Source organism: Arthrobacter silvisoli, from assembly GCF_003369445.1.
Classification (GTDB): domain Bacteria; phylum Actinomycetota; class Actinomycetes; order Actinomycetales; family Micrococcaceae; genus Arthrobacter; species Arthrobacter silvisoli.
The window spans coordinates 56,519-112,591 of sequence record NZ_QRCU01000026.1; the positions used below are offsets into that span (position 1 = coordinate 56,519).

Below are 56,073 nucleotides of genomic sequence, written 5' to 3' on the forward strand. Positions count from 1 at the left end.
CCGACCTCGAGACCCTCCTGGCAGTCGACGTTGACGGCAAGCCGCTGTCCGAGGTCGTTGTCGAAGAAGGCGCCGTTCTCGGTGAGAAGGTCGCCGTCCGCCGCATCGCCCGCATCGAAGGCGCCACGGTCGACGCTTACCTGCACAAGACCTCCAAGGACCTCCCGGCCCAGGTCGGCGTGCTGTTCGCTGTCGACGGTGAAGGCGAAGCCGCTGCCACCGCCGCCCACGACGTCGCCGTCCACGTTGCCGCCATGGCCCCGAACTACCTCACCCGCGAAGATGTTCCGGCTGAGCTGGTCGAGTCCGAGCGCCGCATCGCCGAAGAGACCGCCAAGGCCGAAGGCAAGCCGGAAGCCGCCCTGCCGAAGATCGTGGAAGGCCGCGTGACCGGCTTCTACAAGGGTGAAGTCCTCCTGGACCAGGCTTTCGCCAAGGACTCCAAGAAGACCGTCGCCCAGGTCCTCGAAGAGGCCGGCGTCAAGGCAACTGCCGTCGCACGTTTCCGCGTCGGCAACTAGTCGCACGCAATAGAGGGGTGGTCACTTCGGTGGCCGCCCCTTTTGCATGCGGCCGCGCGCCCGCCGCATGCGCCCGCCGGGCGTCTTTCTGCCCCGGCGCCCAGCAAGATAATCTAGCCAGAGTCCACCAACGGGAAGGCACCATGGAATCCGAGAACACAGCAATCCAGCCCGAAAAGACCAAGCGCCGCGTGCTCCTGAAGCTTTCCGGCGAGGTCTTCGGCGGCGGCAAGCTCGGTGTGGACCCGGAAACCGTCCGCGCAGTCGCCAAGCAGATCGCTGCGGCCGTCTCCGAGGTGGAAGTCGCGATCGTCGTGGGTGGCGGCAACTTCTTCCGTGGTGCCGAACTTTCCCAGAGCGGCATGGACCGCTCCCGGGCCGACTACATGGGCATGCTCGGAACGGTCATGAACTGCCTGGCCCTGCAGGACTTCCTGGAACAGGCCGGCGTCGAGACCCGCGTCCAGAGCGCCATCACCATGGGACAGGTGGCCGAGGCCTACATTCCGCGCCGCGCCATCCGCCACATGGAAAAGGGCCGAGTGGTGATCTTCGGTGCCGGTGCCGGCCTGCCCTACTTCTCCACCGACACCGTGGCAGCCCAGCGCGCCCTTGAGGTCCACGCCGACGTCGTGCTGATGGCCAAGAGCGGCGTGGACGGCGTGTACACCGCCGACCCCAAGAAGGATCCCTCCGCCGAAAAGCTGGAAAACCTCAGCTACGACGACGCCCTGCGCCGGGACATCCGCGTCATGGACCAAACCGCCATGACCATGTGCAAGGACAACAAGCTCTCCATGGTGGTGTTTGGCATGGAAGGCGAAGGCAACGTCACGCGCGCGATCCTGGGCGAAAAGCTCGGTACGCTCGTCACCCCCTAGCAGCGGCTAGGATACTTCTAGGACCCTCCGCCCCACGAGGCGGACTTTTACTGTGCACCCGGCAAGACGGGCGCGACTATTTCTGAGGAGAAACCGTGATCGAAGAAACCTTGCTCGAAGCCGGGGAGAAGATGGACAAGGCGGTCGAGGTAGCCAAGGAGGACTTCGCGTCGATCCGCACCGGTCGCGCCAACCCCGCCCTCTACAGCAAGGTGATCGTGGAGTACTACGGCACGCCGACGCCGCTGCAGCAGCTGGCTTCCTTCGCCGTGCCGGACGCCCGTACCATCCTGATCACCCCCTACGACAAGACCGCCTTGCGCGACATCGAGAAGGCCCTCAGCGACTCCGAGGTGGGCGCCAACCCGTCCAACGACGGCAACGTGATCCGCGTGGTCATCCCCGAGCTGACCCAGGAACGCCGCAAGGAGTACGTCAAGATCGTCAAGGGCAAGGGTGAAGACGCCAAGGTCTCCATCCGCAGCATCCGCCGCAAGGCCAAGGACTCCCTGGACAAGCTCGTCAAGGACGGCGAGGCCGGCGAAGACGAAGGTGCCCGCGGCGAAAAGGAACTCGACGCCCTGACCAAGGCCCACGTGGAGAGCATCGATGAGCTGCTCAAGCGCAAGGAAGCCGAGCTCCTCGAGGTCTGATGAGCCAGGCTGAGCCCGCGCCCATGCACGGAACCACCCGAGCCAGGCGGAAAAGCGGCAACCCGACGCCGAAGGCGGGCCGGAACCTTCCGGCGGCCATCGGCGTCGGGCTTTTCCTGTTGGTGGTGGTCCTTGGCGGGCTCCTTTTCCTGCCACTGGGCTTCGTGCTGATCACCACCGCGTTCGCGGTGCTGGGCGTCTGGGAGATTTTCCGCGCGCTGGACGCCCACGGCGGAACCCTGCTGCCGATCATCCCGGTCATGACCGGCACGGTGGCCATGCCCCTGGCCGCCTACTTCGGCGGACAGGAGAGCCTGCTGTTCGCCTTCCTGCTCAGCTGCGCAGCCGTGCTGCTGTGGCGGTCCCTGGAGAGCGCCGCCGGTGCGCCGCGCAGCATTTTCGCCGGTGTCTTCACCCTTGCGTGGGTGCCGTTCCTGATTAGTTTCGCGATCCTTCCGCTGCACGCCACCGGGGGAGCCACGACGGCGGGGCTCTGGCCCGGCGGGCAGGTTCCGGCGGGCGCGTGGCAGACTGCCGTCATGCTGCTTCTGGTCGTCTCCAACGACACCTTCGGCTACCTGGTGGGCGCCCTGTTCGGCAGGCATCCGATGGCTCCGAAGATCAGCCCGAAGAAGAGCTGGGAAGGTTTCGCGGGATCGGTGGCCGGTGCCATGCTGATTGGCGTCCTGGCCAGCATCTTCCTGCTGGACAGGCCTTGGTGGGTGGGCATCGTGCTCGCCGTCGGTATGGTCGCCGCCGCCACCGCGGGAGACCTGGCCGAGTCGATGGTCAAGCGTGAACTCGGCGTCAAGGACATGAGCAGCATCCTGCCCGGCCACGGTGGTGTGATGGACCGGCTCGATTCAATCGTTTTTGCCGCGCCGGTGGCCTTCATTCTTTTCGCGTTGCTGAGCGGCGCCTGACAACAATCCGGAGGGATAACAGTGGCAGTTGACGTTCGTCGGCAGATTCCCGCGGCCTTTGAGCGCGTGGAACGCAACAAGTATGGCTACAACGCCAAGCAGGTGGACCAGTTCTTCCAGCGGGCACGGGTTTCCTTCGAGAGCCCGGCCCACGCCGAGGTCACGACGGGCAGCAGCGATGTCCGCTCGGTGTCCTTCGACCCTGTGAAGGGCGGCTACGATGCCGCGGTGGTGGACGCCGCCCTGGACCGCCTGGAGGACGCCTTCGCCCGCCGCGAACGGGACGAACTCATCGAAGCCGAGGGCGAAGAGGGCTGGCTGCGCCAAATCGGCAAGCTCTCCGGTGTGCTGCGGGCGCGGCTGCACCGCCCGGCCGGCCAGCGCTTCCGGAGGCCGGAGAAGAAGCGCGTCCGCAGCTACGATGTTGCCGACGTCGACGCCTTGTGCGAGCAGCTCATCGGTTACCTGGAACAGGACCAGCCGCTCAGTGTCGACAGCGTCCGCCGGGCCGCGTTCCGTGCGGCCAAGGGCCCGGCCGGCTACGACGAGGCGCAGGTCGATGCCTTCCTGGACCGTGTGGTCGAACTGATGGCCGCGATCGACTGATTCAGGCTAGCCTTCGGCCTGCTGGCCCTCCGCCTGCTCCTGCGGCGGCGTGGGGGAGAGCGGCGCGAAGCCCTGCCACGCCGCGGTGTACCGCTGGTATCCGCGCAGCAGCGAGACGAAGCCGAAAGCGAGCCCGCACAGCGCCGCGAAGGGCACCGCCAGCCCGACGGGGACGCCGGGCAGGACGAGCAGTGTGCCCGACAGCAGTGCGATCAGGGCCGCGTTCACCGCGATGATGAAGGTCATGCTGCTTCCGGCGACGTGCCCGCCCTGGCTCCGGGTGCCGAAGAAGTAGTAGGTTTTCCGCGACCCGGGCAGGTCGTCGTGGCTGGCGGCCATGAGGTACCGGGCAAGGCCAGGGTCCAGTTCGACATACGCGGCCCGCAGCCGGTTCATCGCAATCACGTACATCAGGTCCTCCATGCCCACGTACATCACGCGGATCTGGGTGAGCAGGCCGATTCCCAAGTCGATGAACAGCACGACGATCCCGAAGATGATGAACGTGTCGGAGAATTTCGTGGCCTGGCCCACGAGGGCCGCACTGAGCAGGCTTGCTGAAGTGAAGGTCAGGAACATGCTGATCCGGGTCAACACCTCGCCTTGGGTGGTGCTCCGGGACGCGAGCAGGCTCCAGTGCTCGGTGGCGAGAAGCTGGGCACGCACCGCGGCCGGTGCCGCCGCCACGGGCAGTTCCGGGCCGCCGTCGGGAAGCCCGGTGCCGGAGTGCGGATGGTCCATGCCGGACATGCGGCCATTGTCCACCTTCCGGCAGCCGTGCGCGAGACGTTCAGCGCCCGCCTGCGAGCGGCCGTTCGGGCACGTGCAGGCGGGTCATCACCCGGGCCACCGTTCCGGGAATGCGTTGCTTGGTGGCCAGCGAAACAAGCACCATCACGGTGAAGGCGGAGGGGACCGTCCAGGCCGCCGGCTGCGCCAGCCAGCCCGGCGCCGACACTCCGCCGAAGAGTGTCCCCGCCACCATCGCGCCCCCGCACAGCACGGCACCGGTCAGCATCCCGGCGATGGCTCCGGCATCGCTCAGCCCGCGCCACCAGATGCCCAGGAGCAGCACGGGGCAGATGGTGGACGCCGTGAACGCGAACACCAGCCCCACGCTTCCGGCAAGGCCCAGTGAATCCGTGACCAGGGCGAAGGCCAACGGAACGACGGCGGCCAGCAGCGCCCCGATCCGGAAGCCGCGGACGCTGCCGCCCAGCAGGTCCTGGCTGATGACGCCGGCCAGCGAAACCACCAGCCCGGAGGTGGTGGAGAGGAACGCCGCGAAGGCGCCTGCGACCACCAGTGCTGAGAGCACGTCGCCGGCCGGCCCGCCTACCAGCTCGCCCGGCAGCAGCAGCACGAGGGCGTCGGAGCGGCCGTCGCGGGCCAGGCCGGGTGCGTACATGCGGCCGAGTAGCCCGGCCGCGGTGGGGAAGAGATAGAAGACGGACAGCAGGCCCAGCACGATCAGGGTGGTCCGGCGGGCCGAGTGGCCGTCCGGATTGGTGTAGAAACGCACCAGCACGTGCGGCAGGCCGAGGGTGCCGAAGAGCAGGGCGACCAAGAGGGAAACCGTCTGGTACGGCCCGGCGGCCGGAACGCCGGTGGGGTTGACGGCCTCCGGGGCGGGGAGGGCCGCGCCGCCGCCTTGGTGCAGCAGCACGAAGACCACCGGAACGGCGAGCGCTGTGAGCTTGAGCCAATACTGGAACGCCTGGACGAAGGTGATGGAACGCATGCCGCCCGCCGCGACGCTCAGGTACACCACCAGGACCACCGCCACCGCGCCCACCCATGACGGCAGCCCCGTGCTGATCCGGATGGTGAGCCCCGCGCCGTGTAGTTGCGGCACGATGTACAGCCAGCCGACGGCGACCACCACCAGGCTGGTCACCCGCCGCACCGCCGTGGATTCCAGCCGGGCTTCGGTGAAGTCCGGGATCGTGTACGCCCCGGAGCGGCGCAGGGGTGCGGCCACGAACAGCAGCAGCATCAGGTAGCCGGCCGTGTAGCCCACCGGGAACCACAAGGCATCCGTCCCGGAGAGCAGGATCAGCCCGGCTACCCCGAGGAAGCTGGCCGCGGAGAGATACTCCCCGCCGATCGCCGAGGCGTTCCACCACGGCGGAACCGTCCGGGAGGCGACGTAGAAATCGCCGGTGGTGCGCGAAATCCGCAAACCGTAGAAGCCGACGGCCGCCGTCGCGACCACCACGAGCAGAAACGCCGCCAAGCCGACCGGGGGATTCACCGCTCGTCCACCAGCTCGCGGTAACGGGCCTCGTTCCGGGCCGCGGAGCGGTTGTACAGCCAGGCCGCCAGGCCGATCACCGGGTACAGCCCCGCGCCCAGCAGCAACCAGTTCAAGGGAATGCCCAGGAGGCGCAGTACGGCAAGGTCAGGCACCAAGGCGACCATCAGCCCGCAGGCGGCAAGCACCAGCAGGAAGCCAACCGCCACCACGATCGCCAGCCGCAGCTGGGAACGGATCAGCGAACGGACGTAGAGGCGCCCGGCGTCGGAATCCAGTGCGGCGTCGCGGCCTGGGGAAGCGCCGGGCGGAAGGCCTGCAGGACGCCGTCCGGCCGATTGCGGCGCGGTGACCCGTACCCTGGTCATCCCTGCGGCCGTATCCGGGTGGTTCCGAGCTTGTCCCGCACGGCGGGCAGGTGCCTGCGGCTGATCGGCAGTTCGGCCCGGGCCACCGTCACGGACGGGTGCGCGGCGCCGAGTTTGAGGTGCTCCACGTGGTTCAGGGAGATCAGGTACGAGCGGTGGATGCGGATGAATCCGGCCTCGGCCCACTGCTGTTCGAGGTCGCTGAGCGGGACCCGGATCAGGTAGCTGGCCTCTGCCGTGTGCAGGCGGGCGTAGTCGCCCTGGGCCTGGACATAGCTGACGTCGTCCCGGCGGATCATCCGGGTGGTGCCGCCCTGGTCCACGGTGATCATCTCCGGGGCCGGGCTGCCGTCCCGGAGGAGTTCGCTGACCCGGCCGAGGGATCGCGCGAGCCTTTCGGCGCGCACCGGTTTGAGGAGATAGTCGACGGCGGCCAGTTCGAAGGCCTCCAGCGCGCAGTCCTCGTCCGCGGTGACGAAGACGACGGCGGGCGGAACCGGGATCCGCGAGATGGCCCGCGCGATGTCCAGCCCCGAGAGGGCCGGCATGTGGATGTCCAGGAAGGCGACGTCGACGGATTCGTTCGCCAGGACCCGCAATGCTTCTGAACCGGACGAGGCGCGGTGGATGGTACCCACGCGCTCATCCCGGCCCAGCAGGAAGGCGAGTTCTTCGACGGCGGGCAGCTCGTCGTCGGCGACGAGGACGTTGATCATGACAGCAGCTTAACCTCCGCCGCCGGCCCTCAGGCATCGTGCCCGGGCTGGGACTTGGGCACCCGGAGCGTGATCAGGGTGCCCTCGCCCGGGGCAGTCTCGATGACCAGGCCGTACTCGTCCCCGTACACCTGCCGCAGGCGGGCATCGACGTTGCGCAGGCCGACGTGCTCGCCGTCGGCGTGGCCGGCCAGCACGGACCGGAGGTGCTCCGGGTCCATCCCCACGCCGTCGTCCTCCACCGTCACCTCGGCGTCCGCGCCCGAATCGTAGGCACGGATGGTGATGTGTCCCGGGCCTTCCTTGGCCTCCAGGCCGTGGCGCACCGCGTTCTCCACCAGCGGCTGCAGGCTCAGGAAGGGAATCACGGTGCTCAGGACCTCGGGGGCGATCTGCAGGCTGACCTGTACGCGTTCGCCGAAGCGGGCACGTTCGAGGAGCAGGTAGCGGTCGATGCTGCGCAGTTCCTCGGCCAGGGTGGTGAAGTCCCCGTGCCGCCGGAAGGAGTAGCGCGTGAAGTCGGCGAACTCCACCACCAGTTCACGCGCCCTGGCCGGATCCGTGTTGATGAAGGAAGCGATGGCGTTGAGGGAGTTGTAGATGAAGTGCGGGCTGATCTGGGCCCGCAGTGCCCGGACTTCGGCCTCCATCAGAAGGGTCCGTGAGGCGTCCAGTTCGGCCAGTTCCACCTGGGTGGCGACCCAGCCTGCCAGTTCGCCGGTGGCCCGGACCAGCCCGGCGCCCGCGTGCGGCGCGAAGGCAGCGACGCAGCCGGCCACCCGGTTGTTGGTCCGGATCGGCGCGATGACGGCCTTCAGCGAGGGCGATGCCGTGAGCAGGGCGGTGCGCCCGTCGGCGAATACCGGCGCCGCGAGTGCCATCAGCTGCGGTTTCAGCTCTTCGGCGATGCCGTCCCAGGCGAGCACCGTGTCAAGGTCCGTGATGGCGAGGGCGTCGCAGCCCAGCAGGAGGCGCAGCTGTTTGCTGGCCTTGGCCGCGCTCGCCGGCTGCAGCCCCGCGCGCAGTTGCGCGCCCGCGCGGGACGCCGCGTGCAGGGTCTTGTACGTGGCCCGCTCCGCATCCGTGCCCAGGTCCCGGAAGGACCGGACCACCATGAGGCCGACGCCGACGGCGGCCACCGCCGCCAGCACGATGACGGCGATCGCTGCGGCGGTGAGAAGCGGTGAATCGGGCATGGAGCAAGAGTAGCGAACCGCCCGCAACGGCCCTGCGGGCTGCCGTTCACCGCACCGACAGCTCCGCTGGGCGACGCCGCGGCGCATACGCCTTCCACGCCCGACAGCCTCCGTTGAATAGTGATTCCAATCACACGGCGCCCGAGGGCGGGTGTCCGTTGTGGACACGTCAACCAGGAGGAAACCATGGGTAATGAGGCCCAGCCGGCGGACGCAACGCAGTCCGTGGATTTCCAGCAAGTGCAGCAAACAGAACAATTCCGCGAACTGCGCAGGCGGCACCGCAGTTTCGTCTTCCCGATGGCCGTGGCCTTCCTGCTCTGGTACTTCGGCTACGTGCTGCTGGCCGACTACGCCGTGGGGTTCATGTCCACCAAACTGTGGGGCAACATCAACGTGGGCCTGGTGCTCGGGCTGCTCCAGTTCGCCACGACCTTTGGCATCACCGCCTGGTACGTGAGCTATTCCAACCGTCGCCTTGATCCGATCGCGGCGGAGATCCGCGGTGAAATCGAAGGACATGAGTTCGACGCCGGCAGCCGGGCTGTCGCCGCCGGACGGGCAGCCAAGGGGGCGCAGCCGTGAGCGGCCTGGCCATCGGCGGCGCAGCCCCCATGGTGAACGTCGGCGCGCTCAAGGACACCACCCTGCTGAACATGGGCATCTTCGCCCTGTTCGTCCTGGTCACGATGGTCATCGTGTTCCGCGCCAGCCGGAACAATAAGACGGCGGCGGACTACTACGCAGCCGGCCGCTCCTTCACCGGTTCGCAGAACGGCACGGCGATCGCCGGCGACTACCTGTCGGCGGCGTCTTTCCTCGGCATCACCGGGGCGATCGCGATCAACGGATACGACGGCTTCCTGTACTCGATCGGCTTCCTCGTGGCCTGGCTGGTGGCCTTGCTGCTGGTGGCCGAACTGCTGCGCAACACCGGCAAGTTCACCATGGCCGATGTGCTCTCCTTCAGGCTGCGGCAGCGCCCGGTCCGGATCGCCGCGGCCCTGTCCACGCTCGCCGTTTGCTTCTTCTACCTGCTCGCGCAGATGGCCGGCGCCGGCAGCCTGATCTCCCTGCTGCTGGGCATCAGCGACTGGGGCGGACAGGCACTGGTGATCATCGTCGTCGGCGCCCTCATGATCATGTACGTGCTCATCGGCGGCATGAAGGGCACCACCTGGGTGCAGATCATCAAGGCCGTGCTCCTGATCTGCGGCGCCGCCGTCATGACCCTCTGGGTGCTGTCGATCTATGGCTTCAACCTCTCGAACCTGCTCGGCTCCGCCGCCGAAGCCGCGAACAACCCGAACGTCCTCAACCCCGGCCTGCAGTACGGCAAGAGCGAAACGTCCAAGCTGGACTTCATGTCGCTCGGCCTCGCCCTGGTCCTCGGCACAGCAGCCCTGCCGCACGTGCTGATGCGCTTCTACACCGTGCCCACGGCCAAGGAAGCCCGCAAGTCCGTGGTCTGGTCCATCTGGCTGATCGGGCTGTTCTACCTGTTCACCCTGGTGCTCGGCTACGGCGCCGCCGCGCTCGTCGGGGCGGACACCATCAAGGCAGCACCCGGCGGTGTCAACTCGGCCGCACCGCTGCTGGCCTTCCACCTCGGCGGGCCGCTGCTCCTGGGCTTCATTTCCGCCGTCGCCTTCGCCACGATCCTCGCCGTGGTGGCCGGCCTCACGATCACGGCGGCGGCCTCCTTCGCGCACGACATCTACGCGAACGTCCTCGCCAAGGACAAGGCCGACGCCGGCACCGAGGTCAAGGTGGCCCGGCGGACCGTGGTGGTCATCGGCATCCTGGCCATCCTCGGCGGCATCTTTGCCAACGGGCAGAACGTCGCCTTCCTCGTGGCGCTCGCCTTCGCCGTGGCTGCATCCGCCAACCTGCCCACGATCGTCTACTCGCTGTTCTGGCGGAAGTTCACCACCCGGGGCGCGGTCTGGAGCATGTACGGCGGCCTCGCCGCAGCCATCATCCTGATCGCCCTTTCGCCTGTGGTTTCCGGGGCCAAGACCTCCATGATCCAGGGCGCGAACTTCGCCATCTTCCCGTTGAGCAACCCGGGCATCGTGTCCATCCCGCTCGCCTTCTTCCTGGGCTGGTTGGGCACCGTGCTCGACAAGCGCAGGGAGGACCCGGCCAAGCAGGCGGAGATGGAAGTCCGTTCGCTCACCGGGGTCGGGGCCGAAAAGGCCGTGGAGCACTGACCCTTTCCGTCACGCCCTGAAACCCGTGGCGCCCTGAAACGCCGAAGCCCTCCTGCGGTCCGCTGCAGGAGGGCTTGGCCGTTGGCTGGTTTGGTGCCGGGCTGCTTGGTGCCGGGCGCCAGCGTCTAGCCCCGGGGCCTGATCCGGATGGCATCCATCTTTCCCTCGTTACCCACGAATCCGTACTTGAGCTCGATCGTGCGGCCGTCGCAGTCCAGTGTGCCGGTGATCTCGGAATGGTTGACACCGTTCTTGGACTCGACGTTGACCGAGTCGTAGCTGGTCTTGCACGAATCGCTGAGCTCAAGCCCGTTGATGCCGCGGATGAAGCTGGCTTTGGACAGATCGTCCTTGAGTGAATCGGTCAGGAAGCGGTCGTAGGCCTCGTCGTTCCGGCCCTTGAGCAGCAGGTTGGTGAATTCTTCGGCCTGGCCCTTGACCTTGCCGGTGGCATTGCCCACCAGGTTGACCAGCAGCACGACGCCGACTACCGCGAGGATTACCACGGCGCCAACAACGCCAAGGACAATCCACAACACTTTGCGGCTCTTCCGCGCGGGCCCGGCCGGCTGGCCGAACGGCTGCCCGTGCTGGCTGCCGTCGTACGGTGGTTGGGAGTACGGTGGCTGAGCGTAGGGCGGCTGCGGGTACGGCGGCTGGCCCTGCTGGCCATAGGGTGCCTGTCCCGGCGGGCCGTATTGCGGCTGGGTCCCGTACTGCGGCGGGCCGAACTGGGGTTGGCCGTACTGTGGCGCCCCATATTGCGGCGCTCCATATTGCGGCTCAGGGGCCGGCGGTACCTGGCTGCCCTGCGTAGACTGGCCTTCCTGTCCGGCCTGGCCCTCCTGCCCCACATGCGGGGGAGCGGGCGGTGGCGGGGGCACGGGCCTGGAGGTCCAGTCGGGCTTCTGGGGATCCTGGTTGTGCGGATCCTGGGGAGTGCTCACGATGGGTTCGCCTTTCCGGCCGCCTGCGCCGCCGTTGCTTGGAACGCGTGCCGGGAACCGCGGGCCGGCCCCAAGACGTCCGTCTGAATCAAACCGCATGTTCCGGCGGCGGGGCAAGTAAAGGGCCGCCGGGGCCGGCCCGGTCAGCCGCCGCTCTTCTTCAGCAGCGGCTGCATCCGGTACGGGATCATCTCCTGCATCGCCAGGGCGGTGTCCGTCCGCTCCACGCCGTCGCAGCCCAGGATCTTGCCGTTGATGCGGAAGAGGTCCTCGGCGTCCAGGGCCACCACCCGCAGGAGCAGGTCTGCGGAGCCGGTGAGTCCGTGACCCTCCAGGATCTCCGGGATCCCGGCCAGCTCAACGGCCAGCTGTCCGAGCTTCTGCTGCTGCACATGCACGGAAATGAAGGCCAGCAACGGGTAGCCCAGGGCCGCCGGGTTGATCCGCCGTTCGAAGGACAGGAAGGCGTGCTTCTTCTCGAGCTGCGCCATCCGTGCCTGGACCGTGTTCCTGGACAGGCCGAGCTTCTGGGCCAAGGCCACCACAGTCCCCCGCGGGTCCTTCGCCATGGCCGAAAGCAGCCGGGTGTCTGTGCCATCCAAAGCTTGCATAATGCGCAACATTAGCACGGTGACCAGGCGCCCGACAGGGCATAATGCTCAGAATCCATGGCAGTGGTTGTACCCAATGAGCATTGTGAGTAGGGTCACAGTTATCCGGGCGATGAGGCCCGGGCAGCTGCGGCTTGCGGGGCCAAAAGTCCTAGCGGCAACGGCACAGAACGAGCCGAAAGGTGCGAGCAACCGTGTTGACCGATGAAGCCGGCCGGGGAGCCAACCAGGCGCCTGAACCCGCGAACAGTGTGAAGAATCCACGCCGGACCGGGGGAGACCTGGTCCAGTTGCTGACCCCCTCAGGGGAGCGCATCAGCCATCCGGAATTCGACCTCTGGATCAGCGACGTCAGCGACGAGCAGCTGTGCTCGCTGTACGAAGACATGGTGGTCATCCGCCGGATCGACGCCGAGGCCACGGCACTCCAGCGCCAGGGCGAACTTGCCCTCTGGCCGCCAATGCTTGGCCAGGAAGCAACGCAGATCGGCTCGGGCCGTGCCCTGCGCAGCGACGATTTCGTCTTCCCCACCTACCGCGACAACGGCGTGGCCTACTGCCGCGGCGTGGCTGTCCCGGACCTGGTACGGGCCTGGCGCGGCAACGCCTTGTTCGGCTGGGACCCCTACCGCTACAACATCGCCACGCAGCAAATCATGATCGGATCGCAGTCCCTGCACGCCACCGGCTACGCCATGGGCATCCAGGACGACGGCGCCGACTCCGTGGCGGTGGCCTACTTCGGCGACGGCGCCACGAGCGAAGGCGACGTCAGCGAAGCCATGGTCTTCGCCGCCAGCTTCCAGGCACCCGTGGTGTTCATCTGCCAGAACAACCACTGGGCCATTTCCGAACCGGTGCTCGTGCAGTCCCATGTGCAGCTCGCGGACCGGGCCTCGGGCTTCGGCATTCCCTCGATGCGCGTGGACGGCAACGACGTGCTCGCCGTGCTGTCCGCCACCCGGATCGCACTGGACCGGGCCAGGAAGGGCGGCGGGCCCACCTTCATCGAGGCGCTCACCTACCGCATGGGCCCGCACACGACGGCGGACGACCCCACCCGTTACCGCGACCCCAACGAGCTCGAGGACTGGGCGGCGAAAGACCCCATCGCCCGGCTCAAGGCGCTGCTGGACCGCAAGGCACTGCTGACCGGGGAACTGGAGGCCCGCGTCAAGGCCAAGGCCGACGCCGTCGCCGCGGAACTCCGGAGCGGCACCATCAACATGCCCGAGCCCGCGCCACTGGACGTCTTCAAGCACGTCTACAGCGAAGAGAATTCCTGGATCGAACGCCAGAAGGACCACTACACCCGCTACCTCCAAAGCTTCAGCGGATCCGCGCAGGAAGGTGCCCTCTGATGAGCCAGCTGACATTTGCCCGCGCCATCAATGCCGGGCTCCGCAAGGCCCTCGACAATGACCCCAAGGTGGTCCTGATGGGAGAGGACATCGGCAAGCTGGGCGGCGTCTTCCGCGTCACCGACGGGCTGCAGAAAGACTTCGGCACCCACCGCGTGGTGGACACACCGCTGGCCGAATCCGGCATTATCGGCACCGCCGTCGGACTGGCCTACCGCGGCTACCGGCCGGTGTGCGAAATCCAGTTCGACGGCTTCATCTACCCGGCGTTCGACCAGATTGTCAGCCAGGTGGCCAAGATGCATTACCGCACCCAGGGCACGGTGAAGATGCCCATCACCATCCGGGTGCCGTTCGGCGGCGGCATTGGTTCGCCCGAACATCATTCCGAATCCCCGGAGGCCTACTTCACCCACACCTCGGGGCTGCGTGTGGTCAGCGTGTCCAACCCGCAGGACGCCTACACCATGATCCAGCAGGCCATCGCCTCGGACGACCCCGTGCTGTACTTCGAACCCAAGCGCCGCTACCACGACAAGGGCGAGGTGGACGAGGCGGCAGCGCTCGACCGTGCGCTGCCGATGGGCAGCGCACGCGTGGCCGCTGGCGGCAGCGACGTCACCCTGGTGGCCTATGGCCCGCTCGTGAAGACAGCGCTCGACGCCGCCCTGGCCGCCTCCGATGAGGGCGTGTCCATCGAGGTCATCGACCTCCGCTCCCTGTCGCCAATCGACTACCGCACCGTTGAGGCGTCCGTCAGGAAGACCGGCCGGCTCGTCATCACCCACGAGGCCGCGCAGTCCGGCGGGCTCGGCGCGGAAATCGCGGCCAGCCTCACCGAACGCTGCTTCAATTACCTCGAAGCTGCGCCGGTCCGTGTCACGGGCTTCGACGTGCCCTACCCGTACTCCAAGCTCGAAATGCACCATCTGCCGGACCTCGACCGGATCCTGGACGGCGTGGACCGTGCCCTCGGCCGGCCGAACTCCCTGAGCGGACTGGAAGGATGAGCCCCGCCATGATCAAGGAATTCCGACTGCCGGATCTTGGCGAAGGACTCACCGAGTCCGAAATCCTCAGCTGGAAGGTCGCGGTGGGGGACACCGTGGAACTGAACCAGGTGATCGCCGAGGTGGAGACCGCCAAGGCCGTGGTGGAGCTGCCCTCGCCGTTTGCCGGGACGGTGGCCGCCCTGCACGAACAGCCGGGCAGCGTCGTCGAGGTCGGCAAACCGATCGTTTCCTTCGAAGTGGACGACGTCGCCGCCGCACCTTCCGGCGTGGGCGAGCCTGCCGTTGACGCCGGGAACGCCGCTGGCGCGCCCGCTGCGCCGCCCGCGCCGGTGCGCGAGGCCACCCTCGTCGGCTACGGCGCCGCCGTCGAGCAGGGCGGGCACCCGACGCGCCGCCAGCGCACCTTCGCGCCTGCAGCCCGGCCGGCGGTTCCTGCCACGGCGTCCGCACCGGCCGCCGTCGAGCAGTCCGCACCCTCCGCTGTCCTCCAGTTCGAGCGACAGCCCGGGCGGCAGGCCGAACGGCCCCGCTCCACGCCGCCGGTGCGGAAACTGGCAAGGGACCTCGGCGTCGACCTGACACAGCTCAGCGGAAGCGGCGCGGGCGGGCTGATCACGCGCGAGGACGTGCAGCACTTCGCCGAAGACGCTGCCGCCCCCGCCTCGGCCCGGCCTCGCACCGGTTCCGGCCGCGAAACCCGCACCCCGATCAAGGGCGTCCGCAAGTACACCGCGGCGGCAGTGGTGCAGAGCGCATTCACCGCGCCGCATGTCACCGAGTTCCTCACGGTGGACGTCACCGCCGCCATGGAACTGCTGGAGCGGCTCAAGGCCAGCCGGACGTTCCAGGGATACAAGTTGACTCCGCTCACGCTCGCGGCAAAGGCGGTGCTGATTGCCCTGAAACGGAACCCGACGCTCAACTCGCGCTGGGACGAAGCGGCGCAGGAGATCGTCGAGTACAACTACGTCAACCTGGGCATCGCCGCCGCGACGCCACGCGGGCTGACGGTTCCGAACATCAAGGACGCGGATGCGATGGGACTGTTGGAACTGTCGGCGGCACTCTCGGAACTCACGGAGGCCGCGCGCGCGGGGAAGACCACCCCCGCGGACCTCGCCGGCGGCACTATCTCGATCACGAACATCGGCGTCTTCGGCATCGACGCCGGCACGCCGATCCTCAACCCGGGGGAAGCCGCGATCCTCTCCCTCGGCGCTGTGCGCAAGGCCCCCTGGGTGCACAACGATGAACTCGCCGTCCGCCATGTCATGTCACTGAGCCTGTCCTTCGACCACCGCCTCGTGGACGGCGAACAGGGCTCCCGCTTCCTGGCCGATGTGGGGGCGGTCCTCTCGGATCCGGGGATGGTCCTGGCCATGGTGTAGCCGAAAGCTCTGACGGCCCGCCGGTGCCGGTGGGCCGTCAGTGTTTGTCTCGTGGTGCCGCCCGCGTGCCCAGGAGCACGGCAACGCAGGCGAGCACGGCCAGCGCGGCGTAGCCGCAGGTGACGGTGAAAAGGGAGAGTCCCCGCACGAGCTGGCCCGCCACGAGGGCGGGCACCGCCGATCCCGTGTAGGAGATGGCGTAGACCAAGGACAGCAGGCCCGCACGCTCGTGCAGCGTCGTGGGCCCGAGCAGCAACGCCATGCTGCCGTTCATCGCCAGCCCCGCCCCGAGCCCGCCGAGCACTCCACATCCGATGAACAGCGGGGCGGAACCCAGCGCCGTCGAAGCCGCCAGCCCCAGCACTGCCGCGGCGAAAAGGGCCATGCCCAGGCGCTGGGCGGAGGCCGACGTCGTCCGGCCGGAGAGCGGGCCGGCGAGCACGCCCGGGGCCATATAGGATGCGAACACCGCCGCGGCCACGAGCGGGGCCCGCGAGCCCAGGTAGTCGACAGCCACGGAGGGACCGAATGCGTTGAAGAACCCGCCCACCGCCCAGGTCGAGACGAAGACGCACGCGGCGATCGGCAGGCAAGGCCGTGCCGAGGCGGGGACGCGGACCTCGGGCCGCAGCGACGCGAGGGCCCCTCGGCGGCGGGTGACGGTTTCCGGCGCAAGCCCGACCCCCAGCGCGCAGAGGCACAGGGCGGCGGCGAAGGCGATGTAGCTGGCCTGCCGTGGCGCCGGGGCGAATTGCACGAGCGCGCCCGCGGCGAAGACCCCGAAGGACAAACCGACGGTGGCGGCCGTGGTGGTCACTGCCGCGACGAGCCATTTCGGCCGGGCCGGAGCGGTGTCGACGGCGAAGGCGGCGAGGGCGCTGGAAGCGAGGCCCGCTGCCAGGCCCTGCATCGCCCGCCCGGCGAACAGCGGCCAGAAGCCGTCAACGGTGGTGAGCACCAGGCAGCCGGCTGCGGCCAGGAGCAGGGCGGCGATGGATACCGGCTTACGGCCGAGATGGTTGGACAGGCGGCCCAGGAACAACAGGGCGGAAACAGCGCACACGAAATATCCCGCCGCCACGAGGGACAGTTGCGTATCAGTGATCCCGTTCTGGGCGCGGTAGCTGCCGAAGAGCGGTATGGCGGTGGACCCCGCCGCGAAAACCGTGACGAAGGAAGCTGTGGCGGAGACGAAACCGGTTTTCGTCGATTTCCCTGCTGGAAGGATGGTCTGCGCGGTCATGGGGATCCTTTCGTGTTCCCTCCCAGCTTTCCCTTGGTCCCGGGCCTTGAGGAAGGTACTGCCGTGACGGGTAATGCCAGTGCCTCCCTCGCAGGGGTCAGCGGTACCGTCAGCGCCGCGAGGGCCATCTGCTCCAGGAGGGGCCGCGCGGTCTTCGCCGCAATCCGGCGGCCGTGGCTGCGCACCGAATGGGGGGTGGAGTTGATCAGGCCGAAGACGGCGTGGGCACGGACGCGCAGTTCCGCGGCGTCGGCGCCACTCCCGCCGGTGTCCCGGTGCACCTCGCCCAGCACGCTCACCCAGAGTTCCACATAGCTGCGCTGCAGCGCGCGCACGTCCGTCCGGTCGGCCTCGGACAGGCTGTCCAGGTCCCGGTCCTGCACCCGGATGACATCGGGGTTGCTCAGGGCGAAGTCGACGTGGAATTCCACCAGGCCGCGCAGGGCCGCCGCGGGGTCGGAGGCCCCTGCGGCCACCGTCCGGCCGCCGTCGAGCAGTCCGCGGCTGACGCTCAGCAACAGTTCGGCGAGCACCGCCTGCTTCCCGGGGAAATGCCGGTAGACGGCCGGTCCGCTGACGCCCGCCGCCGCGCCAAGGTCCTCGAGGGAAACTCGGCTGAAGCCGTTCTCGGCGAAGAGGGCTGCGGCGGCGGAGAGGAGCGCCTTCCGCCGGGTTTCCTTCGCCTGGCTGCGCAGGGTGGGCGGCGCGGGAGCAGGGGAGTCTCCGGCGGGCAAGCTTGCCTCGTCCTGGTGTGCGGCCACGGATCCTCCTTGTGCGGCGTGCTCCACCGGGGAGTGGTGGACATCACAGTTAATAGAGACTAAGCTAAATTTCAGTTATTTGTCATTAACTGAAGTCGGTGACTGAAACCGCCGTTGGCCGGAAGTCCGGCCGGGATGGGATGCATGTCGATGGAGACACTCGCCAGCAGGGCTGACGCCAGGAATGCGGGCTTCGAAGCCAACGCACGGGCCCAGCAATCCCTCGTGGAGGAGTTGAAGGAACGGCTCGCCGCGGCGGCGCCCGGCGGGCCGGAAAAATCGCGCCAGCGCCACGTGGCGCGCGGAAAACTGCTGCCCCGCGAGCGCATCGAACAGTTGCTGGACGACGGAAGCCCGTTTCTGGAAATCGCCCCGCTGGCGGCGAACGGGATGTACAACGACGATTCCCCCGGTGCCGGGGTGATCGCCGGAATCGGCCTGGTCCACGGCCGCCAGGTGTTGGTCATCTCCAATGACGCCACGGTCAAAGGCGGAACCTACTACCCGATGACGGTGAAGAAGCACCTGAGGGCCCAGGAAATCGCGTTCGAAAACCGGCTTCCCTGCATCTACCTGGTGGACTCCGGCGGAGCATTCCTGCCGCGCCAGGACGAGGTGTTCCCGGACAAGGAACACTTCGGCCGGATCTTCTTCAACCAAGCCCGGATGTCCGCGGCGAAGATCCCGCAGATCGCTGCCGTCATGGGTTCCTGCACCGCAGGCGGCGCCTACGTTCCAGCCATGAGTGACGAAACGGTGATCGTGCGGAACCAGGGCACCATCTTCCTGGGCGGCCCGCCGCTGGTGAAAGCCGCCATCGGCGAGATCGTCACCGCGGAAGAACTGGGCGGCGGGGACGTGCACGCGAAGATCTCCGGCGTCAGCGACCACCTCGCCGAAAACGACGAACACGCCCTGCAGATCGTCCGGGACATCGTGGCCACCCTGCCCCGGCCCCAGGAACCGGTGTGGGAGGTCGACACCACGGAGGAGCCCGCCGTCGATCCCGCCGGCCTCTATGGCGTGGTACCGGTGGACGTCAACGAGTCCTATGACGTCCGCGAGGTCATCGCCCGCCTGGTGGACGGCTCGCGCTTCCACGAATTCAAGAAGGAGTACGGCGCCACGCTCGTCACGGGCTTTGCCCGCCTGCATGGCCACCCCGTGGGCGTCGTCGCCAACAACGGTGTCCTGTTCAGCGAATCCGCCCTCAAGGGCGCGCACTTCATCGAACTGTGCGACCAGCGCGGCATACCGCTGGTTTTCCTGCAGAACCTCTCCGGTTTCATGGTCGGCAAGGACTACGAACACGGCGGTATCGCCAAGAACGGGGCCAAGATGGTCACCGCCGTCGCGACCGCCAGGGTGCCCAAGCTGACGGTGGTGATCGGCGGCTCCTTCGGCGCCGGCAACTACTCGATGTGCGGCCGCGCCTACGGCCCGCGCTTCCTCTGGATGTGGCCCGCCGCCCGGATCTCGGTGATGGGCGGCAACCAGGCCTCCTCGGTCCTGGCCACCGTCAAGCGGGAACAGTTCGAGGCCGCCGGGCAGCACTGGTCCACGGAGGACGAAGAAGCCTTCAAGGCCCCCATCCGGCAGCAGTACGAGGACCAGGGCAGCCCTTACTATTCCACCGCCCGGCTGTGGGATGACGGCATCATCGACCCCGCGGACACCCGCCGCGTCCTCGGCCTCGCGCTCGACGTCGTCTCCCGCCAGGCCCTGCCGGACACCTCTTTCGGCTTGTTCAGGATGTGACCGGCGATGGCACAACTCTTTGATACCGTCCTGGTGGCCAACCGCGGCGAAATCGCCTGCCGCGTCATCCGCACGCTCAAAGCCATGGGGATCCGTTCCGTCGCCGTCTACTCGGACGCCGACGCCGGAGCGCGCCACGTGCGCGAAGCGGACAGCGCCGTCCGGATCGGGACAGCGAGCGCCGCGGACAGCTACCTGAACATCGACGCCATCATCGACGCCTGCGTGCAGAGCGGCGCCCAGGCCGTCCACCCCGGCTACGGCTTCCTGGCCGAGAACGCCGAATTCGCCAGGGCGCTGGGCTCCCGCGGAATCGCCTTCATCGGCCCGCCCACGGACGCGATCGAACTCATGGGGGACAAGATCCGCTCCAAGAACCACGTGGCGGGCTACGGCGTGCCCTGTGTTCCCGGGATTGCCGAACCCGGGATGGGCGATGCCGAACTGATTGCCGCCGCACCGGCTGTCGGCTTCCCGCTGCTCATCAAACCGTCCGCCGGCGGCGGCGGCAAGGGCATGCAGGTCCTGGAACGGGAAGAGGACATGCCGGCCGCTCTCGCCACCGCACGCCGTGTCGCGGCCGCCGCGTTCGGCGACGACACCTTGTTCCTGGAACGGCTGGTCCGGACGCCGCGGCACATCGAGGTCCAGGTCCTCGCGGATTCCGCCGGCAACGTCATCCACCTCGGCGAGCGCGAATGCTCGCTGCAACGGCGCCACCAGAAGGTCATCGAGGAGGCCCCGTCACCGCTGCTCGAATCCCTGCCCGACGGCGCCGCGATCCGCGCGCGGATCGGCGAAGCCGCCTGCCAGGCCGCCCGCTCGGTCCGGTACAGCGGCGCGGGAACCGTCGAGTTCCTGGTGTCGGACGAGGACCCCGGGCACTTCTACTTCATGGAAATGAACACCCGGCTCCAGGTGGAACACCCGGTGACGGAAATGGTCGCGGGAATCGACCTGGTCGAATGGCAGGTACGCATCGCCGCGGGCGAGGTCCTCACCGTGATGCAATCCGACGTCGTGCTGGAGGGGCACGCCGTGGAGGCCCGCGTCTACGCCGAAGACCCGGCCCGGAACTTCCTGCCGTCGGTGGGCGAGGTGCTGGCGCTGGATGAGGGCGGCGGCCCCGGGGACGCCGTCGGTACGTCCGCCCCCGGGACCCGGTTGCGGATCGACTCCGCCATGCTTCCGGGCCTTGCGGTCACCGGCGACTACGATCCGATGCTCGCCAAGGTCATCGCCTGGGGGCCGGAGCGGGACGGTGCACTGGACGCCCTCGACCGCGCCCTCGGGAACTACACCCTGCTTGGCCTGCACACCAACGTCGAATACCTCCGCCTCTTGGTCGACGACCCCGACGTCCGCGCGGGCCGGCTCGACACCGGGCTCATCGAACGCAGGCTCCCCGGAATGCAGTTCCGGCAGGCAGGGGAAACGGAACTGCTCGCCGCCGGGCTGCTGGCCGCCGGCGGTGACCGGCCGGCGTCGGGGGCTTCCCCGTGGTTGGCCGGCGACGGCTGGCGGCTCGGCGCCCCGGCCCCGCGCCGGGTCCATCTGGGCCTCCCCGCGGGAGCCTCGGAAAGTGGCCTGGCCACTGTTTCGCTGGTTCGGCAGGGCGACGGGTACCAGGCGCAGCTCGACGGCGGCACCCCGCACAAAGTGGGCGGCGGCCCGGAACTGGTGCTCGACGGCGTCGCGCACCATTACGTGGCCGCGCAGGAAGCCGCGCCTTCCGGCGGACCGCGCGGGCTGTGGCTCGGCGACGGTGGCTGGTCCTGCCGCCTGGAAATCCTCGACCGGGAGACACGGCTCCGACGGATCCTGGCCGGTATCCAGCGCGAAGAGGGCGCCGCCGACCCGGAGGTGCGCTCGCCGATGCCCGGCACGGTGGTCTCCGTCTCCGTGGGCGACGGCGACACCGTCGAGGCCGGGCAACTGCTGCTCTCCGTCGAGGCGATGAAGATGGAACACCAGCTCACCGCCGCGCTGGCCGGCACCGTCCATCTGACCGCAAGCCCGGGAGACCTCGTGAAGGCCGATCAGGTCCTCGCCACCATCCACCCGAAAGAAGAACCCCACACCACTCCGAAAGGCGAGGAACCCCGCCATGGCCGGCTTTGATCTCAGCGAGGAATACCAGGACCTCAGCGATTCCGTCAGGGAATTCGCCGACGACGTGGTGGCCCCCGTTTCCACGAAACACGACGAAGAACACAGCTTCCCCTACGAAGTAGTCAAGCAGATGGGGGAGATGGGTCTCTTCGGCTTGCCCTTCCCGGAGGAATTCGGCGGCATGGGCGGGGACTACTTCGCCCTCTCCCTTGCCCTGGAACAGCTGGGCCGCGTGGACCAGTCGGTGGCCATCACCCTGGAAGCCGGGGTATCCCTCGGCGCCATGCCCGTCTACCGCTTCGGCACCCAGGCCCAGAAGGAGGAGTGGCTGCCCCAGTTGGCTTCCGGGCAGGCGCTCGCCGGCTTCGGACTCACCGAACCGGAAGCCGGCTCGGACGCCGGCGGCACCAAGACCCACGCCCGGCTCGAAGACGGCCAGTGGGTGGTCAATGGCACCAAGGAGTTCATCACCAACTCCGGCACGGACATCAGCCGGCTCGTCACCGTCACCGCTGTTACCGGGGAACAGCAGCGCAAGGACGGCAGCACCAAGAAGGAGATCTCCACCATCCTGGTGCCCACCTCCACCCCGGGTTTCAGGGCGGAGAAGGCCTACAACAAGGTGGGCTGGAACGCTTCGGACACCCACCCGCTGACCCTGGCCGATGTCCGGGTACCCGAGGGGAACCTGCTCGGCGAACGGGGCCGCGGCTACGCGAACTTCCTCTCCATCCTGGACGAAGGGCGCATCGCCATCTCCGCCCTCGCCACCGGTGCCGCCCAGGGCTGCGTGGACCTGTCCGTCAAATACGCGAAGGAGCGCAGCGCCTTCGGTCACCACATCGGCAAATACCAGGCCATCCAGTTCAAGATCGCACGCATGCAGGCAAGGGCCCACACGGCCCGCCTTGCCTACTACGATGCCGCCGCGCGGATGCTCGCCGGGAAGCCGTTCAAGACCGAAGCGGCCATAGCTAAGATGGTCGCAGGCGAGGCAGCCATGGACAATGCGCGGGACGCCACCCAGGTGTTCGGCGGCTATGGCTTCATCAACGAATTCACGGTGGCGCGGCACTACCGCGACTCCAAGATCCTGGAAGTGGGGGAGGGCACCACGGAAGTCCAGCTGATGCTCATCGCCCGCGAGCTGGGTCTCTGACCGCTGATTCCCCAACCGCGAAGGAAGGATCATCGATGATCGACAAAGTTGTTGCCAGCGCCGCGGAGGCGGTGAAGGACATTCCTGACGGTGCCTCGCTGGCTGTCGGCGGTTTTGGCCTCTGCGGCATCCCGGTGGCGCTGATCGATGCGCTCCATCAACAGGGCACCACGGACCTGGAAACCGTCAGCAACAACTGCGGCGTGGACGACTGGGGCCTCGGCATCCTCCTCAAGGACGGCCGCATCCGCCGCACGGTCAGCTCGTACGTGGGCGAGAACAAGGAGTTCGCCCGACAGTACCTCGCCGGGGAGCTCGAAGTCGTTCTCACCCCGCAAGGCACCCTCGCGGAAAAACTGCGCGCCGGTGGCGCCGGCATCCCGGCCTTCTACACGGCGGCCGGCGTGGGCACCCAGGTGTCCGAAGGCGGGCTTCCGCAGAAGTACGACGCCGAAGGCAACGTCGCCCTGGCCTCCTCCCCGAAGGAGGTCCGCACTTTCAATGGGGCCGACTACGTGCTCGAAGAGTCCCTGACCCCGGACTTCGGCCTGGTCCACGCCTGGAAAGGCGACCGGCACGGCAACCTCGTCTTCCACGCCACCGCCATGAATTTCAACCCGCTCTGCGCCATGGCCGGGAGGATCACCATCGCCGAGGTCGAGGAACTCGTGGAACCCGGCGAGCTGGACCCCGAACACATCCACGTCCCGGGCATCTTCGTGCAGCGGGTGGTCCTGGCCCCGGACGGGGAGAAACGGATCGAAAAACGCACCGTCGCGCTCGCCGCGTCCCCAAGCAAAACGGAGGCAGGAGCATGAGCATCGAGAACAGCTCACCGGAAGCACCCCCGCGCCCCGAAGCGGTCCGCCACGGCTACCGGGAGGCCGCCGTCGGGCATTCCGCGGAGGACGCCGCGACCAAGGGCTGGACCCGTAACGAGCTCGCGGCCCGCGTGGCACAGGAACTCAGCAACGGCCAGTACGTCAATCTCGGGATCGGGATGCCCACCCTCATTCCCAACTACATCCCGGCCGGCGTCGAGGTGGTGCTGCACTCTGAGAACGGGATCCTGGGCGTCGGTCCCTACCCGGCCGAGGACGCCGTGGACCCGGACCTCATCAACGCCGGCAAGGAAACCGTCACCGTCAACAAGGGTGCGGCGTTCTTCGACTCGGCCCAGTCCTTCGGGATGATCCGTGGCGGCCACGTGGACGTCGCGGTGCTCGGCGCCATGGAGGTGGCCCAGAACGGCGACCTCGCCAACTGGATGATCCCCGGCAAGATGGTCAAGGGCATGGGCGGCGCCATGGACCTGGTGTTCGGCGCCAAGAAGGTCATCGTGATGATGGAACACGTGGACCGCAACGGCAACCCGAAGATCGTGGAGAAATGCTCCCTGCCGCTCACCGGCAAGGGCTGCGTCAACCGGATCATCACCGACCTGGCCGTGATCGACGTCGTGCACGAGGGAGGAACCCCGCGCCTGGTGCTGCGGGAGCTGGCCCCCAATGTCACGGTCGAGGACGTGGCCGCGGCCACCGGTGCCCAGGTCTTCGAAGAGGACCAGGAGCTCACGGTTTGACGGACGAGCCCACCGTCATCGTGCAGCGCGGGCTGTACTTCGAAGAGATCCAGGAAGGCGTGGTCTACGCGCACCGGCCCGGCCGCACCGTCACGGAAACGGACAACGTCCTTTTCACCACGCTGACCATGAACACGCAGGCACTGCACCTGGACGCCGCGTGGAGCGCGAGCCAACCCTTCGGGCAGCGGCTGGTGAACTCGATGTTCACCCTGGCCACCGTGGTGGGGCAGTCCGTGCCGCAGCTGACGCAGGGCACCATCGTGGCGCAGCTGGGCCTGGGCGACGTCTCGTTTCCGCATCCGCTCTTCCACGGCGATACCCTGTACACCGAAACGGTGGTCACCGAAAAACGGCGTTCCAGGTCACGGCCGGGCCAGGGCGTGGTGACCATGCGGCACACCGGCCGGAACCAGGACGGCGTGGTGGTGGCACTGGCCACCCGTTCCTGCCTGATGTGGACCAAGGAGGCTCACGAAACACATGCCAGCAGTTGATCCGGCACACGCCCCAGTCGATCCCTTCACCATGGGGCCGGCCCTGTTGTTCTGCCCCGCGGACCGTCCCGAACGGTTCGGCAAAGCGGCCGAACGCAGCGACGCCGTCATCCTCGACCTCGAAGACGCCGTGGCGCCGGACGCGAAGCAACGGGCACGGGGGGCGATCCTGGCTCTCGTGGCGGCGGAGGGCCAGGCGGCGGAGCTGGATCCCAGCCGCACCATCGTGCGCATCAACCCGGCCGGGAGCAGCGAGTTCGCCAAGGACCTGCACAGCCTGGCCCACACTCCCTACCGCACCGTGATGCTCGCCAAGGCCGAGTCCGCCGAGCAGCTCCGGGCGCTGGGGGACTACCGGGTCATCGCCTTGTGCGAGACGGCCAAGGGAATCCTGAACGCCGCCGCGATCGCTGCCGAACCGAACGTGGTGGCCCTGATGTGGGGCGCCGAGGACCTGATCGCCTCCATGGGCGGCACCTCCAGCCGGAACAACGACGGCGGCTACCGGGCTGTGGCGGTGCACTCCCGTTCCACGGTGCTGCTGGCCGCCAAGGCGCACGGCAAGGAAGCGATCGACGCGGTGTACGTCGACATCCCGGATCTGGAGGGCCTGGCCGCCGAGGCCGCCGACGCCGTCGCCAGCGGCTTCGGTGCGAAGGCGTGCATCCACCCGAACCAGGTGGCCGCAGTCCGCGGCGCCTACGCCCCCTCGGACGAAGCCCTCGCCGGCGCCCGCGAACTCCTCGAAGCAGCCGCAGCCGCCGGCACCGGCGTCTTCCAGCACAAAGGCAAGATGGTGGACGGGCCCATCCTGCGCCACGCCGAGGCCACGCTCCGCCGGGCCGGGCAGGCACGCTAGCCCCGCACGCTTCCCTAGCTCCGCGACCGGGGCAGGGACAGCGGCGGGATCGCCTCGTAGAGCTCCATCCGCACCCAGCGCTCGCCGTTCTCCCGGAACTCTGCGCGGTTCGCGAAGCGGTACAGGAAGGTGCGGGCACGCACCCAGCGGGGGCGGGCGCCGTCGAACGGGTCCAGCCGCAGCAGGCGCAGGGTGGCGGGGTCGGCGTCGAGCAGTTTGTGCAGGAACGCATAGAACCACGGCTCGTGGATGGTGCGCAGCGGCAGGAACCACATGAGCCAGTCGAGCCGCAGATGGTACGGCGCCCACTGCCGGGGCAGGCGGCGGAGCTCGCCCGGCTTGCCCTTGAAGCCGTACTCGCGCCAGCCGCCGGTGCCGTCGGGATCGGCGTCGAGCGTTCCCTCCACCACCACCTCCACCCGGTGCTTCGTCACCGTGCCGAACGCACCATAGGTGTTGACCAGCTGCCAGCGGTTGAAGCTCGCGTTCATCAGTTGCCCGCTGGAGAGCAGGTTGCGCAGCGGCCGGTAGCTGAGCACCAGCAGCAGGAGCGTCACGGCGAGCACGACGGCGGTCCACCACAGGGGGGACTGCAAGCCGGCCGCGGGGGCCGGGGAGCCCGGTGCCGGGAGCCCGAAGACCGCCCGCAGCACCGGATCGCTGACCGCGCCGAACGCCAGGACGATCGCGGACCAGTTGAGCCAGGCGAAATTCCCGCTGCCCACGAGCCAGAGCTGGGTGAAGATGATGATTCCGGCCGCGGCGGACGCCAGCGGCTGCGGCGCGAAGAGGAAGAACGGCACCACCAACTGCGCGAAATGGTTCCCCAGCACCTCCATCCTGTGCAGGGGTTTCGGCAGCAAGTGGGCCTGCCGGCTCAGGGGCCCGGGCATCGGCTGGGTTTCGTGGTGGTAGTACAGGGCCGTCAGGTCCCGCCATTCGCTGCCGCCGCGGATCTTGATCATGCCCGCCCCGAACTCCAGCCGGAACAGCAACCACAGCAGCAGCAGGAGGATGGTCCGTGGCGGCGGGACCTGCTCCGAACCCAGGAACGCCACGGTGAAGCCGAGCTCCAGCAGCAGCATTTCCCAGCCGAAGCCGTAGAACGTCTGGCCCACGTTGACCACTGACATGTACAGCAGCCACAGCGCCAGGAACAGCAGCAGCGGAACCCAGGGCGGCCCCAGCTGCGGCAGGCCGGCCACCAGCAGCAGGGCCAGCACCATCCCGGCCGCGCAGACCAGGCGCAGCAAGCGGTCCGAGTAGCGCCAGCGGAAGAGGCTCGGCCGCCCGTAGTCCCGCGATCGCTCCACGTACCGCGGCACGGGCAGCAGGCCGTGCTCGCCCAGCAGCGCGGGGAACTGGTTGAACGAAGACAGGAAGGCGATGAAGAAGAGGGCCGCGGTGCCGCGCTGCAGGACCTGCCGGGCAAATCCATAGTCCGGCACCTCCAGGAACCACACCCAGTCCACGTCTCCAACGCTACGCCGGTGCCGTCGCGGGTCAACCGGGTGCGGGATACTTGATCCATGAAGCCCCGCAAGATCGTCCTCCTCGGCTCCACCGGCTCCATCGGCACCCAGGCGCTTGACGTCGTCGACGGCGCCTCGCGCCTTTTCGACGTCGTCGCGCTGAGCGCGGGGGGCGGGAACCTGCCCCTGCTCGCGCAGCAGGCTGTCCATACCCGCGCCTCCGCCGTCGGAATCGCGGACGGCGACCCCCGCTCGCTGCAGGAACTGATCGACGGTGCCGCGGCCGCCGCGGGGCTGCGGAATTACCGGCCGGAGATCTTCAGCGGCCCGGACGCCTCCAGCAGGATCGCCGCGGTGGAAGCGGACGTGGTCCTCAACGGCATCACCGGCTCCATCGGCCTGGCCCCGACCCTGGCAGCACTCAAATCCGGCGCGACCCTGGCCCTGGCCAACAAGGAATCCCTCATCGTGGGCGGCGCCCTCGTCAAGGCCGCTGCCGCCGAAGGCCAGATCGTTCCCGTGGATTCCGAGCATTCCGCCCTGGCTCAGTGCCTGCGCTCCGGTACCGCAGCCGAAGTGGAGAAGCTCATCCTCACCGCCTCCGGCGGACCTTTCCGGGGGCTCAGCCGGGACCACCTCCGCGACGTCACCCCGGCCGAAGCCCTGGCCCACCCCACGTGGGACATGGGCCTCATGGTCACCACCAACTCGGCCACCCTGGTCAACAAAGGCCTCGAAGTGATTGAGGCGCACCTGCTCTTCGACGTCCCCCTGGACCGGATCGAGGTGGTGGTCCACCCGCAGTCGGTGGTGCATTCGATGGTGCAGTTCGTGGACGGCTCCATCATCGCCCAGGCGTCGCCGCCGGACATGCGCCTGCCGATCGCCCTGGGCATGGGCTGGCCGGACCGGGTTCCCCATGCGGCGAAGGCTTGCGACTGGAGCCAGGCCACCAGCTGGACCTTCGAACCGCTGGACGCCGCCGCCTTTCCCGCGGTGGACCTCGCCAAGGATGCCGCGAAGCAGGGGAGTACCTTCCCTGCGGTCTTCAACGCGGCCAACGAGGAGGCCGTGCAGGCGTTCCACGCCGGACGGATCCGCTTCACGGACATCGTGGACACGGTGGAGGCCATCCTCAGCGAGCATTCAGGGTCCTCGGAGCTGACACTTGACTCCTTGTTGGAAGCTGAACGCTGGGCACGCACCCGCACCCACGATCATTTAGCCACCAGCACGGTCTAGCACGCACCAGCCACCAAGGAAGCAGCACCACCAGGCATGAGTCCCGTCATTCTCTTCATCCTCGGAGTCGTCTTCGTCGCCCTCGGCGTCGCGGTCTCCATTGCCCTCCACGAGGTGGGCCACCTGCTTCCGGCCAAGCTGTTCAAGGTCCGCGTCACCAAGTACATGATCGGCTTCGGGCCCACCATCTGGTCCCGGCGCAAGGGCGAGACCGAGTACGGCTTCAAGGCACTTCCCTTGGGCGGGTACGTCGCGATGATCGGCATGTACCCGCCCAACAAGGAGGACGGCAGCGTCCGGCCCTCCAGCACGGGCATGTTCCAGACCCTGGCCAGCGAAGCCCGCTCCGCGGCGCACGAGGAGGTGGGCCCGGGCGACGTGAACCGGGTGTTCTACAAGCTGCCGGTCTGGAAGAAGATCATCATCATGCTCGGTGGCCCCGCCATGAACATGCTGATCGGCCTGGCGCTCACCGCGGTGCTGCTCATGGGTTTCGGCATCTCCACGCCCACCACGACCCTGGCGGATGTCTCGAAGTGCCAGGTCACGGAAGGCGAGACGGTCGATCCGGATTCGGCGGCCTGCAAACCGACCCCCGCTGCCCTCGCCGGACTCAAGCCCGGCGACACGATCCTCAGCTTCGACGGCAAGGACGCCGGCACCTGGCCGGAGCTGAGCGCCCGGATCCGCGCCTCCGCCGGCCGCACTGTGGACATCACCGTCGAACGGGACGGCCGCACCGTCACCTCCCAGGTCACCCCTGTTTTGTCCTCCCGCCCGGTCATCGGCGACGACGGCCGGCAGGCGAAGGGCGCCGACGGCAGGCCCCTCTACCAGGAAGTCGGCTTCCTCGGCATCGCTTCGCAGACCGCCCTGGTGCCCCAACCGGCGTCGAGCGTCCTGCCCATGGCGGGGGAGAACATCAAACAGATCTCCGGCGTCATCCTCAACCTCCCGGCCCGCGTGGCCGGCGTCGCCCAGGCCGCCTTCAGCTCCGAACCGCGGGACCCCAACGGCCCCATCAGCGTGGTGGGCGTCGGACGGGTGGCGGGCGAAGTCGCGGCCATGGAAGAAGTCCCCGTGCAGGCGCGCCTGGCCACCTTGGTGGGCCTGCTCGCCGGGCTGAACTTCGCCCTGGCCGTGTTCAACCTGATTCCGCTGCTGCCGCTGGATGGCGGCCACATCGCCGGCGCGCTGTACGAGGGCGCACGGCGCCGCATCGCGAAGCTGTTCGGTAAACCGGACCCCGGTGCCTTCGACATCGCCAAGCTGCTGCCCCTCACCTACGTGGTGGCCGCCCTGCTGATGGCGATGGGTGCCCTGCTGATCTACGCGGACATCGTCAAACCGGTGAACCTCTTTGGCTGAGTTTCCCGTGTGCCGGGCCTTTGCGTGCGGAATACCACCGGCCCGGAGTCCGCTCCCGTGCGGCCTTGGCGATAGGGTAGCGGTATGACTGTTTTCGCTGTTGAGTACGTTTACGACGCCGAGTCCGCCGCAGTGCGCGACGAGCACCGTCCGGCCCACCGGGCCTGGGCCGCAGAGCTTGCCGAGCAGGGAACCGTGCTGGCCTCCGGTCCCTACGCCGACGGCTCCGGTGCCCTGATCCTGGTCAACGCCGCCGACGAAAGCGAACTGAACGCCATCCTCAAGCAGGATCCCTACGCCGTGGCCCAGGGCCTGGCCGGCATCCGTACCAGCGCCTGGAACCCCGTGATCGGCCAGCTCGCCGAGCACGCTTCCTAGCGAACCCTCCCCCGATCCACCCCAACCCAAGGAGTCCACGTGACCTCGGTCAGCCTGGGAATGCCGTCAGCCCCGCCACCCGTGCTTGCGCCGCGCCGCAAGACGCGCCAGATCAAGGTGGGGTCCGTTGGTGTTGGCTCCGATTCGCCCATCAGCGTGCAGTCGATGACTACCACGCCCACCACGGACATCAACGCCACCCTGCAGCAGATCGCCGAACTCACGGCGGCCGGCTGCGACATCGTGCGCGTGGCCTGCCCCTCGGCGGATGACGCCGAGGCGCTGCCGATCATCGCCCGCAAGTCGCACATCCCGGTAATCGCGGACATCCACTTCCAGCCGAAGTATGTGTTCGCGGCCATCGAGGCCGGATGTGCCGCGGTACGCGTGAACCCCGGCAACATCCGCAAGTTCGATGACCAGGTCAAGGAAATCGCGCGGGCCGCCAAGGACCACGGCACCTCCATCCGGATCGGCGTCAACGCCGGCTCCCTGGAACCGGGCATCCTGAAGAAGTATGGGAAGGCCACTCCCGAGGCGTTGGTCGAGTCCGCCGTCTGGGAAGCCTCCCTGTTCGAGGAGCACGGCTTCCACGACTTCAAGATCTCCGTGAAGCACAATGACCCGGTGGTCATGGTGGCCGCCTACGAGATGCTCGCAGAGAAGGGCGACTGGCCGCTGCACCTTGGCGTCACCGAGGCAGGCCCGGCCTTCCAGGGCACCATCAAGTCCGCCACCGCCTTCGGCGCGCTGCTCTCCAAGGGCATCGGCGACACCATCCGGGTGTCGTTGTCCGCCCCGCCGGTGGAGGAAATCAAGGTCGGCAACCAGATCCTGCAGTCCCTGAACCTGCGCCCGCGCAAGCTGGAAATCGTCTCCTGCCCGTCCTGTGGCCGGGCGCAGGTGGACGTCTACACCCTCGCCGAGCAGGTCACCGCGGGCCTGGAGGGCATGGAGGTTCCGCTGCGCGTGGCCGTGATGGGCTGCGTCGTGAACGGCCCGGGCGAGGCCCGCGAGGCCGACCTGGGCGTGGCGTCCGGCAACGGCAAGGGTCAGATCTTTGTGAAGGGTGAGGTCATCAAGACTGTCCCCGAAAGCGAAATTGTTGAGACACTGATCGAAGAGGCCATGCGTATCGCCGAAGAGATGGGGGAGGCCGATGGCGAAGATGCTGTCAAGGGTAGCCCCGTGGTTAGCGTCTCGTAACGAGACTGCACCGGACGGGTTGAACGTCCGGATCCTGGAGGGCGCCGATACTGCGCAGTTGCGCGCGCTTGCACTGGAAGACCCGGTGGCGAATGTGTTCATTCTGTCCCAGCTGGGTTCGCACGGAAGTGCCTCGCCGACGGCGGCGGGCGCCCGGATTTTCGGCGTGTTCGACGGCGGCACCCTTCTGGGTGCCTGTTGGGCCGGGGCGAACCTGGTCCCGGTCCAGCTCGATCCCGGGCTGGCCCCGTACATCGCCGAGGCGGTGCACCGGGCCGGCCGTCGCTACGCATCGATCTTCGGCCCCGCCAGCACCGTGCTCGCACTGCATAAAGCCCTGGAGCCGCACGGCCACTTGGCCCACGAAGTGCGCGCCGACCAGCCGCTCCTGGCGATCACCGGGGAACCGGCCATCCCGGCCAACCCGCAGCTCGGCTTCGGCGACATGGCCGATTTCGAGCTGATCCTGCCCGCGTGCGCTGCGATGTTCGAAGAAGAAGTCGGCTATTCGCCGTTCCTGGGCGGCGAGGATTTCTACAGCCGGAGGGTGGCCGGCCTGATCAGGCAGGGACACTCCCTGGTGCATATCGACGGGGGCCGGGTGCTCTTCAAGGCCGAGCTCGGCGCCGTGACACCCGAGGTGAGCCAGGTGCAGGGCGTGTGGCTCAATCCCGCGATCCGCGGACAGGGCCTGAGCGCCGGCTACATGGCCGCCGTCGTCCTGCTCGCACGGACCCTGGCCCCCGTCACCAGCCTCTACGTCAACCACTACAACCTGCGCGCGCGGGCAAGTTATGAACGGGTGGGATTCCAGCAACTGGGAACGTTCGCTACTGTGCTCTATTAATGCAGGGAGGCGCTCCAGAAAACTGCAGCCACATTGCAGGCCAACCGGCCCGTTCGCATCCTCTGGGGGGATCTTGTTTAACGCACATCGTATTGTCCTGGCCGTTTCGGCCGCCGCCGCACTGTCTGTTTCCGCCTGCGCGGCACCTGCACCCGCGCCGTCGTCAGCGCCGGTCCACAGCCAGACGCCCACACCGACACCCACGCCCACCGTCGCATTCAAGAAGTACACGAATGCCGAGCTGGCGGAGCTGTTCGAAAGTGTCGACAACGCCGAAGGGTCACCGTTCGTCGCGATGCCGCCGGCGCAACTCGAGCAGGGAATTGCCGCGGCCAAGAAGATGCTCACGTCGATCAAAGTCACCCCGGCAGTGTGTGGCGGAGCCGCCCTCACGGGCGGCTTCGAGGCAACCCAGGGGGCAAGCATGGCGGTTGCCACCTCGAGGCCGTCGGGCAGCGCCTCACCGGTCCAGACAGTGAGCCTCGTCTCCGGCGTGGATCAGGCGAAGCTCGCGGCCCTCTATGCCAAGAACAAGGAACAGAGCAAGAAATGCGGTCACGTTGTCATTGAAGTGGCGGGCCAGAAGGCGGAGTCTTCCGTCGTGGAGGTCCCTGTTGCCACGGCAACCCCGGGTTCCTTCGCCGTGAAGGCGACCAGTACCACGAGCATGGGCGTGATAACGCAAGTCATGGTGACGGCCATGAAGGGTGGCGTCGTGATCAATAGCATCTACGTCAGTGCCGGCAACATCGCCTTGGAGACAAAGCAGGCCGCCGCCACCCTCGACGACATCGCGGCCCAAATCAAGTAGGCGTCCGCCACCGCTGTCCCCACCCCGGACATCCTGCGCACCTTACGGACCTTCCAACGGCTCCGCGAGGTAGTGCCGGATGTTCGGGGCAATCAGGCTAACGACGTCTTCCGGCTCGGCCGATGCCAGGGGCTCAAGCCGGACCACGTACCGTACCAGCATCAGGCCCACCACCTGGGTGGCCACGAGGTTCCCGCGCAGGGCGCGTTCTTCCGGGGTACCCGGCAGCCCCGCCATGATGCGTTGCAGGATGGTGCGGGACACCAACTCGCGGAGCATCGCCGTCTTGGCCTTCGAACCGATGGTGCCGCGGAGGAACGCCACCAGGCTGTGCTGTGCGGGGCTTTCCCACAGCCGCAGCACGGCCCGCACGATTTCCTCCGCGCGTTGCCCGGGGTCGAGGGACTCGACGCCGGCAAGGACCTGAGCCGGATCGGCAGGAAGATCAACGCTGAGCGCGAAAAGCTCGTCCTTGCCCTTGAAGAAGTGGTGCACCAGGGCCGGATCCACTCCGGCTTCGCGGGCCACCTGGCGCATGCTGGTGCCGTCGAAACCGTGCTCGGCGAAGAGCCTGCGGGCGGTGGCGAGGATGAGCTCGCGCGAATCGTTGGTGCCGACGCGGCGGCCCCTGCGGGACGACGGCACGGGACCGCGCAGCGAGGGAAGCCCGCTCATCGGGTCTGCCGCCGAAGGGTCAGCGAGGCCAGCACCAGGACCCCGAGGACGATGATCCCTATGGTCGTCGCGTCATCCCACATCAGCCGGGTGGCCTCGCTGTTGGACGCAATCTCCTTCAACGCATCCACGGAGAACGTCAGAGGCAGCACGTTGGAGATGTTCTCCAGTACATCGTTCATCCGGTCCCGTGCCACGAACAGTCCGCAGAGCAGGATCTGCGGTACCACCACTACCGGCATGAACTGAACGGCTTGGAACTCGGTCCGTGCGAACGCCGAGCACAGCAGGCCCAAGGCCACTCCCAGGACGGCGTTGATGACGGCGATCATCACCACGTATCCCGGGCTGCCTTTGATGTCCAGGCCGAAGATCCAGTACGCCACCGCCGTCGCCACGAGCGACTGCAGCGCCGCCATGATCGAGAACGCGATCGCGTAGCCGAACAGCAGGTCCGCCTTGTGGATCGGCGTCGTCAGCAGGCGTTCCAGGGTCCCGGACGTCCGTTCCCGCAGCATGGTGATCGAGGTGACCAGGAACATCACCACGAAGGGGAAGATCGCCAGCATCATCAGGCCAACACGGTCGAACGTCCGCGGCACCCCCGGCGGCAGGGTTTCGTTCTCGTAGAGGTAGTACACGGCGGTCAGCAGCAAGGCCGGGACCACCAGGATCATCGCGATGCTGCGGCGGTCGTGCCGGAGCTGGTCCAGGACCCGCCAGCTCGTCGCCAGCATCATGCGGGGATTCATCAGGCCACCTGGCTTTCATTGCGGTCAGTTGGGGAGGCTGCCCGTTCGGCGTCCCGGATCAGCTGCAGAAAGGCCAGTTCGAGGTCGGCGCTGCGCCCGCGTTCGCCCAGCTCTGCCGGGGTGAGGCTGGCCATCAGCAGTCCCTCGCGCAGCAGCAGCAGGGAGGAACAGTGCGAGGCCTCCTCCATCACGTGGCTGGAAACCAGCAGTGTGGTTCCGGCGTCCGCCATCGCGGCGAAACGCTCCCAGAGCTCGGCGCGCAGCACCGGGTCCAGGCCCACGGTGGGTTCATCCAGGACCAGCAGCCTGGGACGTGCGACAAGGGCTGAGGCCAGGGACACGCGGCTCAACTGGCCACCCGAGAGGTCGACGGTCCGTTGCCGGGCGAAGTCCTTGAGCCCGACGGCGTCGATCGCCTCGGCGGCGTCGGCCGCCGTCGCGCCGTGCATCGCGCCGAAGTAGCGGACGTTCGCTTCGACGCTGAGGTCCGGATACACGCTGGGGGACTGGGCGACATAGCCGACGTCGTGCCGCAGGGCGGCGGTGCCGGCGGGCTGGCCCAGCACGGTGACGGACCCGGCGGAGAGCCGCTGCGCCCCCACAATGGCCCGCATGAGCGTCGTTTTGCCGCTGCCCGAGGGGCCCAGCAGGCCTGTGATCCGCCCGGCACCGATGGTGAAATCCAGGCCCCGCAGGATCCTGGTCCGGCCGCGGTTGACGTGGACTCCGCTGGCCTCGACGGCCGGAGCAACGCCTGCTGGTTCTGCGACGTGCCGGTTCATGGCGACCTCCGGAAAAGAATTCATCAGCTGATGAATTCAAGGTAGACCCGCCGCTTTCCACGGTCAATGGACCGCTGTGCGCCTTCTGTACCGCAGCCCGGGCGTTGGCGGTCGGCAAAGACGCGGGCGGCCAGCCGGTAGATTAGTAGTCAGTAGTTTTTGCCACCCCTTGCCACAGAAACGGATTTTGCCCGTGGTCGTTCGCCTGTCCCAGCTTTTCCTGCGCACCTTGCGTGAAGATCCCGTCGACGCCGAGGTCGCCAGCCACAAGCTGCTGGTCCGGGCGGGCTACATCCGCCGTGCCGCTCCGGGTATCTATACCTGGCTGCCGCTGGGCCTGAGTGTGCTGCGCAAGGTGGAACGGATCATCCGCGAGGAAATGACCGCGATCGGCGCCCAGGAAGTCCACTTCCCGGCCCTGCTGCCCAAGGAACCGTACGAGGCCACCAACCGCTGGACCGAGTACGGCGACGGCATCTTCCGGCTCAAGGACCGCAAGCAGGCCGACTACCTGCTCGCCCCCACGCACGAGGAAGTGTTCACCCTCCTGGTCAAGGACCTGTACTCCTCGTACAAGGACCTGCCCCTGAGCATCTACCAGATCCAGAACAAGTACCGCGACGAAGCCCGTCCCCGCGCCGGCCTCCTCCGCGGCCGCGAGTTCATCATGAAGGACTCCTACTCCTTCGACGTGGACGACGCCGGCCTGGACGCCAGCTACGCAGCGCACCGCGCCGCCTACCTGAAGATCTTCGAACGCTTGGGCCTCGAAGTCATCCCGGTCACCGCCACCGCCGGTGCCATGGGCGGGTCCAAGAGCGAGGAATTCCTGCACCCCACCGAGATCGGCGAGGATACCTTTGTCCGCTCCGCCGGCGGTTACGCGGCCAACGTCGAAGCCGTCACCACTGTGGCGCCCGAGGCCATCGACTTCAGCAACGCTCCCGCAGCCCGCGTCCTGGACACCCCGGACACCCCGACGATCGAAACCCTGGTCGCCGCGTCGAACGAGCTCGCCCCCCGCAGCGAGGCCGAGGGCGGCGAATGGACTGCCGCGGACACCCTCAAGAACGTCGTCCTCGCCGTGACCCTGCCCACCGGAGAGCGCCAGATCGTCGTCATCGGCGTCCCCGGCGACCGCGCCGTGGACCTCAAGCGCGTCGAAGCCAACATCGGGGCCTTCCTCCCGGTCGCGGGCGAGATCGGCCTGGAAGCGGCCAACGAAGAGGACCTCAAGAAGAACCCGGCCCTCGTCAAGGGCTACATCGGCCCCGGCCTGTCCCTGGACGAGCCCGTCCTCGGACTCGAAGGCAGCTCCAAGCTGCTCTTCCTCGTGGACCCGCGGATCGTGTCCGGCAGCAGCTGGGTCACGGGAGCCAACCTGGACGGCAAGCACGTTTTCGGCCTCGTCGCAGGACGCGACTTCGGCTGGGACGGCGTCATCGAGGCCACCGAAGTGCGCGAAGGCGACCTGGCCCCGGATGGCAGCGGTCCCCTGGAACTGGCCCGCGGCATCGAGATGGGCCACATCTTCCAGCTCGGCCGCAAGTACGCCGAAGCCCTGGACCTGAAGGTCCTGGACCAGAACGGCAAGCAGGTCGTGGTGACCATGGGCTCCTACGGCGTCGGTGTCACCCGCGCCGTGGCGGCCCTGGCCGAATCCAACAACGACGACCGCGGCCTCATCTGGCCCCGCTCGGTGGCGCCCGCGGACGTCCACGTCGTTGCCGTCGGCCGCGGCGAGGAAATCTTCGCCGCCGCGGAGAAGCTCTCGGCCGAACTCGAGGCCGCCGGCCTGGAGGTCATCTACGACGACCGCCCGAAGGTTTCCCCCGGCGTGAAGTTCGGCGATGCCGAGCTGCTGGGCGTGCCCACCATCCTGGCTGTCGGCAAGGGCCTGGCGAACGGCGTGGTGGAAATCAAGGACCGCCGCAGCGGCGAGGCCGAGGACGTCGCCGTCGAAAAGGCCGTGGACTACGTGGTCAACGCCGTACGCCAGAAGTGATTTCCGGCTTCGAATCGATCGAGGCCGCCACGCTCGTCATGATTGTGGTGGCCGGCTTCGCCGCCGGATGGGTTGACGCCGTGGTGGGTGGCGGGGGACTGATCCAGCTCCCCGCCCTCCTCCTGGTCCCGGGGATTACTCCGGTCCAGGCGCTGGCCACCAACAAAATGGGCTCCATCTTCGGCACCGCCACGAGCGCCACCACCTATTACCGCAGGGTGGGCCCGGACCTCAAGACGGCCGTGCCGATGGCCGTGATCGCCCTCGCCGGAAGCTTCGGCGGGGCGCTGCTCGCGGCCAACCTGCCCGCCGCAGTGTTCAAGCCGATCATCGTGGTGGCGCTGGTTGTCGTCGCGCTGTTCACGGCGCTGCGGCCCGACGCGGGCGAGCTTACCGCCCTCCGGCACGACGGCCACAGGCATTACGTGGTGGCGTGCCTGATCGGGGCGGTGATCGGCTTCTACGACGGGCTGATCGGCCCCGGAACCGGCTCCTTCCTGGTGATCGCACTCGTCTCCGCGATGGGCTACGCCTTCCTCGAAGCCAGTGCCAAGGCCAAGATCGTCAACATGGCCACCAACGCCGGCGCGCTGCTGTTCTTCCTGCCGCACGGCTCCCTGTTGTGGGGCGTCGGCCTGCTCCTGGGTGCGGCCAACATGGCCGGCGGCTACCTTGGCGCCCGGACCGCGGTGAAGAAGGGCAGCAGTTTCGTCCGCGTGGTCTTCCTGCTGGTAGTGGCCGCCCTGATCATCAAGCTCAGCATCGACGTCTGGCAGGACCTGGCCTAGGGCCGCTACCGGGCCCCGGTGGCATCCGCGGTCTGCTCGACGGCGGCGAGGATGGCCGCGCCGAGCTCTGCCGGACGGGTGAACTGCGGCCAGTGGCCGGTGGGCAGGTCCACGTATTCCACGTCCTTCATGCGGGCGAGCTCGGCGGTGAACGGCGAACCGGCCGCCATCCATTCGTGGAGCATGGCGGAGGGGAACTCACAGACGATGACCGTGGCCGGGACGTTGTACCGCCGCTCATCCTGCAGGTGCTGCTTGTCGCAGGCCACGCCCTTGGGCTGCGGAATGGCGCGGTTACGGAACATCCCGCGGAGCCCTGCGTCCATATCCACCAGGTCGGCGTCGTCGAACAGATCCCACGGCGGCAGCGGGATCCCGTCGCCTTCAGCGGGCAGTTCGTCGTTGATGACGCCGCCCTCGCCGAGTGGTCCGCTGTCAACGTAGATCGCCCGGGCCACCCGCTCCGGGCGGGCATCGAGTACTCCGTGGATGATTGCTCCGCCGCCCGAATGGCCCACCAGCACCACCGGACCATCCGCCATGTCTACAACAGCAGTCACCGCGTCGATATGGTCCCGCAGGCCGATTCCGGCACGCGGGGCATCAACCGACTCAAGGCCCGGCAAGGTCAGCGGCGTGACCCTGTGGCCGGCGTCGACGAGCGGAGGGGTCACCTCCGACCAGGACGAGGCATCCAACCAGAACCCGGGAACAAGGATGATTTCCATGGTCCGTACCCTACGACGGGCCACTGACAGGAAGCCATGTTTTCCCGTAGCGCACAGGCGTAGCATGCTCCCATGTGGGCCGATTCCGGTGAATATGAGCGGGTCCTCGGGCGCGCGGCGGAGCACGCCAAGGCGTGGTTGGAAGCGTTGCCGGCGCGGCAGGTCAGGCCCTCGGCGACGGCCGAGCAGATCAGTTCCGTGTTTGGCGGGCCGCTGCCGGCCGAGGGAATGGACCCGGAAAAGCTCGTCGACTTCCTGGCACGGAACGCCGAACCCGGACTCATGGCCATGCAGTCCGGCCGCTTCTTCGGCTGGGTGATCGGCGGTACGCTGCCCTCGGCCATGGCCGCCGACTGGCTCGTCTCCGCGTGGGACCAGAACACCGGGCTGCGCTTTGCCACGCCCGCGACGGCGGGAATCGAGCACGCCGCAGGCCAGTGGCTGCTGGAACTCCTGGGCCTCCCGGAGGGGTCCGACGTCGGCTTCACCACCGGAGCAAGCATGGCCAACTTCACCGCCTTGGCGGCGGCCCGCTGGCGTCAGCTGGAGTCCGCCGGCTGGGATGTGAACGCCAAGGGCCTCAACGGTGCCCCGGCGTTGCGGGTCCTGGCCGGGGCCGAACGCCACGAGAGCTTGGACATGGCGCTGCGTTTCCTCGGCCTCGGCGCGCCTGAAGTGGTGCCCGCAGACGCCCAGGGCCGAATCGAGGCTCCTGCACTGCGCCGCGCGCTCGAGGCCGGCAGTGATCCCGCGATCGTGTGCCTGCAGGCCGGGAACCTCCATTCAGGCGCCTTCGATCCCTTCGGCGAAGCAATCGCCGCAGCGAAGGAACACGACGCGTGGGTCCACGTTGACGGTGCCTTCGGGCTCTGGGCAGCCGCGGTGCCGGAACTGCGGGACCTGTGGGACGGGGTGGCCTTGGCCGATTCCTGGGGGACCGACGCCCACAAGACCCTGAACGCGCCCTACGACGCCGGCATCGTGGTGGTGCGCGACGTCGCCGCCCTGCGCCCCGCCATCGGCATGCACGCCGAGTACCTGCCGCAGGACAGCCACGGGCCAGGAGACCCGATGGAAAAGTCGCCGGAGTTGTCGCGCCGTGCACGCGGGGTTCCGGTCTGGGCCGCGTTGCGTTCCTTGGGGGCCGACGGCGTCCGTGCCCTGGTTGCCGGACGCGCGGCTTGTGCGGCCGAGCTGGCAGCCCGGCTTGCCGGCGTGCCCGGCGTCGAGGTGCTCAACGATGTCGTCTACACGCAACTGTCGCTGGCCTTCGGAGACGACGTCCGCACCCGGGCCGTGACCGACTACATCATGGCTGACGGCAGGGTGTGGATGTCCGGTTCCCGCTGGCACGGCAGGGACATCCTCAGGGTCTCGGTCAGCAACTGGTCCACCGACAGCAGCGACCTGGACATTGCCGTCGAGACGATCAGGGACGCGCTGGCCGCGACGGCCGCGACGGCTTAGCCTGCGACTGCCTGCGACCGCTGGCCCGCGGGGCGCGGTTAGCTGAGGGCGGCGCCGCCCGGAGCCGGCAGTTCATGGGCGGCGGGCAGGCCATCCAGGGTCCGCCCGGCCAAAGTGCTGGCAACCCACAGGGAGCGGGCCAGATCGCCTTCGTGCCCGGGCTTCGCGGCGTACCACAGCGCGTTTTCCACTTCCCGGGTGAGGCTCCATTGCCGCGCCGTTTCCGGGTCCAGTCCCGCCGCGTGGCTGAAGTCATTGCAGCGCTCGAGCAGCGCCAGTTCGGGTGAGGACTGCGGGAGCTCGGCGATCCGGTTCCACAGCACGGGGGCCACACCGAACTCGGCTTCGCCGATCACCGGTTGCGGGTCGATGGCGCGGTAGCTGCCGCCGTCGGGAAGACCAGATCCGGGAAGCGGCAGGACGTTCATGAAATGGAGGTCGGCGTGGACCAGGACGTCCTTGCCGGCCCGCCGGCCTACGGCGCCGCGGGTCTGGCACACTTCGAGGGCCGCTTCCAGGAGCCAGCGGGGGAACGGCCTGCCAAGCTGTTCCCAGTCGGCCGGAAGCTCATCGCTCCAGCGTTCGGCCTTGGCCGCCGCGTGCTCGAACGCTTCCCAGCCCGGGCCGCCGCCGGCGTCGATGCTGAGCTGCCGCATCACCGTTCCCCAGGCATCGCGGGCGTGGTCCAGCGGGGCATCCTGCAGCCAGCGGCCGGCGTCGAGCCGTTCGAGGAGCATGGAACAGGTGGCTTGGTCGGCTTCGAGCAGACGCACCGCGCCGCGCCCGTCCCACAGCATGAGCGCAAGGCTTTCGGGCAAGGCTTCGGGGTGGGGAAACGCGACCTTGAGCACGGCGGCCTGCCCGTCCCGCAGCACCGGAACCACGATTCCGCCGTGGCCGTTCCAAGGCTCCGCACCGACGGGGAGGTCGAGGGTGAGGTTCCAGCGCTCCAAGCCCGCAGCGAGGTGGCCGGGGAGCGCAGCCAGCCACGCCCTGCCCTCCGCGGTACGCGAATAGCGGGCCCGCAGATCGGCCGGCACCGGAATAACGCTGCTCATACCCGTCAGCCTATCCCCACGGTCCCCTTGCTTGGTTCCCCGGCCAGGGAACCCGGGCGGGCCTGCGTACTCCGCCCGCCCGTTTGCCACCCGCGGTCGCTTTCCAGCTGCCGGCATTCCGACCGGAAACGGCAATCAGGTGCAGGGATGCAGCAGGTGCCGGGGACACTGGCCCCAGCACCACCTCAGATGACCCCGGTGGACCCTAGCAGGCTGCCCAGGCTGAACGTTGCCGCCAGGGCAAGCGCGCCGCCGACCACCACGCGGACTGCGGCCCGTGTCCTGGAACTGCCGCCGATCCAGGCGCCCAGCGCCCCGGTCAGAGCCAGCGCCACCAGCACGGACACGAAGGTCAGGGGCACCCGCAGCGCCGGTGGCGGCAGCAGGATCGAAAGCAGGGGCAGGAGCGCGCCAAGGGTGAAGGCGATGGCGGACGCGAAGGCAGCGTGCCACGCGCTCACGATGCCGTCCTCGTCGATGTTCAGTTCGGCGGACAGATGGGCCGCCAGCGCATTGTGGGCCGTCAGTTCCTTCGCCACGGTCCAGGCTGTGCCGGAGCTGAGGCCCTTGGATTCGTAAATGGCGGCGAGCTCGGCCAGTTCCTCCTCGGGTTGTTCCTCGAGTTCGCGGCGCTCCTTTTCGATCAGGGCTTTCTGGCTGTCGCTTTGGCTGCTGACGGACACGTACTCGCCCAACGCCATGGACACCGCCCCACCTAGGGCGCCGGCCGCGCCAGCCGCCAGGATCGCGCCCGTGTTGGTGGTGGCACCGGCCACGCCCACCACGATTGCCGCCACGGAGACAATCCCGTCGTTGGCCCCGAGCACACCTGCACGGAGCCAGTTCAGGCGTTGGGCGATGTCGTTGTCGTGCGGTTCGCGGTCGTGGCGCGCGGACCTTTCGGTGGATGCCATGGTTCAAGCCAAGCACTCCGCGGCAGCCGGCGCCAGCAAAGCAAGGCTGGCCTATCGCTCCGGAGCGGCGGTGCTTCCGGGCAGGGTCGGCAACGCTGCGGGGTCGACCGGCAGGCCGGGCAGGGCACCGGGGGATGTGCCCCAGGATTCCGTCCGGCGGGCGCCGCCCAGAAGTCCGGCGATTGCCCACTGCCGGGTTTCGCTGTCGGAGAGGGCCACCAGTTCGCCGTAGGCCGTGAGTGTGGCCGACTCTTGCTCTGCGAGTGCGGCGGAGGCATGTGCCGCGAAGCCCGCCGGCAGCCGGTACCCGGCTTCGCGCGGCGGCGGCTCGGTGCAGTGCTGCCGGGCCAGGGCTTCGGCCTCGCGCAGCAGATCCTGGTGGCGGGCGAGATCCGAAGCAGCCGTTTCTGCGGCGGATCCGTCGAGCCGGGCGAGGGCCACTTGATAGACGTAGACAGCCTTTTGTTCGGCACGCACGACGGCGGCAAGGGCCTCGCCGGGTCCCGCCGGCTCCGCTTCGGCCTCCGCCGTTGCTGACGCCGTCGCGCCCCCGCCGGCAGCGCAGGCAGGCGGAGCGGCAGGGGAGGAGGCCGCCGTCGACGCCAAAGACGGGCCGGCCGGTACGGGCAGTCCCCAGGCCGCGGCGAGCCGCGCCGCCTCAAGCACCTGGGCTGTTCCGACGGCGGCAAGCAGGCGGGCCGTGCCGCCGTCGCTGTTTCCGGCGTCGGCCAATCGCCGGGACGCGCTGCGGGAAAGCCCGGCAAGGAAGGAAGCCCTGGTAGGCGGGGTAGCGGACGAGCCGGACGCGTCGGTGGACGGCGACGCCGGAGCCGGGGCCAGCAGCGCCCGTGCCTGGGTTTCCAGCAGGGTCACGGTGGCTCTCGGGCTGCCGGTGCCCGCTGCGTCTGCCAGCAGGGCGCGGGTTTCGGCGTAGGCTGCGGCCTTCGCGGTATCGGAAAACGGCGGCACGGGGGCAGGCCCGTCGTTGGCCGGCAGCAGCACAGCCCCGGTACCCACGACGAGGACTGCGAGCAAAGACACAAGTGCGGGCTTCACCCAGCCGTGGGGCCCCTGTTTTCCCGCAGGGCGCTCCGGATTTTCCGCACTCTCGTCATTCACAACAGTCCATGGTGTCACGGGCGGGGGCTGTCGGCGGAACCGTGGTGCACCACCCCGCCGTGAAACTCGATACCCTAGTACTCACAACAACATCGAACGGGAGGCGGCTGGCCAGTGAGTCATTCGGAAGCCAGGACTTCAACAGACCAGGCTGGAGCGCAAGCGGCAGCCGCCAGCAACCCCGAAGAAAGCAGGCTCAGGGCGCTGCTGGAACCTGTGGTCCAGGCCAGCCGGCTGTACCTTGAGGACGTCTCCGTCCAGGTGGCCGGTTCGCACCGCACGGTCCAGGTGGTCATCGACCTGCCGCAGGAGGAAACCGGCGGCGTGGGCCTTGACGTCATCGCCGAAATCTCCAGGGCCCTGTCCGACGTGCTGGACAACGACCCGCACGACGACGGCCGGCCGTACGACCTCGAAGTCTCCTCCCCGGGCGTCTCCCGCCCGCTGACCGAACCCCGCCACTGGCACCGGGCCCGCGGCCGCATGGTCAAGGTCAACGTCATCCAGGGCGAAAACCTTACCGGGAGGATCCAGTCCGTCGACGACGACGGCGTGACCCTGATCCCGGAACTCGAGGTCAAGAAGGGGATGAAGCCCAAGCAGGGCGACCCCATCAAGCTTCCCTTCGACAGGATCCGCCAAGGAAAAGTCGAAATTGAATTCAGCCACCTCGACGAGGCCGGGCTGGCAGACGAGTACAACGGACCTTCCGAGGAGGCCTAATGGATATTGACATGAGTGCGTTGAGGCTCCTGGAGCGTGAGCGCGAAATCCCGCTGGACCTCCTGATCCCCACCATCGAGCAGGCGCTCCTGGTGGCTTACCACAAGACGCCGGGCGCTTACGAAAAGGCCCGCGCCGAACTTGACCGCAAGAGCGGCCACGTGACCATCTGGGCCACCGAGTTCAACGACGACGGCGAAGCCGTCGGCGAGTTCGAGGACACCCCGGACGGTTTCGGCCGGATCGCGGCCAGCACCGCACGGCAGATCATCCTGCAGCGCCTGCGCGACGTCGAGGACGACAACGTCCTGGGCGAATTCAAGGGCCGCGAAGGCGAACTGGTGGCAGGCCTGATCCAGCAGGGCAACAACCCGCACATGATCCAGGTCAACCTCGGCAGCGTCGAGGCCCTCCTGCCCCCGCCCGAGCAGGTCCCCGGCGAGAAGTACACCCACGGCAGCCGCCTGCGCGCCTACGTGGTGGACGTACACCGTGGTGCCAAGGGCCCCTCGATCACCTTGTCCCGTTCGCACCCCGGCTTGGTCCGGAAGCTCTTCGAACTCGAAGTGCCGGAGATCGCTGACCGCTCGGTCGAGATCGTGGCCCTGGCCCGCGAAGCAGGCCACCGGACCAAGATGGCCGTCAAGGCCAACGCTGCCGGCATCAACGCTAAGGGTGCCTGCATCGGTGAAATGGGTTCCCGCGTGCGCGCCGTCATGACCGAACTGAACGACGAAAAGATCGACATCGTCGACTTCAGCGACGACCCGGCTACCTTCATTGCCAACTCGCTGTCGCCGTCGCGTGTGAATTCCGTCACCATCATCGACGAGTCCACCCGCTCCGCCCGCGTGGTGGTTCCGGACTACCAGCTGTCGCTCGCGATCGGCAAGGAAGGGCAGAACGCCCGCCTCGCGGCAAAGTTGACCGGCTGGCGCATCGATATTGTCTCCGACGCCGCGCAAGGCCAGGGCCACTAGCCCGCCTGCGGGCCCCGGAGGCCTGGCCGTGCCGTGCCCGGATTCGGCGGCCGGGCGCCCGGGGGACTAGACTGGTTGGAGCCGGACTTGCGTCCGGTATCCGTTTTCCATGGCGCTGCAGTGAATTGCGTTTATTTGCGCTGCCTCGTTCTACGGGGCGGCATGCCCTCCGGGGCGGTGCGGCGGCGGGAAGCAGGAACGAAGAAGGACGGGTTAGGACACTGAGGATGGTTGAACACCCAGTGGCCGCACCCCTCTCACGCGGGCACCAGCCCGAACGGACCTGCATCGGATGCCGGAAACGCGGAGCCCGGAACGAGCTGATCCGGCTTGTCGCCGAAGGCGGCGGGTCACCCGTCGTCCTGGTGGATGAACGACGCCGGATGGCTGGCCGGGGTGCGTGGCTGCACCCCAGCGGCAACTGCCTCCTGTTGGCAAGCAAACGGCGCGCCTTCGCCCGGGCCCTCGCGGGCGCAAGCGACACGGCCGCCGTCGAACGCTATCTCGCAGGCATGCCACCCGCGGAGGCTCCGGCCGACGCGGAACAACCGTCCAAACCTGAAAGCGGGTCAGAAAACTGATGGAAACCCGATGAGTTCCCAGCGATGAGTACGCAACGATGACAACTTTGTTGCGCTCTGCACAGGGCCTTCCAGCTGCGTCCGCAGCGGAGGCCCGCAGTAAGAAGTAGACGGTTCGTGCCTGGCTCGGTGCGGACCGAGACAGGAGAAAAGTGGCCAAGTACCGCGTCCACGAGCTCGCGAAAGAGCTCGGAATCACCTCCAAGGAAGCAGTGACCAAACTGCAGGAACTGGGCGAATTCGTCCGTTCCGCTTCCTCCACCATCGAGGCTCCCGTTGTGCGGAAGCTTCGCAACGCCTACCCGGGTGCCGGCTCCGCCAAGGCGGACGCCCCGGCAGCTCCCGCGGCCCCCGCCGCCCCGAAGGTTCCGGCCGCTGCCGCCGCCCCGGCAGCTCCCGCTGCCTCGCGCCCCGGTCCGGTCCCGGGCCCGGCTGCACCCAAGGCTCCCGCTCCGGCGGCCCCTGCTGCTCCGGCCGCGTCCGCTGCGGCTCCGGCCGGCCCCGCAGCCGCCAAGCCCGGCGCACGTCCGGCACCGCGCAGCGAGGCTCCGGCACGCCCGGGCCAGGCTCCGCGACCCGGCGGCCCCCGTCCGGGCAACAACCCCTTCGCAACGTCCCAGGGCATGCCCCGTGGCCGTGGTGAAGGCGAGCGCGCTCCGCGCCCGGGTAACAACCCCTTTGCAACCTCCCAGGGCATGCCGCGTCCGGGCGGCGCACGCACCGAAGGCGAACGCCCCGGTGGTCCGCGTCCCGCAGCAGGTGCCGGCGGTCCCCGTCCGGCAGCCGGTGCAGGCGGACCCCGCCCCGGCGCTCCGCGTCCGGGTGCCCCGCGCCCCGGCGCACCGCGTCCCGGCGGCCCGCGCCCGACCCCGGGCATGATGCCCAACCGCACTGAACGTCCGGCGCCCGGCGCAGGCCGTCCGGGCGGTGCCGGACGTCCCGGCGGTCCCGGCCGTCCGGGCGGTGCTCCCGGCACCGGTGGCGGCGGAGCCCCCGCAGGCGGCGGCTTCGGCAAGGGCGGCCGCGGCCGTGGCGGCACCCAGGGTGCCTTCGGCAAGGGCGGCGCAGGCCGTGGCAAGCAGCGCAAGTCGAAGCGTGCAAAGCGCCAGGAACTGGAGCAGATGAGTGCTCCGTCCCTGGGCGGCGTTTCGGTGCCCCGTGGCGACGGCAGCACTGTTGTCCGCCTCCGCCGTGGCTCCTCCATCACGGACTTCGCCGACAAGATCGAGGCAAACCCCGCTGCGCTGGTGACCGTGCTGTTCCACCTTGGTGAAATGGCCACCGCCACGCAGTCCCTTGACGAGGACACCTTTGCCCTGCTGGGCGAGGAACTGGGCTACAAGGTCCAGGTCGTGTCCCCGGAAGACGAAGAGCGCGAGCTCCTCGACTCCTTCGACATCGACCTCGAAGCCGAACTCGAAGCAGAAGGCGACGACGTCCTCGAACCGCGTCCCCCGGTTGTCACTGTCATGGGCCACGTCGACCACGGTAAGACCCGCCTCCTCGACGCCATCCGCAAGACCAACGTGGTGGCCGGCGAACACGGCGGCATCACCCAGCACATCGGTGCCTACCAGATCAGCCACATGCACGAAGGCACTCCGCGGGACATCACCTTCATCGACACCCCCGGTCACGAAGCGTTCACCGCCATGCGTGCCCGTGGTGCCAAGGTCACCGACATCGCGATCCTGGTGGTCGCAGCCGACGACGGCGTCATGCCGCAGACGGTCGAAGCGCTCAACCACGCCCAGGCTGCCAACGTGCCGATCGTCGTCGCAGTCAACAAGATCGACAAGGAAGGCGCCAACCCGGACAAGGTCAAGGGCCAGCTCACCGAGTACGGCCTGGTTCCCGAAGAATACGGTGGCGACACCATGTTCGTTGAGGTCTCTGCCCGTCAGAACCTCAACATCGAGGACCTCATCGACGCTGTCCTTCTCACCGCGGACGCCGCGCTCGACCTGCGCGCCAACCCGGACAAGGACGCACGAGGCATCGCGATCGAAGCCAACCTGGACAAGGGCCGCGGTTCCGTGGCCACCGTCCTGGTGCAGTCCGGCACCCTGGCCGTCGGTGACACCATCGTCGCCGGCACCGCCCACGGCCGCGTCCGTGCCATGTTCGACGAGGACGGCAACGCCCTGGACATCGCACTGCCGTCCCGCCCGGTCCAGGTCCTCGGCCTGTCCAACGTGCCGCGCGCCGGTGACACCTTCCTGGTGACCCCGGACGAGCGCACGGCCCGCCAGATCGCCGAAAAGCGTGAAGCCGCCGACCGCAACGCCGCCCTGGCCAAGCGCCGCAAGCGCATCAGCCTGGAAGACTTCGACAAGGCCGTGGCCGAAGGCAAGATCGACACCCTCAACCTCATCCTCAAGGGTGACGTCTCCGGTGCCGTGGAAGCCCTCGAAGACGCCCTGCTCAAGATCGATGTGGGCGACGAAGACGTGCAGCTGCGCGTCATCCACCGCGGCGTGGGTGCCATCACCCAGAACGACGTCAACCTCGCCACCGTGGACAACGCCATCATCATCGGCTTCAACGTCAAGCCGGCCGAGCGCGTTGCCGAACTGGCCGACCGTGAAGGCGTGGACATGCGCTTCTACTCGGTCATCTACGCGGCGATCGATGACATCGAGCTCGCTCTCAAGGGCATGCTCAAGCCGGAGTACGAAGAGTTCCAGCTGGGCACCGCCGAGGTCCGCGAAGTCTTCCGTTCCTCCAAGTTCGGAAACATCGCCGGCTCGATCGTCCGTTCCGGCATCATCCGCCGCAACACCAAGGCCCGCGTCCTGCGCGACGGCAAGGTCATCGGAGAGAACCTCTCCGTCGACTCGCTCAAGCGCTTCAAGGACGACGCGACCGAGGTCCGCGAAGGCTTCGAATGTGGTATCGGCCTGGGGTCCTACAACGACCTCACCGAAGGCGACATCATCGAGACCTTCGAGATGCGCGAGAAGCCGCGCGTCTAGATAGTCCAATGGCCGGGGCCTCACCTGCCGCTGCGGCGGCAAGGGGGCCCCGCCCCTTCGCTGGGCGGCTGACGTCTTACGACGTCGGCCGCCCAGCTTCGGCAGGCCCAATGCCACTCCGGGGCCCCCTTGCCGCCTCCGCGGCTTGAGCTTCCGGCGGTCCGTCATAGACTCGCCAGAGACGGGTGGCATCCTGCATAACCCAAGTACGTCAGCCGCCCGTCGCCGTCGTACCCCAGATTTTCTTAGGAGTGGAAATGGCTGATCCGGCACGTGCTGCGAAATTGGCGCAGCGGATTAAGGTTGTTGTTGCCGAGGCGTTGGGCCGGCGGGTCAAGGATCCCCGCGTGGAGTCCATCACCATCACGGATGCCCGGGTCACCAACGATCTCCAGCACGCCACCGTGTACTACACCGTCTTCGGTGACGATGCCGCCCACGCCGATGCCGCCAAGGCACTCGAAAAGGCCAAGGGCGTGCTCCGGCAGGAAGTGGGCCGCAACATCACCGTGCGCCTGACCCCCACCCTCGAGTTCGTCCCGGACATGGTACCCGTCAATGCCTCCAACCTGGAGGAACTGCTGCGCACCGCCAAGCAGCGTGATGCCGAGGTGGCCGCCCTTGCCGCCGGTGCCACGCACGCCGGTGACGCCGACCCCTACAAGAGCGACGCGCCCCGCGATGAAGACATCGACGAGGACGACTTCGACGAAGAGGACATCGACCTGAGGGACGACGAGGACATCGACGAAGACAGCGGCCGCTGACGGCCCAGCATCACGGCAAAAGCCGGACCAGCCCGGGTTTCTGTTTGAGGCGGAACAGCCGGGAGCGGGTCCGGCTTTTCTGCACCCGAAAGGCCGGTCCGCTCCAAATGGCCGGCGTGCTGGCTAAGATCGGAGCATGACTGCGGACCCTGATCCCGGACGCTACCTGGAACACGCCATCCGGCTCGCCGTGCAGAACGTCGACGAGGGCGGCGGGCCGTTCGGCGCCGTCGTGGTCACCATCGACGGAGCCGTCCACGAAGGCAGCAACCGGGTCACCCGCGACAACGACCCCACGGCCCACGCCGAGGTGGTGGCCATCCGCCGGGCGGCCGCGGCCAGCGGCACCTTCGACCTCAGCGGTGCCGTCCTCTATGCCAGCTGCGAACCCTGCCCGTTGTGCCTCTCTGCTGCCCTGTGGGGCAGGATCGAGCGGGTCTATTTCGCCGCGGACCGGCACGGTGCCGCCCGGGCCGGGTTCGACGACGCCGTGTTCTATGAATACTTCGACGGCGGCCGCCCGGAGCTGTTGCCCGTGCAACACACCGAGGTCGACGGCGCCGAGGATCCTTTCGACGCCTGGCGCCATAACGAGCACCGTACGGAGTACTAGATATACTGGGAGGCGTGCTTTCTGGACTGGTGATTGTCGACAAACCGCAGGGATGGACCAGCCACGACGTGGTTGGCCGGATGCGGAGGCTGGCCGGTACCCGGAAAGTCGGCCACGCCGGCACCCTTGACCCCATGGCCACCGGCGTCCTCGTCCTCGGCATCAACAAGGCCACCCGGCTGCTGAGCTTCATCGTCGGCACCACCAAGAGCTACTCCGCTACCATCCGACTCGGTGAAGCCACCATCACCGATGACGCCGAAGGCGACGTCACCGCCTCACACAGCGCAGCAGCCGTGGACGAGGCTGCCATCAACACCGGCATCGCGGCCCTGCGCGGCGAGATCCAGCAGGTCCCCAGCAGCGTCAGCGCCATCAAGGTCAACGGCGAGCGCTCCTACGCCCGCGTCCGTTCGGGCGAAGAAGTGAAGCTCGCCGCCCGGCCGGTCACCATCCACCGCTTCGACGTGCTGGACATCCGGAAGGTCGACGGCGGCCGCGTCGTCGATGTCGATGTCGAAGTCGACTGCTCCTCCGGGACGTACATCCGGGCGCTGGCGCGCGACCTCGGCGAGGCGCTCGGCGTCGGCGGACACCTCACCGCCTTGCGCCGTACCAAGGTTGGCCCCTACACGCTGGAGCAGGCCCGCACGCTGGAGGAACTCGCGGAGGAACTGGACATCCTGGAGATGTCCCAGGCCGCCCGCGCCCTGATGCCCAGCCGGGAGCTGAGCGACGCCGAAAGCATCGAGATCTCCTACGGCCGCCGGATCGCCGCCGGCCCTGCCGCGGGAACCCCGGACGCGGCCACGGCCGACAACCCGGTGGCCGCCTTCGCCCCCTCCGGCGAACTGGTGGCACTGCTGGCCGACGCCGGCAACCACGCCAAACCCGTCCTGGTCTTCGCACCCGGTAACGAAAAGCCCGGTAACGAAAAGCAAGGCAACGGGAAGCCGGGCGACGCTACATCCGCCGACGGGAAGGCGGCCGGCTAAGCGTGGACGGCTACTTCTATGCGGTGCTGGCAGTCGGCCTGATCTCCACCGTTACTTGCCTCGTGGCGGGCCTGATGAAGAAGGCCCCGAACGACATCACCATCCTCTCGGTGGCCGCCGTCGAACTCGTCCTGCTGGTCTACCTGGTGGGCTCGATCATCCGGGTGATCGCGGGGGAGCGGATCGCCGGGGAGGCCTGGGAGTTCTGGGGCTACCTCGCCACGGCCCTCATGCTCCCGCTGGGCGCGGTGTACTGGTCCATCCTGGAACGGACCCGCTGGAGCAACTTCGTCCTCGCCGCCGTCGGCGTCACCGCCCTGGTGATGGCCGCCCGCATGAACCAGATCTGGTACTGACATGAAAGAAGCACCGAAGGTGTCCACAGAGACCAAACCCGCCACGAGCCGGGATACCCGCAACACCGGCCCCGGGCGGCTGCTGATCGCCGTCTACGCCGTGTTCGCGATCTCCGCGACGGCCCGCGCCGGCTACCAGATCGCCACCAAGTTCGCCGAAGCTCCCCTGGCGCACATCCTCTCGGCCTTCGCTGCCGTCGTATATCTCGTGGCCACCGTTTCCCTGGCCAAGCCGGGCCGCACCTGGTTCAAGGTGTCCCTGGCCGCGGTGCTTGTGGAACTCGTCGGCGTGATCGTGGTTGGCGCCTTCAGCCTTTTCGACCCCGTGGCATTCCCGCACGACACCGTCTGGTCCCTCTTCGGCCGCGGCTACGGCTTCGTGCCGCTGATCCTGCCGGTCCTTGGCCTGCTGTGGCTGAACAAACGCCGGCCCGGTAAACCGGACCCGGCGTCGGCGAACGCGCAGTAACTGAACAGGTACCCTTAGAGAGTTCCGGCGCCGGACCAGGGCGCCGGGTCGTAGTGAACAGCCGTAATTGGCTGAACAGCAACAAAAAAGGCGAGGTTGATGGTCCACATCTGGAACGATCCCAGCGAAGTCCCCAGCGACTTCGGCCCCAGTGTCGTTACCATCGGAAACTTTGACGGCGTCCACCGCGGTCACCAGGAGGTCCTCGCGCACCTCCTGAGCACCGCCACCCAGCGCGGGAACCGCTCCGTTGTCGTCACCTTCGATCCGCACCCGGCGCAGGTCCACCGGCCGGAAGCGGCGCCGGAGCTGCTGATGGGGCTGCAGGACAAGCTGGACGCCCTGGCCGGGACCGGGGTCGACGCCGTCCTGGTGATGAAGTACAACCTCGACCTGGCCGCCATGACTCCCGAAGAATTCGCCCGCGGCGTGCTGGTGGACGGACTGCACGCAGCCCACGTAGTGGTGGGCCATGACCTGCGCTTCGGAACGGGCAATTCCGGCGACGTCGTCACCATGCAGGAACTGGGCAAGGTCCTGGGCTTCGACGTCACCGTCGTCGACGAGTACGGTGCCGGCGGAGCCCCGCTTCAGACCGACGGCGGCACGTGGCACGACAGCGACAGCGGCCGCCGCTGTTCCTCCACCTGGGTGCGGGAGGCCCTCGCCGAGGGCGACGTCGCCACCGCCACCGCGGTGCTCGGCCGCCCCCATCGCATGCGCGGCGAAGTGGTCCACGGTGCCGCCCGCGGCCGCGCCCTGGGGTTTCCCACCGCCAACCTTTCGCACGATGCCACCGGGTACGTTCCTGCCGATGGCATCTACGCCGGCTGGCTGCTCGACGCCGCCGGCGTTCGCTGGCCGGCCGCCATCTCCGTCGGATCCAACCCGACTTTCGACGGCGTGAGCCGGCAGGTCGAGGCGCATGTGATCGACCGTCCGGAAGAAGCTGTGGAGGACTTCGACCTGTACGGCCAGACCGTCGTCGTCGAATTCACCGCCCGGCTGCGCGGCATGGTCGCCTACCGGGGACCCGAAGCGCTCGTGGAGCAGATGAGGCTGGACGTCATCCAGGCCCACGGCATCCTGTCCGGCAGCGCTGCCAAGTGAGCCCTGTCGGATGAGCATCGAAAAGAACACCCGCCAGCTCGAGGACGGGATCGTCCGGGACTTCAGTACCCGGATGAGCTACGGTTCCTACCTCCAGTTGCCGGTGCTGCTGAGCGCGCAGCAACCGGTCAGCGACCCCGAGCACCACGACGAACTGCTGTTCATCATCCAGCACCAGACCACCGAACTGTGGCTCAAGCTGGTGCTCCACGAACTCCGCAGCGCCGCCGCCTGGCTGCGCAGCGACGACCTCGGCGCCGCGCTCAAGGCGGTCGCGCGGGTCAAGCACATCCAGAAGACCCTCACCGAGCAGTGGTCCGTCCTGGCCACCCTCACCCCCACGGAGTACTCCCAGTTCCGCGGGTTCCTCGGCAACTCTTCCGGCTTCCAGTCCGCCCAGTACCGTGCGGTGGAGTTCGCGCTCGGCAACAAGAACGCCAAGATGCTGCCGGTGTTCGATGCGGAGCCGGAATCCCGGGCCATGCTGGAGGAACTCCTGCACGCCCCGAGCATCTACGACGAATTCCTGGCCTACCTGCACCGGCAGGGGTTCGAGGTCCCCGCGTCCGTGCTGGAACGCGACGTCACGCAGGCCCACGAATTCGCCCCCGAATTGGTGCCGCTGTTCAAGCACATCTACGAGAACGCGCAGGACAACTGGGGTGCCTACGAAGCCTGCGAAGAGCTCGTGGACCTCGAGGACAACTTCCAGCTGTGGCGCTTCCGGCACCTGCGCACGGTCCAGCGGACCATCGGCATGAAGACCGGAACCGGCGGCTCGAGCGGTGTCGCGTTCCTGCAGAAGGCCTTGGAACTGACGTTCTTCCCGGAGCTTTTCGCGGTGCGCACCGAAATCGGCCGCTGACCCGCCCGGCTCCGGCCCCTCCCGCGTTTCGACAACTCGCGCACCCTGCCGGTAAACTTGACGATGGTTCGGCTGCAGTCCGTGGTGGCTGAACCTGTTGCGTGTGCGGCCACCGCTGCGCAGCAACCCGGCAGTGAAGCGCTGACTCGGGACGCACGGCACAACTCTAGGAGTTCATGTGGCACTCGACGCCGCTGTAAAGCAGTCCATCATCAAGGAATACGCAACCTCCGAAGGCGACACCGGTTCGCCCGAGGTCCAGATTGCTGTCCTGACTCAGCGGATCAAGGATCTGACTGAGCACATGAAGGAGCACAAGCACGACTTCCACACCCAGCGCGGCCTGCTCGCACTGGTCGGTCGTCGCAAGCGCATGCTGACCTACCTGAAGAACGTTGACATCGCCCGCTACCGTTCGCTCATCGAGCGTCTCGGCCTGCGCCGCTAGTTTGACTTCGGGCGGCCCGATCCCCAGGGAACGGGCCGCCCTCTTCACGCACAACTACATCCAAGGGAATCAACCGCATCGCGCATTCGCGGTCCTCGGTAGTGATCCCCGGGAACGCCCGTCCATTCCGACGGCGGAGCCCGAGGGTCTCGATCGATGACCGGGTGTCGTACAGGCTCGGAACAGTCCGGCCTGGGTTGATGCGGCGGATTTCCGCTATCAAGAAACGGAGGTGACTCTCAATGGAGGGTCCCGAAATCCAGTTCTCCGAAGCCATCATCGACAACGGCCGTTTCGGCACGCGTGTCATCCGCTTCGAAACCGGCCGCCTTGCCAAGCAGGCCGCCGGCGCCGCGATGGTCTACATCGACGACGACACCGCCCTGCTGTCCGCAACCACCGCCGGCAAGTCCCCGCGCGAAGGCTTCGACTTCTTCCCGCTGACCGTGGACGTCGAAGAGCGCATGTACGCCGCAGGCCGCATCCCGGGCTCGTTCTTCCGCCGTGAAGGCCGCCCCTCCACCGAGGCCATCCTGGCCTGCCGCCTCATGGACCGCCCGCTGCGCCCGGCCTTCGTCAAGGGCCTGCGCAACGAGGTCCAGATCGTCGTCACCGTCCTGGCCATCAACCCGGACGAGCTCTACGACGTGGTGGCCATCAACGCCTCCTCCATCTCCACCCAGCTCTCCGGCCTGCCGTTCTCCGGCCCGATCGGCGGCGTCCGCGTTGCCCTCATCGCCGACGAGCAGGGCAGCCAGTGGGTTGCCTTCCCGAAGCACTCCCAGCTCGAGAACGCTGTGTTCGACATGGTGGTTGCCGGCCGCATTGCAGGCGACGACGTGGCGATCATGATGGTCGAAGCCGAAGCCACGGACAACTCCTGGAACCTCATCAAGGAACAGGGCGCCACCGCCCCCACCGAAGAGGTCGTTGCGGAAGGCCTCGAGGCCGCGAAGCCGTTCATCAAGGCCCTGTGCGAAGCCCAGGCCGACCTGGCTGCCCGCGCCGCCAAGCCCACGGTCGAGTTCCCGATCTTCCTGGACTACCAGGACGACGTCTACGCCGCGGTCAAGGCCGCAGCCGAGGACAAGCTCGCGGCCGTCTTCCAGATCGCCGACAAGCAGGAGCGCGACAACGCCTCCGACGAGCTCAAGGACGAGGTCCTCGCAGCCCTCGCCGACGAGTTCGAAGGCCGTGAGAAGGAACTTTCCGCAGCATTCCGCTCGGTCACCAAGCAGGTAGTGCGCCAGCGCATCCTCAAGGACCAGGTCCGCATCGACGGCCGTGGCCTGACGGACATCCGCCAGCTCACCGCCGAGGTCGAGGTCCTGCCCCGCGTGCACGGCTCCGCGATCTTCGAGCGCGGCGAAACCCAGATCATGGGTGTCACCACGCTGAACATGCTCAAGATGGAGCAGCAGATCGACTCCCTGTCGCCGGAGAAGACCAAGCGCTACATGCACAACTACAACTTCCCGCCGTACTCCACCGGCGAGACCGGCCGGGTCGGTTCCCCGAAGCGACGCGAAATCGGCCACGGCGCCCTCGCCGAGCGCGCCCTGGTTCCCGTGCTGCCCAGCCGCGAGGAATTCCCGTACGCCATCCGCCAGGTGTCCGAAGCCCTCGGTTCCAACGGTTCGACGTCGATGGGTTCCGTCTGCGCTTCGACCCTGTCGCTGCTCAACGCCGGTGTGCCGCTGAAGGCTCCGGTTGCCGGTATCGCCATGGGCCTGGTCTCCGACGAGGTCGACGGCCAGACCCGCTACGCCGCCCTGACCGACATCCTTGGTGCCGAAGACGCCTTCGGTGACATGGACTTCAAGGTCGCCGGTACCTCCGAGTTCGTGACGGCCATTCAGTTGGACACCAAGCTCGACGGTATCCCCGCCTCGGTCCTGGGCGCCGCCCTGAAGCAGGCCCGCGAAGCCCGCCTGCACATCCTGGATGTCCTGAACGC

56 protein-coding genes (2 of these 56 only partly in view) are annotated in these 56,073 nt (G+C 68.0%); 39 read left to right on the plus strand and 17 right to left on the minus strand.

Annotation, left to right across the window (positions count from 1 at the left end):
• The 5 genes from tsf to DWV11_RS06265 form a co-directional block, all read left to right on the plus strand.
• Positions 1 to 521 carry the 3' portion of a translation elongation factor Ts gene (gene tsf, locus DWV11_RS06245; protein ID WP_070350858.1) on the plus strand. It extends 316 nt beyond the left edge of the window, so only the last 521 of its 837 coding nucleotides appear in the window; its start codon lies off the left edge, out of view; it ends in the stop codon at positions 519 to 521.
• A gap of 143 nt (positions 522 to 664) precedes the next feature.
• Positions 665 to 1,402 carry a UMP kinase gene (gene pyrH / locus DWV11_RS06250; protein ID WP_115788024.1) on the plus strand — a complete coding sequence of 246 codons (738 nt, stop codon included), beginning with the start codon at positions 665 to 667 and terminating at the stop codon, positions 1,400 to 1,402.
• Between the two features lie 95 nt (positions 1,403 to 1,497).
• A complete protein-coding gene (frr, locus tag DWV11_RS06255; RefSeq protein ID WP_115788025.1) occupies positions 1,498 to 2,055 on the plus strand; it encodes a ribosome recycling factor in 558 nt (185 codons plus the stop codon).
• The gene (locus tag DWV11_RS06260; RefSeq protein ID WP_115788026.1) at positions 2,055 to 2,978 is read left to right on the plus strand and encodes a phosphatidate cytidylyltransferase; all 924 of its coding nucleotides are present in this window, start codon (positions 2,055 to 2,057) and stop codon (positions 2,976 to 2,978) included. The genes frr and DWV11_RS06260 overlap by 1 nt, the downstream gene beginning before the upstream one ends.
• 21 nt (positions 2,979 to 2,999) lie before the next feature.
• On the plus strand, positions 3,000 to 3,584 hold the full coding sequence (locus tag DWV11_RS06265) for a DivIVA domain-containing protein (protein WP_115788027.1): 585 nt from the start codon (positions 3,000 to 3,002) through the stop codon (positions 3,582 to 3,584).
• A 6-nt stretch (positions 3,585 to 3,590) separates the two neighbouring features.
• Here DWV11_RS06265 and DWV11_RS06270 read toward each other — a convergent pair whose 3' ends face one another.
• From DWV11_RS06270 to DWV11_RS06290, 5 genes are read right to left on the minus strand one after another with little or no spacing between them, the layout of a single operon-like run.
• Positions 3,591 to 4,334, minus strand: coding sequence for a hypothetical protein (locus DWV11_RS06270; protein ID WP_245953465.1), 744 nt, complete (start codon positions 4,332 to 4,334; stop codon positions 3,591 to 3,593).
• Between the two features lie 40 nt (positions 4,335 to 4,374).
• Positions 4,375 to 5,838, minus strand: coding sequence for a sodium/solute symporter (locus DWV11_RS06275; RefSeq protein ID WP_115788028.1), 1,464 nt, complete (start codon positions 5,836 to 5,838; stop codon positions 4,375 to 4,377).
• Positions 5,835 to 6,206, minus strand: a complete 372-nt coding sequence (locus tag DWV11_RS06280; protein ID WP_115788029.1) for a DUF485 domain-containing protein — start codon at positions 6,204 to 6,206, stop codon at positions 5,835 to 5,837. Before DWV11_RS06280 ends, DWV11_RS06275 begins: the two co-directional genes overlap by 4 nt.
• The gene (locus tag DWV11_RS06285) at positions 6,203 to 6,922 is read right to left on the minus strand and encodes a LytR/AlgR family response regulator transcription factor (RefSeq protein WP_115788030.1); all 720 of its coding nucleotides are present in this window, start codon (positions 6,920 to 6,922) and stop codon (positions 6,203 to 6,205) included. The genes DWV11_RS06280 and DWV11_RS06285 overlap by 4 nt, the downstream gene beginning before the upstream one ends.
• A gap of 29 nt (positions 6,923 to 6,951) precedes the next feature.
• A complete protein-coding gene (locus tag DWV11_RS06290) occupies positions 6,952 to 8,118 on the minus strand; it encodes a sensor histidine kinase (protein ID WP_115788031.1) in 1,167 nt (388 codons plus the stop codon).
• A gap of 186 nt (positions 8,119 to 8,304) precedes the next feature.
• Here DWV11_RS06290 and DWV11_RS06295 point away from each other — a divergent pair, with 186 nt between their 5' ends.
• Both DWV11_RS06295 and DWV11_RS06300 read left to right on the plus strand, forming a co-directional pair.
• Positions 8,305 to 8,703 carry a DUF485 domain-containing protein gene (locus tag DWV11_RS06295; protein ID WP_115788032.1) on the plus strand — a complete coding sequence of 133 codons (399 nt, stop codon included), beginning with the start codon at positions 8,305 to 8,307 and terminating at the stop codon, positions 8,701 to 8,703.
• 29 nt (positions 8,704 to 8,732) lie between these two features.
• Positions 8,733 to 10,331, plus strand: a complete 1,599-nt coding sequence (locus tag DWV11_RS06300; RefSeq protein ID WP_115788110.1) for a solute symporter family protein — start codon at positions 8,733 to 8,735, stop codon at positions 10,329 to 10,331.
• Positions 10,332 to 10,456: 125 nt separating this feature from the next.
• Here DWV11_RS06300 and DWV11_RS20360 read toward each other — a convergent pair whose 3' ends face one another.
• Entirely contained in the window at positions 10,457 to 11,278 is an 822-nt protein-coding gene (locus DWV11_RS20360; RefSeq protein WP_245953466.1) for a hypothetical protein, read from the minus strand.
• Positions 11,279 to 11,421: 143 nt separating this feature from the next.
• On the minus strand, positions 11,422 to 11,889 hold the full coding sequence (locus DWV11_RS06315; protein WP_115788033.1) for an Lrp/AsnC family transcriptional regulator: 468 nt from the start codon (positions 11,887 to 11,889) through the stop codon (positions 11,422 to 11,424).
• A 194-nt stretch (positions 11,890 to 12,083) separates the two neighbouring features.
• Between DWV11_RS06315 and pdhA the strand changes: the two genes are divergently transcribed.
• The 3 genes from pdhA to DWV11_RS06330 are packed head-to-tail and all read left to right on the plus strand — an operon-like array spanning position 12,084 to position 15,651.
• The gene (gene pdhA, locus DWV11_RS06320) at positions 12,084 to 13,250 is read left to right on the plus strand and encodes a pyruvate dehydrogenase (acetyl-transferring) E1 component subunit alpha (protein WP_115788034.1); all 1,167 of its coding nucleotides are present in this window, start codon (positions 12,084 to 12,086) and stop codon (positions 13,248 to 13,250) included.
• Positions 13,250 to 14,260: an alpha-ketoacid dehydrogenase subunit beta gene (locus DWV11_RS06325; protein WP_115788035.1), complete on the plus strand. Its 1,011-nt coding sequence runs from the start codon at positions 13,250 to 13,252 to the stop codon at positions 14,258 to 14,260. Before pdhA ends, DWV11_RS06325 begins: the two co-directional genes overlap by 1 nt.
• Positions 14,257 to 15,651, plus strand: a complete 1,395-nt coding sequence (locus DWV11_RS06330; protein ID WP_115788036.1) for a dihydrolipoamide acetyltransferase family protein — start codon at positions 14,257 to 14,259, stop codon at positions 15,649 to 15,651. The genes DWV11_RS06325 and DWV11_RS06330 overlap by 4 nt, the downstream gene beginning before the upstream one ends.
• A gap of 37 nt (positions 15,652 to 15,688) precedes the next feature.
• On the opposite strand, the gene DWV11_RS06335 is transcribed toward DWV11_RS06330, so the two are convergent.
• Complete coding sequence (locus tag DWV11_RS06335) at positions 15,689 to 16,894, minus strand: MFS transporter (protein WP_115788037.1); 1,206 nt, start codon at positions 16,892 to 16,894, stop codon at positions 15,689 to 15,691.
• Entirely contained in the window at positions 16,891 to 17,655 is a 765-nt protein-coding gene (locus tag DWV11_RS06340) for an SACE_7040 family transcriptional regulator (protein WP_425452047.1), read from the minus strand. The genes DWV11_RS06335 and DWV11_RS06340 overlap by 4 nt, the downstream gene beginning before the upstream one ends.
• 150 nt (positions 17,656 to 17,805) lie before the next feature.
• Between DWV11_RS06340 and DWV11_RS06345 the strand changes: the two genes are divergently transcribed.
• The 7 genes from DWV11_RS06345 to DWV11_RS06375 are packed head-to-tail and all read left to right on the plus strand — an operon-like array spanning position 17,806 to position 25,622.
• A complete protein-coding gene (locus tag DWV11_RS06345; RefSeq protein WP_115788113.1) occupies positions 17,806 to 19,413 on the plus strand; it encodes a carboxyl transferase domain-containing protein in 1,608 nt (535 codons plus the stop codon).
• 6 nt (positions 19,414 to 19,419) lie between these two features.
• Positions 19,420 to 21,534, plus strand: a complete 2,115-nt coding sequence (locus DWV11_RS06350; RefSeq protein ID WP_115788038.1) for an acetyl/propionyl/methylcrotonyl-CoA carboxylase subunit alpha — start codon at positions 19,420 to 19,422, stop codon at positions 21,532 to 21,534.
• The gene (locus DWV11_RS06355) at positions 21,521 to 22,684 is read left to right on the plus strand and encodes an acyl-CoA dehydrogenase family protein (protein ID WP_115788039.1); all 1,164 of its coding nucleotides are present in this window, start codon (positions 21,521 to 21,523) and stop codon (positions 22,682 to 22,684) included. The genes DWV11_RS06350 and DWV11_RS06355 overlap by 14 nt, the downstream gene beginning before the upstream one ends.
• 35 nt (positions 22,685 to 22,719) lie before the next feature.
• A complete protein-coding gene (locus DWV11_RS06360; RefSeq protein WP_115788040.1) occupies positions 22,720 to 23,502 on the plus strand; it encodes a CoA transferase subunit A in 783 nt (260 codons plus the stop codon).
• Positions 23,499 to 24,266 (plus strand): CoA transferase subunit B, encoded by a 768-nt coding sequence (locus tag DWV11_RS06365; protein ID WP_115788041.1) that lies wholly within the window; start codon positions 23,499 to 23,501, stop codon positions 24,264 to 24,266. Before DWV11_RS06360 ends, DWV11_RS06365 begins: the two co-directional genes overlap by 4 nt.
• The gene (locus DWV11_RS06370) at positions 24,263 to 24,763 is read left to right on the plus strand and encodes a MaoC family dehydratase (RefSeq protein WP_115788042.1); all 501 of its coding nucleotides are present in this window, start codon (positions 24,263 to 24,265) and stop codon (positions 24,761 to 24,763) included. The genes DWV11_RS06365 and DWV11_RS06370 overlap by 4 nt, the downstream gene beginning before the upstream one ends.
• On the plus strand, positions 24,750 to 25,622 hold the full coding sequence (locus tag DWV11_RS06375; protein ID WP_115788043.1) for an HpcH/HpaI aldolase/citrate lyase family protein: 873 nt from the start codon (positions 24,750 to 24,752) through the stop codon (positions 25,620 to 25,622). The genes DWV11_RS06370 and DWV11_RS06375 overlap by 14 nt, the downstream gene beginning before the upstream one ends.
• A 14-nt stretch (positions 25,623 to 25,636) precedes the next feature.
• Here DWV11_RS06375 and DWV11_RS06380 read toward each other — a convergent pair whose 3' ends face one another.
• Positions 25,637 to 27,094 (minus strand): lipase maturation factor family protein, encoded by a 1,458-nt coding sequence (locus DWV11_RS06380; protein ID WP_115788044.1) that lies wholly within the window; start codon positions 27,092 to 27,094, stop codon positions 25,637 to 25,639.
• 57 nt (positions 27,095 to 27,151) lie between these two features.
• Between DWV11_RS06380 and dxr the strand changes: the two genes are divergently transcribed.
• From dxr to DWV11_RS06410, 6 genes are all read left to right on the plus strand, one after another.
• Positions 27,152 to 28,336, plus strand: a complete 1,185-nt coding sequence (gene dxr / locus DWV11_RS06385) for a 1-deoxy-D-xylulose-5-phosphate reductoisomerase (RefSeq protein ID WP_115788045.1) — start codon at positions 27,152 to 27,154, stop codon at positions 28,334 to 28,336.
• Positions 28,337 to 28,372: 36 nt separating this feature from the next.
• Positions 28,373 to 29,704, plus strand: a complete 1,332-nt coding sequence (locus DWV11_RS06390) for a M50 family metallopeptidase (RefSeq protein ID WP_115788046.1) — start codon at positions 28,373 to 28,375, stop codon at positions 29,702 to 29,704.
• 84 nt (positions 29,705 to 29,788) lie between these two features.
• On the plus strand, positions 29,789 to 30,082 hold the full coding sequence (locus DWV11_RS06395) for a YciI family protein (protein WP_115788047.1): 294 nt from the start codon (positions 29,789 to 29,791) through the stop codon (positions 30,080 to 30,082).
• A 39-nt stretch (positions 30,083 to 30,121) separates the two neighbouring features.
• Positions 30,122 to 31,288, plus strand: a complete 1,167-nt coding sequence (ispG, locus tag DWV11_RS06400; RefSeq protein ID WP_115788048.1) for a flavodoxin-dependent (E)-4-hydroxy-3-methylbut-2-enyl-diphosphate synthase — start codon at positions 30,122 to 30,124, stop codon at positions 31,286 to 31,288.
• The gene (locus DWV11_RS06405; protein ID WP_115788114.1) at positions 31,251 to 32,135 is read left to right on the plus strand and encodes a GNAT family N-acetyltransferase; all 885 of its coding nucleotides are present in this window, start codon (positions 31,251 to 31,253) and stop codon (positions 32,133 to 32,135) included. Before ispG ends, DWV11_RS06405 begins: the two co-directional genes overlap by 38 nt.
• A 73-nt stretch (positions 32,136 to 32,208) precedes the next feature.
• Entirely contained in the window at positions 32,209 to 32,946 is a 738-nt protein-coding gene (locus tag DWV11_RS06410; protein WP_115788049.1) for a hypothetical protein, read from the plus strand.
• Positions 32,947 to 32,988: 42 nt separating this feature from the next.
• Here DWV11_RS06410 and DWV11_RS06415 read toward each other — a convergent pair whose 3' ends face one another.
• Genes DWV11_RS06415 through DWV11_RS06425 form a run of 3 tightly spaced genes read right to left on the minus strand, consistent with a single transcriptional unit; the run spans position 32,989 to position 35,155 of the window.
• Positions 32,989 to 33,621: a TetR/AcrR family transcriptional regulator gene (locus tag DWV11_RS06415; RefSeq protein WP_115788050.1), complete on the minus strand. Its 633-nt coding sequence runs from the start codon at positions 33,619 to 33,621 to the stop codon at positions 32,989 to 32,991.
• Positions 33,618 to 34,361, minus strand: a complete 744-nt coding sequence (locus tag DWV11_RS06420; protein WP_115788115.1) for an ABC transporter permease — start codon at positions 34,359 to 34,361, stop codon at positions 33,618 to 33,620. The genes DWV11_RS06415 and DWV11_RS06420 overlap by 4 nt, the downstream gene beginning before the upstream one ends.
• A gap of 11 nt (positions 34,362 to 34,372) precedes the next feature.
• Complete coding sequence (locus DWV11_RS06425) at positions 34,373 to 35,155, minus strand: ABC transporter ATP-binding protein (protein ID WP_115788116.1); 783 nt, start codon at positions 35,153 to 35,155, stop codon at positions 34,373 to 34,375.
• Between the two features lie 193 nt (positions 35,156 to 35,348).
• On the opposite strand from DWV11_RS06425, the gene DWV11_RS06430 reads away from it, so the two are divergent.
• Complete coding sequence (locus DWV11_RS06430; RefSeq protein ID WP_115788051.1) at positions 35,349 to 37,160, plus strand: proline--tRNA ligase; 1,812 nt, start codon at positions 35,349 to 35,351, stop codon at positions 37,158 to 37,160.
• Positions 37,157 to 37,948: a sulfite exporter TauE/SafE family protein gene (locus DWV11_RS06435; RefSeq protein WP_115788052.1), complete on the plus strand. Its 792-nt coding sequence runs from the start codon at positions 37,157 to 37,159 to the stop codon at positions 37,946 to 37,948. Before DWV11_RS06430 ends, DWV11_RS06435 begins: the two co-directional genes overlap by 4 nt.
• Positions 37,949 to 37,953: 5 nt before the next feature.
• Here DWV11_RS06435 and DWV11_RS06440 read toward each other — a convergent pair whose 3' ends face one another.
• A complete protein-coding gene (locus tag DWV11_RS06440) occupies positions 37,954 to 38,676 on the minus strand; it encodes an alpha/beta fold hydrolase (RefSeq protein ID WP_115788053.1) in 723 nt (240 codons plus the stop codon).
• 72 nt (positions 38,677 to 38,748) lie between these two features.
• Here DWV11_RS06440 and DWV11_RS06445 point away from each other — a divergent pair, with 72 nt between their 5' ends.
• Positions 38,749 to 40,143, plus strand: a complete 1,395-nt coding sequence (locus DWV11_RS06445; RefSeq protein ID WP_115788054.1) for a pyridoxal phosphate-dependent decarboxylase family protein — start codon at positions 38,749 to 38,751, stop codon at positions 40,141 to 40,143.
• Between the two features lie 38 nt (positions 40,144 to 40,181).
• On the opposite strand, the gene DWV11_RS06450 is transcribed toward DWV11_RS06445, so the two are convergent.
• The 3 genes from DWV11_RS06450 to DWV11_RS06460 form a co-directional block, all read right to left on the minus strand.
• Positions 40,182 to 41,201: an aminoglycoside phosphotransferase family protein gene (locus DWV11_RS06450; RefSeq protein WP_115788055.1), complete on the minus strand. Its 1,020-nt coding sequence runs from the start codon at positions 41,199 to 41,201 to the stop codon at positions 40,182 to 40,184.
• A gap of 185 nt (positions 41,202 to 41,386) precedes the next feature.
• Positions 41,387 to 42,115, minus strand: coding sequence for a VIT1/CCC1 transporter family protein (locus tag DWV11_RS06455; RefSeq protein ID WP_115788056.1), 729 nt, complete (start codon positions 42,113 to 42,115; stop codon positions 41,387 to 41,389).
• 51 nt (positions 42,116 to 42,166) lie between these two features.
• Positions 42,167 to 43,156: a DUF4439 domain-containing protein gene (locus DWV11_RS06460; RefSeq protein ID WP_245953467.1), complete on the minus strand. Its 990-nt coding sequence runs from the start codon at positions 43,154 to 43,156 to the stop codon at positions 42,167 to 42,169.
• A 192-nt stretch (positions 43,157 to 43,348) separates the two neighbouring features.
• Here DWV11_RS06460 and rimP point away from each other — a divergent pair, with 192 nt between their 5' ends.
• The 13 genes from rimP to DWV11_RS06525 all read left to right on the plus strand — a co-directional run.
• A complete protein-coding gene (gene rimP / locus DWV11_RS06465) occupies positions 43,349 to 43,957 on the plus strand; it encodes a ribosome maturation factor RimP (RefSeq protein WP_115788058.1) in 609 nt (202 codons plus the stop codon).
• Positions 43,957 to 44,937 carry a transcription termination factor NusA gene (gene nusA / locus DWV11_RS06470; protein WP_115788059.1) on the plus strand — a complete coding sequence of 327 codons (981 nt, stop codon included), beginning with the start codon at positions 43,957 to 43,959 and terminating at the stop codon, positions 44,935 to 44,937. The genes rimP and nusA overlap by 1 nt, the downstream gene beginning before the upstream one ends.
• 227 nt (positions 44,938 to 45,164) lie before the next feature.
• Positions 45,165 to 45,518: a YlxR family protein gene (locus DWV11_RS06475; RefSeq protein ID WP_115788060.1), complete on the plus strand. Its 354-nt coding sequence runs from the start codon at positions 45,165 to 45,167 to the stop codon at positions 45,516 to 45,518.
• Positions 45,519 to 45,670: 152 nt separating this feature from the next.
• Positions 45,671 to 48,493, plus strand: coding sequence for a translation initiation factor IF-2 (infB, locus tag DWV11_RS06480; protein ID WP_115788061.1), 2,823 nt, complete (start codon positions 45,671 to 45,673; stop codon positions 48,491 to 48,493).
• Between the two features lie 257 nt (positions 48,494 to 48,750).
• A complete protein-coding gene (gene rbfA, locus DWV11_RS06485; RefSeq protein WP_115788062.1) occupies positions 48,751 to 49,260 on the plus strand; it encodes a 30S ribosome-binding factor RbfA in 510 nt (169 codons plus the stop codon).
• Positions 49,261 to 49,396: 136 nt separating this feature from the next.
• Complete coding sequence (locus DWV11_RS06490) at positions 49,397 to 49,873, plus strand: nucleoside deaminase (RefSeq protein ID WP_115788063.1); 477 nt, start codon at positions 49,397 to 49,399, stop codon at positions 49,871 to 49,873.
• A 14-nt stretch (positions 49,874 to 49,887) separates the two neighbouring features.
• On the plus strand, positions 49,888 to 50,868 hold the full coding sequence (truB, locus tag DWV11_RS06495; protein WP_115788064.1) for a tRNA pseudouridine(55) synthase TruB: 981 nt from the start codon (positions 49,888 to 49,890) through the stop codon (positions 50,866 to 50,868).
• 2 nt (positions 50,869 to 50,870) lie between these two features.
• Positions 50,871 to 51,224 (plus strand): hypothetical protein, encoded by a 354-nt coding sequence (locus tag DWV11_RS06500; protein WP_115788065.1) that lies wholly within the window; start codon positions 50,871 to 50,873, stop codon positions 51,222 to 51,224.
• Position 51,225: 1 nt separating this feature from the next.
• Positions 51,226 to 51,693, plus strand: coding sequence for a hypothetical protein (locus DWV11_RS06505; protein WP_115788066.1), 468 nt, complete (start codon positions 51,226 to 51,228; stop codon positions 51,691 to 51,693).
• Positions 51,694 to 51,792: 99 nt separating this feature from the next.
• Entirely contained in the window at positions 51,793 to 52,803 is a 1,011-nt protein-coding gene (locus tag DWV11_RS06510) for a bifunctional riboflavin kinase/FAD synthetase (protein ID WP_115788067.1), read from the plus strand.
• A 10-nt stretch (positions 52,804 to 52,813) separates the two neighbouring features.
• Positions 52,814 to 53,668, plus strand: a complete 855-nt coding sequence (kynA, locus tag DWV11_RS06515; RefSeq protein WP_115788068.1) for a tryptophan 2,3-dioxygenase — start codon at positions 52,814 to 52,816, stop codon at positions 53,666 to 53,668.
• A gap of 178 nt (positions 53,669 to 53,846) precedes the next feature.
• On the plus strand, positions 53,847 to 54,116 hold the full coding sequence (gene rpsO, locus DWV11_RS06520) for a 30S ribosomal protein S15 (protein ID WP_070350904.1): 270 nt from the start codon (positions 53,847 to 53,849) through the stop codon (positions 54,114 to 54,116).
• 242 nt (positions 54,117 to 54,358) lie between these two features.
• Positions 54,359 to 56,073: the 5' portion of a polyribonucleotide nucleotidyltransferase gene (locus DWV11_RS06525; protein WP_115788069.1), read on the plus strand. Its footprint extends 529 nt past the window's final position; 1,715 of the gene's 2,244 nt are visible here — the first part of the coding sequence; the start codon lies at positions 54,359 to 54,361; its stop codon lies beyond the right edge, outside the window.

What these genes read in the sequence shown, in the direction of transcription:
- pyrH (WP_115788024.1), top strand. Translation starts at nt 665, where the DNA reads ATGGAATCCGAGAACACAGCAATCCAGCCCGAAAAGACCAAGCGCCGC.
- DWV11_RS06260 (WP_115788026.1), top strand. Translation starts at nt 2,055, where the DNA reads ATGAGCCAGGCTGAGCCCGCGCCCATGCACGGAACCACCCGAGCCAGG.
- DWV11_RS06270 (WP_245953465.1), bottom strand. Translation starts at nt 4,334, where the DNA reads ATGTCCGGCATGGACCATCCGCACTCCGGCACCGGGCTTCCCGACGGC.
- DWV11_RS06280 (WP_115788029.1), bottom strand. Translation starts at nt 6,206, where the DNA reads ATGACCAGGGTACGGGTCACCGCGCCGCAATCGGCCGGACGGCGTCCT.
- DWV11_RS06285 (WP_115788030.1), bottom strand. Translation starts at nt 6,922, where the DNA reads ATGATCAACGTCCTCGTCGCCGACGACGAGCTGCCCGCCGTCGAAGAA.
- DWV11_RS06290 (WP_115788031.1), bottom strand. Translation starts at nt 8,118, where the DNA reads ATGCCCGATTCACCGCTTCTCACCGCCGCAGCGATCGCCGTCATCGTG.
- DWV11_RS06295 (WP_115788032.1), top strand. Translation starts at nt 8,305, where the DNA reads ATGGGTAATGAGGCCCAGCCGGCGGACGCAACGCAGTCCGTGGATTTC.
- DWV11_RS06300 (WP_115788110.1), top strand. Translation starts at nt 8,733, where the DNA reads ATGGTGAACGTCGGCGCGCTCAAGGACACCACCCTGCTGAACATGGGC.
- DWV11_RS06315 (WP_115788033.1), bottom strand. Translation starts at nt 11,889, where the DNA reads ATGCAAGCTTTGGATGGCACAGACACCCGGCTGCTTTCGGCCATGGCG.
- DWV11_RS06325 (WP_115788035.1), top strand. Translation starts at nt 13,250, where the DNA reads ATGAGCCAGCTGACATTTGCCCGCGCCATCAATGCCGGGCTCCGCAAG.
- DWV11_RS06330 (WP_115788036.1), top strand. Translation starts at nt 14,257, where the DNA reads ATGAGCCCCGCCATGATCAAGGAATTCCGACTGCCGGATCTTGGCGAA.
- DWV11_RS06335 (WP_115788037.1), bottom strand. Translation starts at nt 16,894, where the DNA reads ATGACCGCGCAGACCATCCTTCCAGCAGGGAAATCGACGAAAACCGGT.
- DWV11_RS06345 (WP_115788113.1), top strand. Translation starts at nt 17,806, where the DNA reads ATGGAGACACTCGCCAGCAGGGCTGACGCCAGGAATGCGGGCTTCGAA.
- DWV11_RS06350 (WP_115788038.1), top strand. Translation starts at nt 19,420, where the DNA reads ATGGCACAACTCTTTGATACCGTCCTGGTGGCCAACCGCGGCGAAATC.
- DWV11_RS06355 (WP_115788039.1), top strand. Translation starts at nt 21,521, where the DNA reads ATGGCCGGCTTTGATCTCAGCGAGGAATACCAGGACCTCAGCGATTCC.
- DWV11_RS06360 (WP_115788040.1), top strand. Translation starts at nt 22,720, where the DNA reads ATGATCGACAAAGTTGTTGCCAGCGCCGCGGAGGCGGTGAAGGACATT.
- DWV11_RS06365 (WP_115788041.1), top strand. Translation starts at nt 23,499, where the DNA reads ATGAGCATCGAGAACAGCTCACCGGAAGCACCCCCGCGCCCCGAAGCG.
- DWV11_RS06375 (WP_115788043.1), top strand. Translation starts at nt 24,750, where the DNA reads ATGCCAGCAGTTGATCCGGCACACGCCCCAGTCGATCCCTTCACCATG.
- dxr (WP_115788045.1), top strand. Translation starts at nt 27,152, where the DNA reads ATGAAGCCCCGCAAGATCGTCCTCCTCGGCTCCACCGGCTCCATCGGC.
- DWV11_RS06390 (WP_115788046.1), top strand. Translation starts at nt 28,373, where the DNA reads ATGAGTCCCGTCATTCTCTTCATCCTCGGAGTCGTCTTCGTCGCCCTC.
- DWV11_RS06395 (WP_115788047.1), top strand. Translation starts at nt 29,789, where the DNA reads ATGACTGTTTTCGCTGTTGAGTACGTTTACGACGCCGAGTCCGCCGCA.
- DWV11_RS06405 (WP_115788114.1), top strand. Translation starts at nt 31,251, where the DNA reads ATGCTGTCAAGGGTAGCCCCGTGGTTAGCGTCTCGTAACGAGACTGCA.
- DWV11_RS06415 (WP_115788050.1), bottom strand. Translation starts at nt 33,621, where the DNA reads ATGAGCGGGCTTCCCTCGCTGCGCGGTCCCGTGCCGTCGTCCCGCAGG.
- DWV11_RS06420 (WP_115788115.1), bottom strand. Translation starts at nt 34,361, where the DNA reads ATGATGCTGGCGACGAGCTGGCGGGTCCTGGACCAGCTCCGGCACGAC.
- DWV11_RS06425 (WP_115788116.1), bottom strand. Translation starts at nt 35,155, where the DNA reads ATGAACCGGCACGTCGCAGAACCAGCAGGCGTTGCTCCGGCCGTCGAG.
- DWV11_RS06440 (WP_115788053.1), bottom strand. Translation starts at nt 38,676, where the DNA reads ATGGAAATCATCCTTGTTCCCGGGTTCTGGTTGGATGCCTCGTCCTGG.
- DWV11_RS06445 (WP_115788054.1), top strand. Translation starts at nt 38,749, where the DNA reads ATGTGGGCCGATTCCGGTGAATATGAGCGGGTCCTCGGGCGCGCGGCG.
- DWV11_RS06450 (WP_115788055.1), bottom strand. Translation starts at nt 41,201, where the DNA reads ATGAGCAGCGTTATTCCGGTGCCGGCCGATCTGCGGGCCCGCTATTCG.
- DWV11_RS06455 (WP_115788056.1), bottom strand. Translation starts at nt 42,115, where the DNA reads ATGGCATCCACCGAAAGGTCCGCGCGCCACGACCGCGAACCGCACGAC.
- nusA (WP_115788059.1), top strand. Translation starts at nt 43,957, where the DNA reads ATGGATATTGACATGAGTGCGTTGAGGCTCCTGGAGCGTGAGCGCGAA.
- DWV11_RS06475 (WP_115788060.1), top strand. Translation starts at nt 45,165, where the DNA reads ATGGTTGAACACCCAGTGGCCGCACCCCTCTCACGCGGGCACCAGCCC.
- rbfA (WP_115788062.1), top strand. Translation starts at nt 48,751, where the DNA reads ATGGCTGATCCGGCACGTGCTGCGAAATTGGCGCAGCGGATTAAGGTT.
- DWV11_RS06490 (WP_115788063.1), top strand. Translation starts at nt 49,397, where the DNA reads ATGACTGCGGACCCTGATCCCGGACGCTACCTGGAACACGCCATCCGG.
- DWV11_RS06505 (WP_115788066.1), top strand. Translation starts at nt 51,226, where the DNA reads ATGAAAGAAGCACCGAAGGTGTCCACAGAGACCAAACCCGCCACGAGC.
- DWV11_RS06510 (WP_115788067.1), top strand. Translation starts at nt 51,793, where the DNA reads ATGGTCCACATCTGGAACGATCCCAGCGAAGTCCCCAGCGACTTCGGC.
- kynA (WP_115788068.1), top strand. Translation starts at nt 52,814, where the DNA reads ATGAGCATCGAAAAGAACACCCGCCAGCTCGAGGACGGGATCGTCCGG.